At 72.1% G+C, this 53936-nt stretch carries 50 protein-coding genes and 4 pseudogenes (1 of these 54 running past the window's edge); 30 read left to right on the plus strand and 24 right to left on the minus strand.

Annotated features, from left to right (window positions below; all coding sequences use genetic code 11):
• A protein-coding gene (locus ACZ4V6_RS30720) for a dihydrofolate reductase family protein (RefSeq protein WP_467833752.1) crosses the window boundary here: on the minus strand, nucleotides 1-59 show its 5' end (the start). The gene continues 589 nt to the left of window position 1, outside the view; 59 of the gene's 648 nt are visible here — the first part of the coding sequence; its start codon is at nucleotides 57-59; the stop codon falls past the left edge of the window.
• Between the two features lie 842 nt (nucleotides 60-901).
• Here ACZ4V6_RS30720 and ACZ4V6_RS30725 point away from each other — a divergent pair.
• Both ACZ4V6_RS30725 and ACZ4V6_RS30730 read left to right on the plus strand, forming a co-directional pair.
• Nucleotides 902-1033: a hypothetical protein gene (locus tag ACZ4V6_RS30725; protein WP_467833754.1), complete on the plus strand. Its 132-nt coding sequence runs from the start codon at nucleotides 902-904 to the stop codon at nucleotides 1031-1033.
• Nucleotides 1034-1381: 348 nt separating this feature from the next.
• A complete protein-coding gene (locus tag ACZ4V6_RS30730; protein ID WP_467833756.1) occupies nucleotides 1382-1858 on the plus strand; it encodes an ATP-binding protein in 477 nt (158 codons plus the stop codon).
• A 296-nt stretch (nucleotides 1859-2154) separates the two neighbouring features.
• Here the strand turns inward: ACZ4V6_RS30730 and ACZ4V6_RS30735 are convergent, their stop codons facing one another.
• Entirely contained in the window at nucleotides 2155-2565 is a 411-nt protein-coding gene (locus ACZ4V6_RS30735; protein ID WP_467833757.1) for a VOC family protein, read from the minus strand.
• Between the two features lie 182 nt (nucleotides 2566-2747).
• Nucleotides 2748-3722, minus strand: a complete 975-nt coding sequence (locus tag ACZ4V6_RS30740; RefSeq protein WP_467833758.1) for a quinone oxidoreductase family protein — start codon at nucleotides 3720-3722, stop codon at nucleotides 2748-2750.
• 134 nt (nucleotides 3723-3856) lie between these two features.
• Between ACZ4V6_RS30740 and ACZ4V6_RS30745 the strand changes: the two genes are divergently transcribed.
• Nucleotides 3857-4210, plus strand: coding sequence for a winged helix-turn-helix transcriptional regulator (locus ACZ4V6_RS30745; RefSeq protein WP_467833759.1), 354 nt, complete (start codon nucleotides 3857-3859; stop codon nucleotides 4208-4210).
• A gap of 250 nt (nucleotides 4211-4460) precedes the next feature.
• On the opposite strand, the pseudogene ACZ4V6_RS30750 reads toward ACZ4V6_RS30745, so the two are convergent.
• The 3 genes and pseudogenes from ACZ4V6_RS30750 to ACZ4V6_RS30760 all read right to left on the minus strand — a co-directional run.
• Nucleotides 4461-5111, minus strand: a pseudogene (locus tag ACZ4V6_RS30750) (transposase); the annotation flags it as partial.
• 51 nt (nucleotides 5112-5162) lie between these two features.
• Complete coding sequence (locus ACZ4V6_RS30755; RefSeq protein ID WP_467833760.1) at nucleotides 5163-5675, minus strand: hypothetical protein; 513 nt, start codon at nucleotides 5673-5675, stop codon at nucleotides 5163-5165.
• A 375-nt stretch (nucleotides 5676-6050) separates the two neighbouring features.
• Entirely contained in the window at nucleotides 6051-7592 is a 1542-nt protein-coding gene (locus ACZ4V6_RS30760) for an MFS transporter (protein WP_467833762.1), read from the minus strand.
• A gap of 172 nt (nucleotides 7593-7764) precedes the next feature.
• Between ACZ4V6_RS30760 and wrbA the strand changes: the two genes are divergently transcribed.
• The 3 genes and pseudogenes from wrbA to ACZ4V6_RS30775 all read left to right on the plus strand — a co-directional run.
• The gene (wrbA, locus tag ACZ4V6_RS30765; RefSeq protein WP_467833763.1) at nucleotides 7765-8367 is read left to right on the plus strand and encodes an NAD(P)H:quinone oxidoreductase; all 603 of its coding nucleotides are present in this window, start codon (nucleotides 7765-7767) and stop codon (nucleotides 8365-8367) included.
• A gap of 60 nt (nucleotides 8368-8427) precedes the next feature.
• Entirely contained in the window at nucleotides 8428-9375 is a 948-nt protein-coding gene (locus ACZ4V6_RS30770) for a DUF5996 family protein (RefSeq protein ID WP_467833765.1), read from the plus strand.
• An 80-nt stretch (nucleotides 9376-9455) separates the two neighbouring features.
• Nucleotides 9456-9743, plus strand: a pseudogene (locus tag ACZ4V6_RS30775) (helix-turn-helix domain-containing protein); the annotation flags it as partial.
• A 380-nt stretch (nucleotides 9744-10123) separates the two neighbouring features.
• Here the strand turns inward: ACZ4V6_RS30775 and ACZ4V6_RS30780 are convergent.
• Entirely contained in the window at nucleotides 10124-10366 is a 243-nt protein-coding gene (locus tag ACZ4V6_RS30780) for a metal-sensitive transcriptional regulator (RefSeq protein WP_467833834.1), read from the minus strand.
• Nucleotides 10367-10902: 536 nt separating this feature from the next.
• On the opposite strand from ACZ4V6_RS30780, the gene ACZ4V6_RS30785 reads away from it, so the two are divergent.
• The 6 genes from ACZ4V6_RS30785 (at nucleotide 10903) to ACZ4V6_RS30810 (ending at nucleotide 17242) form a co-directional block, all read left to right on the plus strand.
• Entirely contained in the window at nucleotides 10903-12291 is a 1389-nt protein-coding gene (locus tag ACZ4V6_RS30785; protein WP_467833767.1) for an MBL fold metallo-hydrolase, read from the plus strand.
• Nucleotides 12292-12425: 134 nt separating this feature from the next.
• Nucleotides 12426-13010 carry a rhodanese-like domain-containing protein gene (locus ACZ4V6_RS30790; protein ID WP_467833769.1) on the plus strand — a complete coding sequence of 195 codons (585 nt, stop codon included), beginning with the start codon at nucleotides 12426-12428 and terminating at the stop codon, nucleotides 13008-13010.
• Between the two features lie 286 nt (nucleotides 13011-13296).
• On the plus strand, nucleotides 13297-14655 hold the full coding sequence (locus tag ACZ4V6_RS30795) for a rhodanese-like domain-containing protein (RefSeq protein ID WP_467833770.1): 1359 nt from the start codon (nucleotides 13297-13299) through the stop codon (nucleotides 14653-14655).
• Between the two features lie 99 nt (nucleotides 14656-14754).
• Nucleotides 14755-15120: a rhodanese-like domain-containing protein gene (locus ACZ4V6_RS30800; protein WP_467833772.1), complete on the plus strand. Its 366-nt coding sequence runs from the start codon at nucleotides 14755-14757 to the stop codon at nucleotides 15118-15120.
• Entirely contained in the window at nucleotides 15117-15860 is a 744-nt protein-coding gene (locus ACZ4V6_RS30805) for a sulfite exporter TauE/SafE family protein (protein ID WP_467833774.1), read from the plus strand. Before ACZ4V6_RS30800 ends, ACZ4V6_RS30805 begins: the two co-directional genes overlap by 4 nt.
• An 80-nt stretch (nucleotides 15861-15940) precedes the next feature.
• A complete protein-coding gene (locus ACZ4V6_RS30810; RefSeq protein WP_467833775.1) occupies nucleotides 15941-17242 on the plus strand; it encodes an MFS transporter in 1302 nt (433 codons plus the stop codon).
• Between the two features lie 344 nt (nucleotides 17243-17586).
• Here the strand turns inward: ACZ4V6_RS30810 and ACZ4V6_RS30815 are convergent, their stop codons facing one another.
• Both ACZ4V6_RS30815 and ACZ4V6_RS30820 read right to left on the minus strand, forming a co-directional pair.
• On the minus strand, nucleotides 17587-17766 hold the full coding sequence (locus tag ACZ4V6_RS30815) for a hypothetical protein (protein WP_467833777.1): 180 nt from the start codon (nucleotides 17764-17766) through the stop codon (nucleotides 17587-17589).
• A gap of 106 nt (nucleotides 17767-17872) precedes the next feature.
• Complete coding sequence (locus tag ACZ4V6_RS30820; protein ID WP_467833779.1) at nucleotides 17873-19633, minus strand: SpoIIE family protein phosphatase; 1761 nt, start codon at nucleotides 19631-19633, stop codon at nucleotides 17873-17875.
• 1138 nt (nucleotides 19634-20771) lie between these two features.
• On the opposite strand from ACZ4V6_RS30820, the gene ACZ4V6_RS30825 reads away from it, so the two are divergent.
• The 5 genes from ACZ4V6_RS30825 to ACZ4V6_RS30845 all read left to right on the plus strand — a co-directional run bounded on the left by ACZ4V6_RS30825 (nucleotide 20772) and on the right by ACZ4V6_RS30845 (nucleotide 25032).
• A complete protein-coding gene (locus ACZ4V6_RS30825) occupies nucleotides 20772-21335 on the plus strand; it encodes a hypothetical protein (protein WP_467833780.1) in 564 nt (187 codons plus the stop codon).
• Nucleotides 21335-22474 (plus strand): hypothetical protein, encoded by a 1140-nt coding sequence (locus tag ACZ4V6_RS30830; RefSeq protein ID WP_467833781.1) that lies wholly within the window; start codon nucleotides 21335-21337, stop codon nucleotides 22472-22474. The genes ACZ4V6_RS30825 and ACZ4V6_RS30830 overlap by 1 nt, the downstream gene beginning before the upstream one ends.
• A gap of 4 nt (nucleotides 22475-22478) precedes the next feature.
• Nucleotides 22479-22970, plus strand: a complete 492-nt coding sequence (locus ACZ4V6_RS30835; protein WP_467833783.1) for a hypothetical protein — start codon at nucleotides 22479-22481, stop codon at nucleotides 22968-22970.
• A gap of 123 nt (nucleotides 22971-23093) precedes the next feature.
• Nucleotides 23094-23258, plus strand: coding sequence for a hypothetical protein (locus ACZ4V6_RS30840; protein WP_467833785.1), 165 nt, complete (start codon nucleotides 23094-23096; stop codon nucleotides 23256-23258).
• 784 nt (nucleotides 23259-24042) lie between these two features.
• Complete coding sequence (locus tag ACZ4V6_RS30845) at nucleotides 24043-25032, plus strand: aldo/keto reductase (RefSeq protein WP_467833787.1); 990 nt, start codon at nucleotides 24043-24045, stop codon at nucleotides 25030-25032.
• Between the two features lie 249 nt (nucleotides 25033-25281).
• Here the strand turns inward: ACZ4V6_RS30845 and ACZ4V6_RS30850 are convergent, their stop codons facing one another.
• Nucleotides 25282-25656: a DUF6223 family protein gene (locus ACZ4V6_RS30850; protein ID WP_467833788.1), complete on the minus strand. Its 375-nt coding sequence runs from the start codon at nucleotides 25654-25656 to the stop codon at nucleotides 25282-25284.
• A 234-nt stretch (nucleotides 25657-25890) separates the two neighbouring features.
• Between ACZ4V6_RS30850 and ACZ4V6_RS30855 the strand changes: the two genes are divergently transcribed.
• Both ACZ4V6_RS30855 and ACZ4V6_RS30860 read left to right on the plus strand, forming a co-directional pair.
• Nucleotides 25891-27018, plus strand: coding sequence for a sensor histidine kinase (locus tag ACZ4V6_RS30855; protein WP_467833790.1), 1128 nt, complete (start codon nucleotides 25891-25893; stop codon nucleotides 27016-27018).
• The gene (locus ACZ4V6_RS30860) at nucleotides 27015-27677 is read left to right on the plus strand and encodes a response regulator (RefSeq protein WP_467833792.1); all 663 of its coding nucleotides are present in this window, start codon (nucleotides 27015-27017) and stop codon (nucleotides 27675-27677) included. The genes ACZ4V6_RS30855 and ACZ4V6_RS30860 overlap by 4 nt, the downstream gene beginning before the upstream one ends.
• A 20-nt stretch (nucleotides 27678-27697) precedes the next feature.
• Here the strand turns inward: ACZ4V6_RS30860 and ACZ4V6_RS30865 are convergent, their stop codons facing one another.
• Nucleotides 27698-28033: a hypothetical protein gene (locus ACZ4V6_RS30865; RefSeq protein ID WP_467833794.1), complete on the minus strand. Its 336-nt coding sequence runs from the start codon at nucleotides 28031-28033 to the stop codon at nucleotides 27698-27700.
• A 281-nt stretch (nucleotides 28034-28314) separates the two neighbouring features.
• Between ACZ4V6_RS30865 and ACZ4V6_RS30870 the strand changes: the two genes are divergently transcribed.
• The 5 genes from ACZ4V6_RS30870 to ACZ4V6_RS30890 all read left to right on the plus strand — a co-directional run bounded on the left by ACZ4V6_RS30870 (nucleotide 28315) and on the right by ACZ4V6_RS30890 (nucleotide 31946).
• The gene (locus tag ACZ4V6_RS30870) at nucleotides 28315-28830 is read left to right on the plus strand and encodes a lytic polysaccharide monooxygenase auxiliary activity family 9 protein (protein WP_467833796.1); all 516 of its coding nucleotides are present in this window, start codon (nucleotides 28315-28317) and stop codon (nucleotides 28828-28830) included.
• Between the two features lie 153 nt (nucleotides 28831-28983).
• Nucleotides 28984-29508, plus strand: coding sequence for a DoxX family protein (locus tag ACZ4V6_RS30875; protein WP_467833797.1), 525 nt, complete (start codon nucleotides 28984-28986; stop codon nucleotides 29506-29508).
• A gap of 205 nt (nucleotides 29509-29713) precedes the next feature.
• Nucleotides 29714-30487: a calcium-binding protein gene (locus tag ACZ4V6_RS30880; RefSeq protein ID WP_467833799.1), complete on the plus strand. Its 774-nt coding sequence runs from the start codon at nucleotides 29714-29716 to the stop codon at nucleotides 30485-30487.
• A 593-nt stretch (nucleotides 30488-31080) separates the two neighbouring features.
• Nucleotides 31081-31224, plus strand: a complete 144-nt coding sequence (locus ACZ4V6_RS30885; protein ID WP_467833801.1) for a hypothetical protein — start codon at nucleotides 31081-31083, stop codon at nucleotides 31222-31224.
• The gene (locus ACZ4V6_RS30890) at nucleotides 31221-31946 is read left to right on the plus strand and encodes an SDR family NAD(P)-dependent oxidoreductase (RefSeq protein ID WP_467833802.1); all 726 of its coding nucleotides are present in this window, start codon (nucleotides 31221-31223) and stop codon (nucleotides 31944-31946) included. Before ACZ4V6_RS30885 ends, ACZ4V6_RS30890 begins: the two co-directional genes overlap by 4 nt.
• A gap of 69 nt (nucleotides 31947-32015) precedes the next feature.
• Here ACZ4V6_RS30890 and ACZ4V6_RS30895 read toward each other — a convergent pair whose 3' ends face one another.
• The 4 genes from ACZ4V6_RS30895 to ACZ4V6_RS30910 form a co-directional block, all read right to left on the minus strand.
• Nucleotides 32016-32615, minus strand: a complete 600-nt coding sequence (locus ACZ4V6_RS30895) for a GNAT family N-acetyltransferase (RefSeq protein WP_467833804.1) — start codon at nucleotides 32613-32615, stop codon at nucleotides 32016-32018.
• Between the two features lie 49 nt (nucleotides 32616-32664).
• Nucleotides 32665-34206: a carboxylesterase/lipase family protein gene (locus ACZ4V6_RS30900; protein ID WP_467833806.1), complete on the minus strand. Its 1542-nt coding sequence runs from the start codon at nucleotides 34204-34206 to the stop codon at nucleotides 32665-32667.
• Nucleotides 34207-34810: 604 nt separating this feature from the next.
• Nucleotides 34811-35722: a pyridoxamine 5'-phosphate oxidase family protein gene (locus ACZ4V6_RS30905; RefSeq protein WP_467833808.1), complete on the minus strand. Its 912-nt coding sequence runs from the start codon at nucleotides 35720-35722 to the stop codon at nucleotides 34811-34813.
• 110 nt (nucleotides 35723-35832) lie between these two features.
• The gene (locus tag ACZ4V6_RS30910; RefSeq protein WP_467833809.1) at nucleotides 35833-36288 is read right to left on the minus strand and encodes a VOC family protein; all 456 of its coding nucleotides are present in this window, start codon (nucleotides 36286-36288) and stop codon (nucleotides 35833-35835) included.
• Nucleotides 36289-36438: 150 nt separating this feature from the next.
• Here ACZ4V6_RS30910 and ACZ4V6_RS30915 point away from each other — a divergent pair, with 150 nt between their 5' ends.
• From ACZ4V6_RS30915 to ACZ4V6_RS30930, 4 genes and pseudogenes are all read left to right on the plus strand, one after another.
• The gene (locus tag ACZ4V6_RS30915; protein WP_467833810.1) at nucleotides 36439-37011 is read left to right on the plus strand and encodes a CGNR zinc finger domain-containing protein; all 573 of its coding nucleotides are present in this window, start codon (nucleotides 36439-36441) and stop codon (nucleotides 37009-37011) included.
• Nucleotides 37012-37268: 257 nt separating this feature from the next.
• Nucleotides 37269-37547: pseudogene (locus ACZ4V6_RS30920) on the plus strand (integrase core domain-containing protein); the annotation flags it as partial.
• A gap of 269 nt (nucleotides 37548-37816) precedes the next feature.
• The gene (locus tag ACZ4V6_RS30925; RefSeq protein WP_467833812.1) at nucleotides 37817-38554 is read left to right on the plus strand and encodes a flavodoxin family protein; all 738 of its coding nucleotides are present in this window, start codon (nucleotides 37817-37819) and stop codon (nucleotides 38552-38554) included.
• Nucleotides 38555-38671: 117 nt separating this feature from the next.
• Nucleotides 38672-39090 (plus strand): annotated as a pseudogene (locus ACZ4V6_RS30930) (transposase); the annotation flags it as partial.
• Between the two features lie 52 nt (nucleotides 39091-39142).
• On the opposite strand, the gene ACZ4V6_RS30935 reads toward ACZ4V6_RS30930, so the two are convergent.
• From ACZ4V6_RS30935 to ACZ4V6_RS30975, 9 genes are all read right to left on the minus strand, one after another.
• Entirely contained in the window at nucleotides 39143-39877 is a 735-nt protein-coding gene (locus ACZ4V6_RS30935; protein ID WP_467833813.1) for a class I SAM-dependent DNA methyltransferase, read from the minus strand.
• A gap of 327 nt (nucleotides 39878-40204) precedes the next feature.
• Complete coding sequence (locus ACZ4V6_RS30940; RefSeq protein ID WP_467833815.1) at nucleotides 40205-41356, minus strand: SMI1/KNR4 family protein; 1152 nt, start codon at nucleotides 41354-41356, stop codon at nucleotides 40205-40207.
• 173 nt (nucleotides 41357-41529) lie between these two features.
• Nucleotides 41530-42360 carry a thioesterase II family protein gene (locus tag ACZ4V6_RS30945; RefSeq protein ID WP_467833817.1) on the minus strand — a complete coding sequence of 277 codons (831 nt, stop codon included), beginning with the start codon at nucleotides 42358-42360 and terminating at the stop codon, nucleotides 41530-41532.
• Complete coding sequence (locus tag ACZ4V6_RS30950) at nucleotides 42357-43157, minus strand: SDR family NAD(P)-dependent oxidoreductase (RefSeq protein ID WP_467833818.1); 801 nt, start codon at nucleotides 43155-43157, stop codon at nucleotides 42357-42359. The genes ACZ4V6_RS30945 and ACZ4V6_RS30950 overlap by 4 nt, the downstream gene beginning before the upstream one ends.
• A gap of 28 nt (nucleotides 43158-43185) precedes the next feature.
• Nucleotides 43186-43938: an SDR family NAD(P)-dependent oxidoreductase gene (locus tag ACZ4V6_RS30955; RefSeq protein ID WP_467833820.1), complete on the minus strand. Its 753-nt coding sequence runs from the start codon at nucleotides 43936-43938 to the stop codon at nucleotides 43186-43188.
• Complete coding sequence (locus tag ACZ4V6_RS30960; RefSeq protein ID WP_467833822.1) at nucleotides 43935-45107, minus strand: enolase C-terminal domain-like protein; 1173 nt, start codon at nucleotides 45105-45107, stop codon at nucleotides 43935-43937. The genes ACZ4V6_RS30955 and ACZ4V6_RS30960 overlap by 4 nt, the downstream gene beginning before the upstream one ends.
• Nucleotides 45104-45922 (minus strand): alpha/beta hydrolase, encoded by an 819-nt coding sequence (locus ACZ4V6_RS30965; protein ID WP_467833824.1) that lies wholly within the window; start codon nucleotides 45920-45922, stop codon nucleotides 45104-45106. Before ACZ4V6_RS30965 ends, ACZ4V6_RS30960 begins: the two co-directional genes overlap by 4 nt.
• An 11-nt stretch (nucleotides 45923-45933) precedes the next feature.
• Nucleotides 45934-47553, minus strand: coding sequence for a thiamine pyrophosphate-binding protein (locus ACZ4V6_RS30970; protein WP_467833825.1), 1620 nt, complete (start codon nucleotides 47551-47553; stop codon nucleotides 45934-45936).
• The gene (locus ACZ4V6_RS30975; RefSeq protein ID WP_467833827.1) at nucleotides 47550-49577 is read right to left on the minus strand and encodes a CoA transferase; all 2028 of its coding nucleotides are present in this window, start codon (nucleotides 49575-49577) and stop codon (nucleotides 47550-47552) included. The genes ACZ4V6_RS30970 and ACZ4V6_RS30975 overlap by 4 nt, the downstream gene beginning before the upstream one ends.
• Before the next feature lie 648 nt (nucleotides 49578-50225).
• Here ACZ4V6_RS30975 and ACZ4V6_RS30980 point away from each other — a divergent pair.
• Both ACZ4V6_RS30980 and ACZ4V6_RS30985 read left to right on the plus strand, forming a co-directional pair.
• Complete coding sequence (locus ACZ4V6_RS30980; RefSeq protein ID WP_467833829.1) at nucleotides 50226-52691, plus strand: acyltransferase domain-containing protein; 2466 nt, start codon at nucleotides 50226-50228, stop codon at nucleotides 52689-52691.
• A gap of 157 nt (nucleotides 52692-52848) precedes the next feature.
• Nucleotides 52849-53936 (plus strand): beta-ketoacyl synthase N-terminal-like domain-containing protein (locus tag ACZ4V6_RS30985; RefSeq protein ID WP_467833836.1); only part of this gene is annotated, 1088 nt, incomplete at its 3' end.

The following is a 53936-nucleotide window of genomic DNA, read 5'->3' on the forward strand; positions in this document are numbered from 1 at the left end:
CCGGCACCGATGCCGTCACTCGAGACGTTGAAGTTCTGGACTCTCAGCAGCTGAGCCACATGCTCCTCCTCTGTTGTCGACAACGGTGGTGAGACTCTCCAGGCACTGAAAACTCATCGCTGCATCCATGGCCGGTCGAAAGCCGGGCCACCCGATCCCGATGAGGTCGCCCGGCATGGCCGGCTGACCGGGTCGGAGCTCCCCCCGGCCCTGGTGGAGCGGTGCTTCACTCCCGACAGCCACGAAACCTCGCAGAAGACCAGGCGTATTCGACGACCACACGCCGGACGCTCCACGCGCGTACACAGAAGACGGAGCGAAACGTGCGCTCTCGTCACGCACTTGTCGGCACCCCCGTCGGGACCGCCCTCGCGCTCGGCTCCCTGGCTGTTCCGGCCCGGGCGGCCCCCGCTGCCGACTCAGCGCCCGCCGCCGACGGAACCGCACCCGCGTGCACCCAGCGCAAAGTGAGCTGCACCGGCCAAGGCTTCTGGGTGTACCTCGAGCACACCTGCGCTCGAACCCTGTCCGTTCAGGTGATCGCGAACGACGGCCCCGACGGCCCGTGTTCCGACCCGGGAGGGGGGTTGCACCGCGGCGCCGTTCTTCTGCTCTTCTGCGAGGGCCCGTACGCGCGCACGGCCGTCTGCTGACGCGCGCCCGCCCGACTCGGGAGAGCGGCCGGCGGCCGTGCACCGTCGCCGGTCGGTCTCCCACCAGCACGCCGTATCGACGAACTCCTGCCGACCGGGGCGGGACGGGCAGCAGACACCGCCTGATCACCGGCGCCACCGACATCCCGCTCCCCACCGCTTTGACCGGCGGCAATCGCGACCGCTCCCGGCACCGTTCGGACACGGTGCTCGGCGCCAGAGGTCATGACCATGACAAGTACCGCCGTATGGTCTGGGACCTCGGCGCGAAGCCAACCGTCGTTGTCCTGGACGGCCCCGAACCCACGATCCCGGATCACCAGGCAGACGCGCTGTGGGGTGGCAACCCGGGCATCGATCTCGGCATGGGCCCGATCTGATGGCGTTGATCAGCGCCTCGATCACGTCCAGCTTCGGCTTACCGATGTTCCGGCGGATGGAGTCCTGCCCGGACCTTCTCGAACAACCGTCCGTGGTGGATCTCCGGCACACCGCCGCACCCGGGCCAGAGCCATCGGCCGGCACTCGACGGCGTCGGCCGGTGGCGCCACCCCGTACGCGTCAGTGTTCACGCCTTGACCCTTCCTCGGCCGTCGTGGCCCGGTTCGCCTTCTTCCCCGGAAACGAGGCGTCGTGATCGAACAGCAACAATCCGCTGGGGTGTGCGCCGGATGTGGCGGGGCATGCGAGACGGGTAACTGGTGGTGCTTCGGAAGTGAGGCGGCTTCATGATCCCTGCTGCGCAATACGAGGGCCGGGACACCTTGGACGGCCGTCGGACAGCGGTCTCCGCTGTGTTCGAGGGTAGTGCGGAGATTGCTGAGGCCCGCCGTACGGCCCGCGGCTTCCTCGCCTCGGTGCAGGCCGTGCACGGCCTGCCGGTGTCGGCGCGGGTGATGGGCACGGTGCAGCTGGTGGTGAGTGAGCTGGTGACCAATGCCCGCAAGTACGCCCCGGGCCCGTGCTTGCTGGACCTGGAGGTCTGCGAGGGTGCTGTCCAGGTGAGCGTGTGGGACAGCAGCCCGGTGCTGCCGTCGGTGCTGGCAGCCGATCCGGACCGGGTCGGTCAGCACGGCCTGGAGATCGTGATGGCGGTGTGCCGGACCTTCTGTGTCCACCGGGAGCCGGTGGGAAAGCGGATCACCGCGACCGTCCAGCTCGCCGACGACCCCGGCGGCGACATCGCCGGCCGCCAGGTCCTGTGACGTGACCGTTCTGGCCGCTCGCCGAGAACGCGACTCGGCGGCGCGCCACTGATGAGCCATACCGGCGTGCCCTTGCGCCGGTCTTGGCGCCTCGCCCCGGTTGTGCTGCTGGGCGGACGTTCTCGGAGAGCGGGCGCCATCAGGCCGAGCTCGCGTCCACGCGGACCTCGCCGCAACCGAAGCGGGAAAGGCATTCGCCGGGGCGGCCGCCCCCCGCCACCGCGGCCTGAACGACCAGGCGAACCTGTGCGGTCACAGCACGAGCGAGGGACAGCGCGCCCGGCAAGCACCGGCCGCTACGCGTTCGACCAGCCCCGCTCGCAGAGCACGAGCCGGTAGCCGTCCGGGTCCTCGATCGTGACGCCCCACCGGTTCCAGTACGGGTTCGGCGACGGCACCCGCTTGCCGCCGTGCTCCTCCAGACGGATGACCAGGTCATCGGGCACCGGGCCGTCGACGTAGATCACCAGCAGGTCCTCCTCGGTGGGCCGGGGCTCGACGGGCCGGGCGGGCTCGTGGACCAGCTCCAGATGCCAGTCGGCGTCCGGCCAGCCCACCATCAGCAGGTCGTGCCCACCGGGTTCGGACCCGCCCTCGGTCCGCCACACCACACCGAGCCCCAGCCCCCGCACCCAGAACCGCTCGGCCGCTGCCAGGTCCCGGGAAGGCCGGGCGATGCGGATGTGACTATGACCGTTGACGGGCATCGTGACCTCTTCCCGAGCTGCCGATTCGTGCTCAGCAGCCTAAAGGCTGTCCCGCAATGATCAACTGACTCGGCACGGTTGAGCCGAAGCACGATAGTTGTCACACCGGCATGCCTGTTGGCACCGGCAGGCCGAAACCGTCGTCGGTGCGCCCCGGCGGGGCTCATATCGATAGTGGGGGTTCAGGGGGTGAGGAGGGTTTTGCCGATGGTGGTGCGTTCCTCAAAGGCCTGGTGCGCTGCGGCGGCCTTCGACAGCGGCAGGACAGCACCGATGATCGGCTTGAGTGCACCGTTGGAGGCCAGGGCGAATGCCTCGTCGCGTAGTCGGGTCTGTTGGTCCGCTGTCAGGGCCATGGAGGCGAATCCGGTCACGGAGACGCCTCGGTGATACACCGCGAGCGGGTCGAAGCGCGGTGCCTGCCCGCTGGTCATGCCATAGATGACCATGCGGCCTATGCCGGGGGCCAACAGGTCGAACGCGGCCTCCGACACCGAACCGCCCGTGGTCTCCAGGACCACCTGCACGCTGCCGTGTGCCGCATCGCGTACGTGTTCGTGCCAGTCCGGCGCGGTGTAGTCGATCACTGTGTGTGCGCCGAGCCGCTTGGCCACGGCCAGTTTCCTCTCGCCTCGGGCAACGCCGATCACAGTAGCGCCGGCGCGCCTGGCCAACTGCACCAGAAGGCTGCCGACACCACCTGCAGCGGCTTCGACCAGTACGGTGTCGCCTGCTCGCAGTGCTGCGGCCCGGACCACCCCGACTGCGGTCGAACCCTGACCCAACAGTGCCAGCGCCTGGTGGTCATCAAGGGCGTCGGGGCAGGGCAGGGCCGTGGCGGCAGACACCACCGCCATTTCGGCGTAACCGCCACCAGAAGTGGCGCTCACCACCCGCCCGCCGACCGTTGCGGGATCGACGCCGGGCCCGACGTCCGCCACGATGCCCGCCACCTCGAAGCCCGGCGAGAACGGCATCGGCAGATCGGGGAGGGCAGTCTGTCGCATCAGGCCGGCCCGTATCTGGACGTCGGCGAACCCGATGCCCGCGGCGGTGACCCGGACCAGCAGTTGCCCGGGGCCCGGCTGGGGAACGGGCACTTCGTCGACGCGTAGTACGGCGGGTGATCCATAGTCATGGAATCGGACAGCACGCATGCTTCCCTCGCATCAATGATCCGGAGAGGCGACGATCGGTTGCGCCGCCGACGCGAAGGTAGTGCAGGACATAATGGTTACTTCAAGGGTATCTGGCTACCGCGGGGGTACTGGTGCAACCGCTTGATCCCGACATGTTCCATCCGGCTTGTCCGAGCAGTGCGATGCCGATCCGGGTCGGCGACAAATGGTCCGCCATGGTCATCCTGTGTCTGGAGCAGGGGCCACGGCGTTTCTCCGAGCTCCGGGTCCCCCTGCGTGCCTCCACCCCGAAGGTGCTCACCCAGACCCTACGAGCACTGGAACGCGATGGACTGATCACCCGTACCGTCTACGCCGAGGTCCCCGCGCGAGTGGAGTACGAACTGACCGCGCTGGGCCACACCTTGCTCGAACTCATCGCGGCCGGCCGACGCTGGGCGGAGGAGCACATGCCCACTCTGCTGGCCGCCCGCGACGCGTACGACCACACCACCGGCATGGGCTGACAGAACTCGCTGGCAACGGCACGACGGCTGTCGAGCGTGCTTGGTGACGAGGCTCTCGCACAGCTCAGGGTGGGCGCCGCCGGTGACAACGGTGATGCCTTGTGCTCACGGTGACGAGCAGCGTGCCGGCCTGGCGACAAGTACAGTGCCTCGATATCCCAAAGGCACAGGTCAGCGGCCGTCGGCAGTGACAACCACCGTGCTTCGGCACAACGGTGGGCATCGATGACGCACCCCGTGGGTGGGCCTGACCGGTGAGCGCGAGGTTGTGCAGGCGCGCGATGCCAAGCATGGCGTGATGAACGCCGTCGCCCTTCAAGCGGCAGTAGCGGAGGATCTTCCAGCTCTTCATGCGGGCGAAGGTGTGCTCGACACGGGCACGAACCTTGCGGTGTGAGCGGTTGTGCTCCTCTCTCCGGGCCGGGAGTTCGGCCTGCCCGGGTTCACGGCGGTGCGGGATCACCAGGCCAGTGCCGCGGTAGCCGCCGTCGGCGATCACCGTGGTGTTTCCGACGGCTGCCTTCGCTCCGGACAACTCCCATGCCCTGCAGTCGTTGCGGTTGCCGGGCAGAGGCCGACCCCCTACGACGACCAGCCGTGTATCGGCGTCGCTGACGACCTGGTGATTGGTGGAGTACCGGTATTTTTTCGACTGCTCGGCCACCGCGTGGTCACGTGTGCGGACCAAGGTGCCGTCCACGACGAGCACGGTGTCCCTGCGGAACCGTCGGCGCGGACGTAGTGCGAGCAACGGCCCAGGGCGGTTGATGATGCGGTCGGCCGCAGACTTCGGGATTCCAAACAGCGGTGCGAGCTGGCGCAGCGTCAGGTCGGTACGCCAGTAAGCCGCGACCAGCAGGACGCGGTCCTCCGGGGGCAGACTCCACGGCCTGTTCTGCCGGCGGCGCGTGCCATGCACGACGTGGACGGCCGGAGCGTTGCACGGGGCGCTTCACGCGGCCTTGGCGAGAGCGGACCGGTCGTTGCCGGGCGCGTACCGGGCAGGTGTCACGGAGCTGATGACGGGCGCCGGACCGTCGTGGCGCGGCCACAGGAGGAGGGCACCGGCCGCTCCCGCCCCGGCGAGGACGGCGAGGACGGACCGAGCGAGGGTGAGGCCGGCGGCCGTGCCGAGCCGGCCCGCGACGGGGTAGGTGATCAGCCGGGCCAGGTGCGAGAGGGAGAACTGGGCGGCGGCCTGGTCGTCGGTGATCGACGTCGGCCCGCGGTCCGTGTCGCGCCGGACGGCGATGAGGTGCAGTTCCCTTTCGTGCTCGGCCGCGAACTCGGTCACCGCCTGCCCGTCGGGGCCGATCACCCGGAAGCGGACCGGCTGCACGCCGGCGGTGAGGATCGTCGGGTCGACCTCGAGGGTGTACCCGCTCTGCGACACCGGCAGCCCACCGGGCTGGGCTCCGCTGTGAACACCGTGGTCGCCCTGTCCGTGGCCGGAGTGGTTCCTCATGACATCTCCCGAGACGCAGTGCGCCTGTCGGCGCCGTCCGTTCAGGACGTTGATCGCAACCGTGTACCCCCTGGGGGTATTTTGTGATCCTGTTGGCCGAGATATCGAGAGAGGACTTGCCGAAGTGGATCCACCAGGCGCACCCACCCACCCACCCGCCGGACGTCCTCGCCGATCACGAACGCCGGAAGCAGCTGACGCGCCGGACCCGTCGCCGCGACCGCCTGCCCGACACCTACCGCGCCATCACGGCCCCGTCCCCGACCGCACCACTCAAGCCCGGACGGCGGTCTCCCGACGGACCGGCACACCTCACCCGCTGTCACGCACCGACTCGTAGGAGGTGCCGGGCGTACAGGGCGGGCGGCCGGTTCGTCAGCCGGTCGTCCCGCCTCCTCGCCGGGCCTCCTCGGACCGTTCGCGGGGAGCTTCCGGGCCGGGTTCCAGGGGTGGACAGGTGAGGGAGAGGTGGGAACGGCACACCGGGCGCGGGGCGGCCTCGACACGGTGGCGTACGCGCCGGGGCCGGACGAAGACGGCCGCGGTCGCCGAGGCGGCCAGGAACAGGACGGCGGTGACCACGGCGGCGCGGTGGAAGGAGCGGTCGACCGCGGCGGCGGAGGTGTAGGCGTCACCGGACAGGCCCACCAGGAGGGGCAGCGCGGCGACGATCAGCAGTTGCGCCACCCGTGCCGCCGTGTTGTTCACCCCGCTCGCCAGCCCCGCGTGCTCGGCGTCCACGGAGGCCAGGACGGTCGCCGTGAGCGGTGCGACGAACAGGCTCATGCCCAGACCCATCACCAGGACCGGCGGCAGGACGTCCGGCGCGTAGGCGGAGTCCGGTGTGACGCGGAGCAGCAGCAGCGCTCCGGCGGCGGCCACCAGGGGGCCGGTGATCAGGGGCAGGGCCGGCCCGACGCGTTTGGCGAGGGCGCCCGCGCGGGCGGAGAGCAGCAGCATCAGCACGGTGATGGGCATGGTGGCGAGACCGGCCTCGAGCGCGTCGTAGCCGAGCGCCGTCTGCAGTTGGACGGGCAGCAGGAACAGCACGCCGCCGATGGCCGCGTACAGGAACAGCGTCATGCCGTTGGTCGCGGAGAACAGCCGGGAGGAGAACAGGGACAGCGGCATCATCGGGTTCCCGGCCCTGCGTTCCACCGCGAGGAACCCGGCCCCCGCGGCCACGGCGACCAGCGCCGGCAGCAGGATCCGGACGACGGAGCCGCCCGACGAGGCGCTGATCAGCGCGTAGCTGACGCCGCCCAGCGCCACCGCCGCCAGGCACGCGCCCAGCGTGTCGAACGGGCGTCCGGCGGCGGCCGGGTCGCGGCTCTCCGGGACGAAGAGCACGGCGACGACCACGACGGCGACCGCGATCGGCACGTTGATGAAGAAGATCCACCGCCAGCCCGGCCCGTCGATCAGCCAGCCCCCGAGGAAGGGGCCGACGGCGCCCGCCACACCGGTCAGGCCGGACCAGGCGCCCACCGCGCGCGACTGGTCGTCGGGGTGGAAGGACGCCCGGACGAGAGCCAGCGAGCCGGGGGTGAGCAGCGCGCCGCCCACGCCCTGCAGCGCGCGGGCGGCGATCAGCACGTACTCGTCGGTCGCGAAGCCGCACAGGGCCGAGGCCCCGGCGAACCAGGCGGCGCCCAGCAGCAGGGTGCGCCGTCTGCCCACCCGGTCGCCGAGCGCGCCGCCCCAGAGGATCAGCGCGGACAGGGTCAGCATGTAGGCGTTGACGACCCACTGCAGCACCGACAGGGAGGCCCCCAGGTCACGCCCCATTCGGGGGAGGGCCACGTTGACGGCCGTGCCGTCGAGCATGGCCATGCCGGACGCGAGCACGACACAGGTCAGGGCCCAGCGTCCGCGTGCCGAGGCCAGCCGCAGGCCGCCCGCACCGTCTCCGTTCATGTCTCCACCCTGCCGGTGGCCGCCGCCGGACGCCCGCCGGGGAGGCGTCCGCCGGCCCGGGGAGGACCGGCGGGGCGGGTGCGCGGGAAGGGGGGCGGGGCGTACGAGACGCGGGACCGGCCGGCCGGGCGTAGCGTACCCATAGCCTGTGATGGAGAAGAGGAGCTGGCTCATGGCTGTACGCCTCGCCGTCGTCTACTACAGTGCCACCGGCAACGTCCATCAGCTCGCCGAAGCCCTTGCCAAGGGCGCGGAGGGCCGGGGCGCCGAAGTCCGGCTGCGCCGTGCCCCGGAGCTCGCGCCGGACACGGCCATCGACGCCAACCCGGCCTGGCGCGCGCACGTCGACGCCACGAAGAACACGGTCCCCGAGGCGACCCTGGAGGACCTGGAGTGGGCCTCGGCCTACGCGTTCGGGACCCCGACCCGGTTCGGCAACGTCTCGTCCCAGCTCAAGCAGTTCATCGACTCCACCGGCGGCCTGTGGCAGGCGGGCGTGTTCCACAACAAGCCCGTCACCAGCTTCACCTCGGCGATGAACCGGCACGGCGGCCAGGAGTCGACGCTGCTCTCCCTGAACAACGTCTTCTACCACTGGGGCTGCATCATCGTGCCGCCCGGCTACACCGACCCCCTCCTGTACGCGGCCGGCGGCAACCCGTACGGCACGAGCTGGCCGAGCGGCGGCGGTGAGGGGCCCGACCAGGCGACCCTGGACGCGGCCGACTACCAGGGACGGCACCTGGTGGAGATCGCGGAACGGCTGCGCGGCTGACGCCCGCCCGGGCGAGTGCCGCGGTACCCGCACGTCCGAACACAGGAAGGTCGGTCGATCGTGGAACTCTTTCCGGCCCTGCCCTACGCGTCGTGGACCCCGACCAGGGAGACGATCCACCGGTTCGCCCAGATCGTGGGGAAGGTGCGGCTCGCCTTCTCGCAGCGCCGCAACCACTGGTGGAACGTGCCCTTTCACCTCACCGGCCGCGGGATCACGACGCGCCCCATGGGGCTCACCGACGAAGGGGAGTTCTTCTGCGTGGACTTCGACTTCGTCGACCACTCGCTGAGGATCGCGCATTCCGGCGGTGAGTGCCTGACCTTCCCGCTCCAGGGGCTGAGCGTCAGTGCGTTCCATCGGCGTCTGGTGGACTCGCTGCGCCGGATGGGAGTGCCGTGCGAGATCGCGCACCCGTATCCGTACGATCTCCCGGACGCGGACCGGCCGTTCGAGCAGGACACCGAGCACGCCACGTACGACACCGAGCAGGCGCACACCTACTGGGTGGTCCTGTCCCAGGTCAATCTGGTCCTGGAGCAGTACGCGGCGCAGTGGTCGGGCAAGACCAGCCCGGTGCACCACTTCTGGCACACCTTCGACATCGCCGTGACCCGTTTCTCGGACAAGAGGACGGCGCTGCCCCCGTCGGCCGACGAGGTCACCCGCGAGGCGTACTCGCGGGAGGTCATCAGCTCCGGATTCTGGTTCGGCGATCCGGCTTTTCCCGAGCCCGCCTTCTACTCCTACACCGCGCCGGAGCCGGAGGGCCTGACGGAGGAGGGACTCAGTCCGCCCCGAGCGTCCTGGGTCCCCCTACGGGGCGGCCACCTGGCCGTGCTGCGCTACGACGACGTCCGCGGCGCCCCCGCGCCGCGGGAGACCGTCCTGGAGTTCTTCGAGAGCGCCTTCCGTGCGGGAGGCCGGCGCGCGGGCTGGGACCTCGACGCGGCGGCGTGCCCGGGCGGGGTCACGTGCGACTCCGAGCGCCCGACGCCCTCCGAGTGAACCTCTTTCCTCCTGTGCTGGAGGGGGGGAACGGGCTGGTCGGCGGGGGTGGTGACGAGGCAGGGACCCCCGTCGTCGGCGTGGTGGTCCCACTCGACGCACCGGCGACCGGAGGGGCCCCTTCGGTTCCGTGTCCTGCCACGCTCGACGTCCCGCACGAACTCGTCGAGCACGGTGCCCGGCCACTGCACGAACACCGTCGGGCCCGCAGCGCACGCCGGCGCCAGCCCGGTTGCTTCGGTCAGGAGTCGTTCACGCTGGTCCAGCTACGCGGGAACGAGACGTTCTCGCGGTTCGGAGCGGGTTCCGGGATGTCCCGGGCCACCGTCTGGCGACACGTGGACGAGGCCCTGGACGTTCGGTTCGGATCTACTCTCGCGGCCGTCCGGCCTTTCCCTCCAGGGTCAGGCATCCGTTTCCCCTCCGTGACGACACGGGAGCCCGTCCTGGGGCACTCCGCAGCGGGCGTGCCGCGCGGACGTCGAAACAGGAGCCTGGTGAGGGGCACCGCGCAGGGCACGCCTGCCGTGTCAGCCCCGTGCGGAGACTCCACCGGTGCGGGACGTCGATGGCAAGGAGCGGTGAATGTGACGGACCCGGCGGCACCGGGTCCACCCGCTTCCGTCCCAGCCGGCCGGTACCTTGCCGTGTCCGTTCCTGGTCTTGTCGGCGCAACGACGGTCATGGGAGCAGTCGTGCGCGGCAGGGTGCTGAGAGCTGACGGCCGCGTCGCGTGGTCCGCTGACGGTCACGCCAGGGCGAGGAAGAGTTTCTCCAGCTCCTCCTGTGACATGGGCGGGGAGTCGGAGTCTCCCGCGAGGCACTGCCGCATTCCACTGGCGACGATCTTGAATCCGGCCCGGTCCAGGGCGCGGGAGACGGCGGCCAGCTGTGTCACGACGTCCTTGCAGTCGCGGCCCGCCTCGATCATCGTGATCACGGCGGCCAGCTGCCCCTGAGCCCGCCGCAGACGGTTCAGGACGGGTTGCATCGATTCTTCGTCTACTTGCACGTAACCCTCCTTCCCCCCCGACAACAATACCCGTAGGGGTATTAATCCCGGCTCCGGTCGGCCCGGCCGGCGGCTTGCGCCGCACGAGGTCTGCGGCGCGGCACCGAGGAGGGATCCTCCCCTCGGAGGGTCCGGGGGCCCGCCGGTGCGAGCCGCGCGAGGCCCATCCCGCAGGGCACGCTTCGGCGGCCCTGTCGCCGCGTGTCACGCCGCCGGACTCCAACGCGTCCGTCGGCGGTCGCCCCCGGCGTGCGCTTGCCGGACGGCGTCCCCTCGATCTCGCAGATACCCCCAGGGGTATTTGACAATGCGGGCGGAGCTTCGTACGGTCGAACGCAGGTACCCCGGGGGGTATTCATTGCGGTCCGGGGTTCGCGGTCGTCGCCGAGTCGTGATCCGGCGGGGTGAGAGCCGCATCCCGGCCCCGTCCCGTGCGTCCGTCCTCGTGCAGGGCCACCTCTTGGCCCGATCAATACCCCCCGGGGTATAGACTCTGTCCTGTTCTGGAGGTTTCCGTGTTCTTCTCGCAGTACTACCTCGAGTGCCTGTCCCAGGCGTCGTACATGATCGCCGACGAGACCACCGGCCGGGCCGTGGTCGTGGACCCGCGCCGGGACGTTTCGGAGTACCTGGACGACGCCGAGGCCCGCGGCTTCACCGTGGTGGGTGTCATCAACACGCACTTCCACGCGGACTTCGTGGCCGGTCACCTGGAGATGGCCGCCCGCACCGGCGCGTGGATCGGCTACGGGCTCCGGGCCGAGACCGAGTACGCGATCCGCGAGCTGGCCGAGGGCGACACCATCAGCCTCGGCGACGTGACGCTGAAGATCATGGAGACCCCGGGCCACACGCCGGAGTCGATCAGCGTGCTGGTGTACGAACGCGCCGAGGACGCCGTCCCGTACGGCGTGCTGACCGGTGACGCGCTGTTCATCGGAGATGTCGGCCGTCCGGACCTGCTGGCCTCGGTCGGGGCGAGCGCCGATGAGCTGGGCGCGATGCTGTACGACAGCGTGCAGAACAAGTTGATGGGTCTGCCCGACGAGGTGCGTGTCTTCCCCGCCCACGGTGCCGGGTCCTCCTGTGGCAAGAACCTGTCCACCGAGCGGCAGTCGACGATCGGCGAGCAGCGCGCGACGAACTACGCGTGTGCGCCGATGAGCGAGCGGGACTTCGTCGCGATCGTGACCGCCGGGCAGTCGGCGGCTCCGGGGTACTTCGCCTACGACGCGGACCTCAACCGCCGGGAGCGGGAGCTGTTCGACCCGGCGAGCGCGCCGCGGGCGCTGGGCGTGGAGGACTTCCTGGCCCGGCGTGCGGGGGGTGCGGTGGTGGTCGACGCGCGTGACCCGCAGGAGTTCGCCGCCGGTCACCCGCGCGGTGCGGTCAACGTGCCGGCGGACGGCCGGTTCGCGGAGCAGGCCGGCACCGTGCTGCCGCCCGGCGCGGAGCTGCTGGTCGTGGCGCCGGAGGGGCGTGAGGAGGAGATCGTCACCCGTCTCGCCCGGATCGGCTTCGACCGGGTCGCCGGGTACCTGACGGCGCCCGACGAGGCGCTGGAGGCGATGGCCCGCGAGGTCGCCCCGGCCGGCCGCCTGACCGCCGCTCAGCTGCGCGCCCGACTGGACGGTGAGAACCCGCCGGTCGTCCTTGACGTCCGCAACTGCGGCGAGCGTGGCGAGAACGGGTTCATCGAGGGCGCCCTGCACATCGCCCTGGGTGAACTGCCGCGCCGTCTCGACGAGATCCCGCGCGACAAGCCGCTGGTCCTGCACTGCGCGGGAGGACACCGCTCTTCGATCGCCGCCAGCCTGCTGCGCCACCAGGGCTTCGAGGACGTCTCCGACGTACTCGGCGGCTGGGCCGCCTGGGCCCTGCTGAACGCGCCCGCCGCTGCCTGACCCGGCACCTTCCCCTCCTCTCGGCTGTCGGCGTCCCGCACGCGACCTCCACGTGTCCTGGCGGTCTTCGTGCGGGCGTGCCGGCTCTCCGCTTCCCGTCCCTGTTTTCGTTCCCTCTCCATGGAGTAGTTCTCATGACCACCGATGCTTCCCGTGCGTCCGCCTTCACGCCCGCCGCCCTTCAGCACCTGATCAAGACCGGCGATGGTCCCCGTCTGCTCGACGTGCGTACGCCCGGCGAGTTCCGGACCGGCCACATCCCCGGCGCCTGCAACGTGCCCCTGGACGTCTTGCGCGAGCACCGCACGGAGCTGCGCCGGCACCTCGACGAGGACGTGGTGCTCGTCTGTCGCTCCGGTGCCCGCGCGACGCAGGCCGAGGAGGCGCTCGCCGGGGCGGGGCTGCCCGGCCTGCGGGTCCTGGACGGCGGCATGATGGCCTGGGAGGCTTCCGGCGCCCCGGTCGACCGCGGCCCGCAGCGCTGGGAACTGGAGCGTCAGGTCCGTCTCGTCGCCGGTTCGATCGTGCTGGTCACCGGTGTCGTGGGGTTCTTCGTCCCCGGCGTGCACCTGATCGGCACCGCGATCGGCGCAGGACTGACCTTCGCCGCGCTCAGCAACACCTGCGCGATGGGCATGATGCTTTCCAGGCTGCCCTACAACCGCGGGCCGCGCACCGATGTCCGCACCGTCGTCGCCTCTCTCCGGAACCGGTCGTGAGCACCCCGCACTCGCCCTGGCCGACGGTCCTCCGATGAGGATCGCCGCAGAAACCCCGCTACCGGCGATCGCCGTGAGGTCCTCCTCCAGTCCCGTCGGCGCCCCGTTCGGCCGAAGTGCGGACCCGGCGAGGCGGCGCCGGACAACGCCCGAGAACTGAGCGGAACCCCTGGCCCCGTGCCCGGGGAGAGTCGCCTCACCCACCAGCACGCCCGGAAATACCCCCCGGGGTATACTTGGTTCAAGTGGATACCCGGGGGGGTATTTTGAGGAAAGGAGCAGCTTCGTGTTCTTCATCGACACCATCGAACTCGAGGGCCTCGGCAACCGTCACTACCTGGCCGGCGGCGCGAAGACGGCCGTGGCCGTGGACCCGCCGCGGGACTTCGACCAGGTCCTGGCGGCGGCGGTCCGGCGTGGGGTGCGCATCACCCATGTCGTGGAGACGCACATCCACAACGACTACGTGACCGGCGGCCTGGAGCTGGCCCGGATCACGGGAGCCGCCTACCTCGTGCCGGCCGGGGCGCACGTGTCCTTCGCCCGGGTGCCGGTGTCCGACGGCGACACCGTGACGGTCGACGCCGGTCTCGTGCTGCGGGCCGTCGCCACCCCGGGGCACACTCCGCACCACACCGCGTACGTTCTGGAAGAACAGGGCACCACCGTCGCCGCGTTCACCGGCGGTTCGCTGTTGATCGGCACGGTGGGCCGCCCGGACCTGGTGGAGCCCCGGCTGACCGAGGAGCTGGCCCGCGCCCAGCACGCTTCCGCGCACCGGCTGGCGGCCGAGCTGCCGGACACGACGGCCGTCCTGCCGACCCACGGCTTCGGAAGCTTCTGCTCCTCCGCGCAGGCCGAGGGCGACCACACCACCATCGGCCGGGAGAAGTCCGCGAACACGGCACTCACCACCGACGTCGATTCCTTCGTCGCCGGGATCCTGGCCGGGCTGGATGACGCTCCCGCCTACTACGCGCACATGGGCCCGACCAACGCCACGGGCCCCGCCCCGGTGGACCTGACGCCCCCGGCCGTCGCGGACGCCGGTGAGATCGCCGCCCGGCTGGCTGCCGGTGAATGGGTCGTGGACCTGCGCAACCGGGTCGCGTTCGCCGAGGGCCACGTCGCCGGGAGCTTCAACTTCGAGGCGGACGGCAAGATCGCCACCTACCTGGCCTGGATGATCCCGTGGGGCAAGCCGGTGACCCTGCTCGCCGAATCCCCCGAACAGCTGGCCGCCGCCCAGCGCGAGCTGGTCCGTGTCGGCATCGACCGGCCCGCGGCCGCGGCCGTCGGCACCGCGCGGGAGTGGGCCGGCGAGGGCGCCCCCTTGGCGTCCTTCCCCCGCTCCACCTTCGCCGGCCTGGCCGAGCGGGGAACGGGCGACGTCGTCGTGCTGGACGTGCGCCGCGACTCCGAACGAGCCGCCGGACACATCGAGGGGTCTGTGCACATCCCGGTCCACCAGCTGCACCAGCGGCTCGGCGAGGTCCCGGCAGGCACCGTGTGGGTGCACTGCGCGGGCGGCATGCGCGCCGCGATCGCCGCCTCCCTCCTCGACGCCGCCGGCCGCGACGTGGTCGCCGTCGACGACGGCTTCGACTCCGCCACCGCTGCCGGCCTGCCCGTCGTCACCGGCTGAGCAGGCGGCCGGCCGATGCCGCACGCGGTCCCGAACAACCGGTGACCGCCCCGGTTCCTGCACGAACTTCCTGTACGACTGCATGCGAGAGGTCCTGTGATGTCCCTGTTCTCCCGAGACAAGAAACGCGTCACCGTCGAGGAGGCCCGTCGGCGCACCCAGGGCGCCCACGCCCCGGCCGTCCTGCTGGACGTGCGCGAGCGGGACGAGTGGGACGCCGGGCGGGCGCCCGGCGCGGTGCACGCACCGCTGTCCGGCCTGGTCATGGGGGCTGCACTGCCGCGGGCCGCCCAGGGGCGGCCGTCGGTGGTGATATGCCGCAGCGGGAACCGCTCGCAGAAGGCCGTCGAGTTGCTCGGTGCGCGCGGCGTGGACGCCGTGGACGTCAAGGGCGGTATGCGGCAGTGGGCCGCCGCCGGGTGCCCGGTCGTCGACGGAAGCGGCAACGAGGGCTCGGTGGCATGACCGCCCTGATCCTCGCGCTCGTGGCCGGAGCCGCCGTCGGCCTGGCGCTCGGCGGCCTCGGCGGTGGCGGCAGCGTCCTGGCGGTCCCCGCCCTGACCTATCTGATCGGCATGCCACCGACGGATGCGATCACCGCCAGTCTGATCATCGTCACCCTGACGTCCCTCACCGCACTCACCGGGCACGCCCGGGACGGCAACGTGAACTGGCGGACCGGGCTGCTGTTCGCGGCGGCGGGCATCGTCCCCGCCATGCTCGCCGGAGCGGCCGCCGGCCACCTGCCCCAGGCAGGACTGACCGTCGCCTTCGCCGGCGTCGCGGGATTCGCCGCGCTGCGCATGCTGCGTCCCCCGCCCGCCCCGGCCGCGGGCGAGGTGCGCCCCGTCGAGGCCGGCGCCGCCGGCGCCGGCCTCGGCGCCGTGACCGGACTGCTGGGCGTGGGCGGCGGTTTCCTCGCCGTGCCGGCCCTGGCACGCGTGCTCAACCTCCCCATGCGCCGGGCCATCGGCACCAGCCTGCTGGTCATCACCGTCAACTCGATCGCCGCGCTCGGCGCCCGGGCCGGCACCGGAGTACATCTGGACTGGGCCGTCATCGCACCCTTCACCGCCGCCGCGATCCTCGGCGCCTGGGACGGCAAACGCTACGCACAACGGCTCAGCGGCAACACGTTGCAGCGCGTCTTCGCCTACGCACTGCTCGCGGTCGCGGCCTTCATGCTCGCTGACGCGTTCGTCTGACCCCTCCGCCGTTTCCTTCCCGCCCGCCGCCCCTGTTCCCGGCCAGGCCCGCCGCCCGCATACCGCAAGGACGCCCACGTATGACGACGACCTCCACGACGCAACGGCCCGACAGACCCGACGTGCGCCTCGGACTGCGGGAGAACCGGCTCCAGTTCACCCTCCTCGTCGTCGTCACCGTCGCCGTCGGCGGCCTCGTGGGCCTGGAACGCACCACCGTGCCGCTCATCGGCGCCGACGTCTTCGGCCTGACCAGCGACCTGGCGGTCTTCTCGTTCATCGCCGCCTTCGGTCTCACCAAGGCCCTGACCAACCTCGCCGCCGGAGCACTGACCGCGTGCTTTCGCCGCAGGCAGCTCCTGCTCGCCGGCTGGCTGCTCGGGGTCCCCGTCCCCTTCCTGCTCGCCTGGGCACCGTCCTGGAGCTGGATCATCGCCGCGAACGTCCTGCTCGGCCTCAACCAGGGACTGGCCTGGTCGATGACCGTCAACATGAAGATCGACCTCGTCGGCCCGGCCCGCCGCGGACTGGCAACCGGCCTCAACGAGGCCGCCGGCTACACCGCCGTCGGCGCCACCGCACTGCTCACCGGCCACCTCGCCACCGGCTACGGCCTGCGCCCCGTCCCCGAGCTCCTGGGCGTCGTCTTCGTCGCCGCCGGCCTGGCCCTGTCCCTCACCGTCCGGGACACCGCCGCCCACGCAGCCCTCGAACTGGCCCAGCACCCGAAGCCCCCGCCCAGCGGAGAGAAGGCCACTCCGGCCGCCACCTTCGTCCGGACCTCCTGGCGCAACCGCTCACTGCGCGGCGCCAGCCAGGCCGGACTCGTCAACAACCTCAACGACGGTCTCACCTGGGGCGTCTTCCCCCTGCTGTTCACCGACCACGGCCTCGGCCTCGCCGCGGTCGGCCTCGTCAAAGGCGTCTACCCCATCCTGTGGGGCATCGGACAGGTCCCCGCCGGCCACCTCGCCGACCGCATCGGCCGCAAACCCCTCATCGTCACCGGCATGCTCGTCCAGGCGGCAGGCCTCGCCCTCGCCCTCGTTCTGCTGGACCGTCCCCTGCTCGCCGGCCTCCTCTCCGCCCTGGCCCTCGGTCTGGGCACCGCCATGGTCTACCCCGCCCTCATCGCCTCCGTCTCCGACCACGCACACCCCGCCTGGCGCGCCAACGCCCTGGGCACCTACCGGTTCTGGCGCGACATCGGCTACGCCGCCGGAGCGCTCCTCGCGGGCATCCTCGCCGACACCCTCGGCCTGAACGCCACCGTCATCACCGCCGCCGCCCTCACTGCCGCCTCCGGCCTCCTCGCCGCCCGCTGGATCACCGACCCCACCAAGCACCGAACCCCGCTCCACGCCGCACTCCACAACACCTGAGGGCTCTCGCCGAACCGGGTGACGTGCGTCTGGCCACGGACGACGGGAACCTCGTCGTCACAGCGACGGCCGGGGCGCGGTCTCTGACGGCCGGACCCTCACCCGTCGTGACCGCGCGAGGGCCGGGCAGCCGTCCCCGCCGCTTCGCTGCGCTGTGAGCGGACCGGGATCGCCGAAGCACCAGGTGACGTCCGAGGCCGGCGGCCGGTCACACGCCGGCGGCTGCGGCGCTGCGGAGGCCGGGCCCGGGCGTCCGCCGCGCGGAACGGTCACGGGCGAAAGCCTTCTTCAACGTGTACGGAACGGCTCGTGGCGGGGCTCCGGACCCCGCCACGAGCCGTCCGCTACGCGTCGCGGTCTTCGAAGTCCCGGCGGACCGCCGCGCCCTGGTCCTCCGTCAGTCCGGCGTCGTCCGGGAGCTCCAGCACGGCGCCGCAGTGCTCGCACAGGTTCCCGTCTGCAGCGGGGGTGCCGCAGGCCTTGCAGAAGCCGGTGTGGTTTCGGTCCTCTGGTGTGTTCGTCATGGTCTCTTCCGCTCGTCGGGACAGGACGGACGGCGGGTTCCCGGAACGGCGGCGCGGATGCCGAGGCGGGACGGTGTGTGGGCGACGCATCAGCGCCGCGCTCGTCTCACGGGATTCTCCCGGCGACGTCGGAGGACTCCGCGGTGCGGGCGTCCGCCGGGGTCGGTGTGCGCAGCGTCAGGAGGGCCACGTCGTCCAGCCCGGGCGGTTGGACTCGGCGCAGCAGTTGGTCGGCGAAGGACGGCAGGGGCCGGTGGGCGAGGGCCGCGGCGTGCTGGCGCAGCCGGTCCATACCCTCGTCGAGGGTGCGGCCGGGCGCTTCGATGAGCCCGTCCGTGTAGAGGAGAAGGGTGCACCCCGGAGGCAGCAGGATCCTCGCATCGGGACGGGACCGGCTCAGGCCCGTGCCGAGCAGGAGACTGTGCCCGTCGGTGAGGTACTCGGTGAGGCCGGTGCGGGTGACGAGCAGGGGCGGGGGGTGACCCGCGTTGGTCCAGGAGAGCTGCCAGGCCCCGTCGTCCGTCCTGGTGACGCGGGCGAAGACGAGTGTCGCCATGGAGACGTCGGTGATGGGCATGATCGCCTCGTCGAGGCGCTCCACGACGCGGCTGGGGGGCTCCTGCTGCGACCAGGCGTAGGCGCGGAGCATGTTGCGCAGCTGGGCCATTCCGGCCGCGGCCTCCAGATCGTGGCCGACGACGTCGCCGATGGCCAGCGCGGTGGCGCCGTCGGCCAGGGTGAAGGCGTCGTACCAGTCCCCGCCGACCTGGGAGGCGTCGGGGGCGGGCAGATAGCGGACGGCCATCTGCAACCCGGGGACGCGCGGCATCTGGGGCAGCAGGTGTTTCTGCATCGTCTCGGCCACCGCGCGCTGGCGCTGGTACAGGCGCGCGTTGTCGAGGGCCAGGCTCGCCCGGCGCGCGATGTCCTCGATCAGGGGCAGGTCGTGGGTGGAGAACTCCCCCGGCTTGTCGGCCCGGCCCAGGGTGAGGGCTCCCAGGACGTCCCGGGTCCCTCGGAGGGGCACGATGGCGGCGGAGTGGATGCCGGTGGCCTCGAACAGGCGACGCTGCTCGACGGCGATGCCGGAGTCCGGGGCGCGCCGGTACGTCCCGGGTCCGGCAATGGCGGAGGCGACACCCCGCAGGGCGCGGGAGAGGGGCATCGGTGATTCCTCGGGCACGGGGGGCATCGGCCCTTCGAGGTCCTCACGGTGCACGATGCGGTCCCCGTCGACATGCACCACGGAAGTCCGCCACACTTCGTCGTGCTCGGTGATCAGGTCGATGACGGCCCAGTCCGCGAGCCGGGGCAGGACCAGGGACACCAGTCGGCGCAGCGTCTCGTCGACGTTGAGGGTGGAGGTCACCTGGGTGGTGGTCTCGGCCAGCAGGGCCAGGCGCTCGAGTTCGCTCATGGGCTCCGCCTGCTGCGCGTCCGGCCCGGCCGGCTGCACCTGCTCACGCGGATGGAAGATGACGAGCGTGTGGCTGTCGTCCTCGTCCACGGCGTACGGCGTGATGAACCAGGAGACGGCCAGGACGGAGCCGTCCGCGCGGGCGAAGTAGTCGCTCTCTCCCTGTGCCGGATGTCCGGCGTGGAAGGCCAGCCGCATGGCGCAGCGCGTGGCCGGAATCTGCTCGCCGTGAGGTCCTCGGTGCAGCAGGTCGTGGGCGTCCTGGCCGACCATGCTCTCGGCCCGGCGGCCGAGCAGGGTTTCGGCGCGGGTGTTGGCGTCGACGATGCGGCCCTGCTCGTCGACCACGTACGCTCCGGCCCTGATGACTTCGAGGGCCGCGACGACCCGACGGGGAGGCGCTTTCCGGGGCTTTCCGTGGCCGGTACCCGTGTCCTTCGCGCCTGCCATGTCCGGGCCTCCTCGTGGCCGCGCCGCCTCGGTCCCGCCTCCGCCGCGTGGCTGTCCTGTGGTGTTTGCCGATCCGCTCTTCTCTATGCCCTCGTGACGGCGCGGAACTCTCCCCCGTCCGTCGGCCCGGTCCCGTCAGCCGCCCGTACGTCCGGCTCGGGGGCTGCCGGACCACCGGACGAGGCGGCCCGGCCGGGACCCGGGTGTCGCGACGTCATCGACGGTAGCCGAACGAGCGGTCCGGCCGCGTCGCGACGCGTGGCGTCCTGCTCGAAGCGAACACCTCGGACCGGCTGCCGATCGCCGCTTCCGTGGACGGCGGTGGCAGGTCCGGAGACCGCCGGGGCCGGTGAGGGAGGCCCTGCCGGCGCGCGTCCGCCACCCCGTCGTCACGGTGAGCCGTGCGGGCGGGAGCGGCCGCCGCCGTCCGACCCGGTGACGCCACTGCGCGCAAGGGGCGAGGCCCCTGCGGCGTCGGGGCGTGAGGGTCCCGCGGCCGGATCCCCGGCCCCCGGCCGGGACCAGGTCCTGTCGAGCCCTGTTCCGGCCGAGTGGTTCGACGACGCGCGTCGTCGGCCTGTTCCCCTTCTCACCGACACGGCGGCGGGCCTGCCCGCCCACGTCCGAGGGCGCCCCCACGCCGTCTGCCACGCCTTCGGCTCCGGCAGCCGACCGGGCTGCACCCTCGTACCCCCTTTGTGAGGGAACGGCCTTGGGAGAGGAGAGTGACCGCTTCCGCTCCCCTCCGCCATGGATGCGCAAACCGCCGAGCGGGCGGAAGAACGACCCTCACGGCAGCAGGGGCGCCAACGGCGCTCAGCAGCCCACCCGGGTCCGGACCCGTCGCGCCGCGGAAGGACACCCACCGCGAGGACCGCGGTCAGCGCGCCGACGATCAGGGCGGCGGCGGTCGGCGAAGGACTTCGGCACCGGATCCCCTGCTGGCAACGGGCACCACCAGACCGTGGCCGCTGACGTTCGCCTGCGAGCATGGTGAAGGCCGTAGGGCTCCAGCGAACGGCGGTCCTCACGGCGGCGGGTCCTTCGGCCTGTGCGCGACCGCGGAGGGGTGGAGCGGTGCGATCGCCCCTTCATCATCATGATTATCTGAGGGGTGACACCGAACGGGGGATCACACATGAGCGAAGGCAAAGCCGCGGGCAGCGACGGCAAGGCCACAGGGGACGACCGGCTTCCGGAGCCGGACGGGGCGAAGCTTCCGCTGTCTCCGGACGAGATCGAGCGGCACAAGGTCCTTCCCGGCTGGGAGGGCCACTACACCGCGCCGCCCGCGGACAGCACCGCCGACCCGCTGGATCGGCCGCAGCTGCGCCCGGACCCCCCTGGCCTCCTCCGGCCGCCGCCCTCCGGCGGACGGCCGGTCGACCTGAAGATCGCGCCGGGTGTGCTCAAGAAGGCCGCCGGCCAGATCGACGACATCTACGACCACTTCTACAAGCCGGCCGCATCGCTGGAGGAGCCCGCGCTGAGGGCGGTGGGCGCGCTGGAGGGGCTGGAGTCGGCGCGGGCGGTCCGGCTCGCCCACCGGCAGTGGGAGCGGCAGGCCGGCACGGTCACGGCATGGCTCGCGCACATCGCCGAGAGCCTGCGCCTCAGCGACGGCACCTACACCCGGGTGGACATGGCCGTGGAGCAGACCGTCGGCCAGGTGCGGGTCCGCTCGGCGCTGGAGGGCTACTGATGGCGGAGACCTTCTACCTTTCCCTGCTGGCCGTGGACCTGTCGGCGCTGGAGGGCCTGGCGGACCGCTGGGAGAGCATCCACCGGGACATCAAGGGCCTCGGCAAGCGCATGCACGACGAAGCGCTCACGCCGCTGCGCGACAAGGGCTACTGGGAAGGGGCGGCGGCCCCGTACGCCTGGAAGATGATCGACGACATCGAGCGCCAGCTGGAGAGCGCCGCGAAGGTGGCGGACGCGGCCCGACGCGTCGTCGAGGACGGCGTGGGCGATCTGAGGTCCGCCCAGAAGGACCTCAAGGACGCCACCCGGCGGGCCGAGGAGAAGGGCCTGTACATCAACGCGGACGGGACGCTGTCCCCGGACATCATCGGCAACGCCTGCAAGGCCGAGCTGACCGACGAGGAGAAGAAGACCATCGAGGCGGCGGACAGGGAGATCGCGCAGATCCTCAAGCGGGGTGTCACGGCCGACCGCAACCTCGCCTTCAGCCTGATGGCCGACATCGGCCTGGGCCAGTGGTTCAACAAGGAACCGGGGCTCACCGACATCGACTCCACGAAGAAGATCGGCGAGGACGCGTACAACGCGCTGGACCTCGCCCTTCGGGGCAAGGATCCCTACCCGGGGCTCAGCTCGGACGATCCGTACTCGCTGGGCTGGGACTGGGTGACCGGTGACGGTTCCCGGCACCGCGACTACTACTACGGCGACGAGATGACCGAACTGATCAGGTCCAGCGAGAGCATGGAGCAGCTGCGGCTGGACACGCTCGAGCAGTGGCGATCCACCGGTCAGCCGCAGGGCAGCGTGGCGTACTCGATCTCGGAGAGCGGCAAGCTGGGCGCGTTCAAGAAGCTCGTCACCACGGACCTGCCGGCGATCGTCACCGGCGACGAGGATCATCTGGGCGAGGCGTTCACCGGCTCGTACAACCTGAACTACACGGTCAAGGGCCAGGACCCCGACGGTTCCCTGGTGGTCGAGTACACCCTGAGGAACAACACCAGCAACGAGTCGTTCCTGCACTACATCGGCTACTACGACTGGCTGGAGAAGACGAACCGCGAAGAGGGCGTCTTCTCGTCCGTGGACCAGAAGGTCATCTGGACCGAGCGCATTCCGGCGAAGGAGAAGTGAGTCGGTGTCCCGAGTACGACTGCCGGCGGCGACCGCCGTGCTGGCTCTGCTGACCTTCCTGCCGGGCTGTTCGTCGGCGTCCACCGCCGTCGAGGGTTGCATGGGGGAGCAGGCGGTCGGCGCGACCTCCGGGCAGCTCGCCGGCACCTACCGGGGCGAGGGCGACGCGCAGGGCGTGACGCTCACCCTGAAGGCGTCCGAGAACGAGCCGGACAGCGGCACGGTCACCGCGCACGACTGGCCGACCGGTGACTGGTACCGGAGTGAACTCGGCGAGACCTTCGACGGGTCCGGCACCTGGTCCGTGGTGCAGGGCGGCACCTCAGCCACCGAGTTCGCTCACCTGTCCCTCTCCTTCACCACCCCGGAGCGCTTCCTGAACGGGGACACCCTCGACTCCCTGTCGATCGCCCGGGGCGACGGGCACACATCCCTCTACGCGGACGACGACCCGGACGTCTGTCCCGCTTTCCGGCTGCGACTCCAGGACGGCTGAGCCCACCGCGACACAGGGCAGCCGGTGACGGGTCTCCTGCGGGCGCGGCAGAGGCGCCAGGGCCTCGACACGTTCCGTGGCTCGCCCCGTCCGGCCGCCGCACCGCAGGCTCCGGACACTCTCGTGGCAGCCGAGTCCGACGGCAACGCGGCCGCTGTGGCGGTGTACGACGTGAGCGGTGGTCAGGCCGACACCCGGGCGAAGCGCGTCGATCCGGGACCGGACGGCTGCGAGAGCCTGCAGGACGTCGCCCTGGCCCCGGACGGCCGACAGGTCGTCGTCGCCTGAGCCGCGGCCCACTACCACCAGGTGCTGCGCACGGCCGACCTGGCGGACAGCGGTGTCCGCACCACCAGTTGGTCCCCCACCGCGGTGGCCATCGGCCCCGCGGGCACGCCTACGGCTCGGTCACGGTCCACATCGTCTCGGACTGAGTCCCCGCCCCTTCGCGACACGGGCTCGGTCCGGACGCTGCGGGCGGCATCCGGCGCACGGGCCGTACCGGCTGACGTGGCCGGCGTGTTCGAAGGATCGCGTCGCAGTACGTGGTGAGCAGGCCGAGTCGCGAGCAGTTCGAGCAGGCGCTCGGCCGGGGAACCCCGGCCGAGCGTTCGCGCGCGGGCGGCCGGCGCAGGGCGAGTCGTGTTCCGCCGTATCCACGGGATCACCTGCTTCCACGGCTGCTGCTCCGTCGGGGACGACCAGGTGCGGGTGGGTCCGCCGGGCCGGCCGGCCCGGTTCGGAGCCGCCGGGGCTGGGGGAGACGGGTATCGCCCGTCCCGGTTTCGCCCTCGCCCGTATCACGGTGCAGGAGGCCACCTATGGCCGCGAGGAGGCGCCCCTGCCCCGCCTGCCGAGCGCTTGCGCTGGAGCGCGCTCCAGGCCGTAGCGTCATGGCGATGGCGATGGCGATGGCGATGGCGACGGGCACGGGCTGGGCGCCGGTACGGCCGCGGTCGCGCAGCGGCAGCGGCTCGGGATGCCGGTCAGCGCCATCTGTCGCTAGATGGACGAGTGGCTCCCGCGCCGCCGGGACGACGAACGAACACGCAGGGAAGGACTGGGACACGTCATGCAGAAGCGCAGTCTGAGGGACCTGGAGGTGTCGGCCATCGGCCTGGGATGCATGGGCATGTCCGCGTTCTACGGCTCCGCCGACGAGGACGAGGGCATCGCCACCATCCGGCGCGCCCTCGACCTGGGCATCACCTTCCTCGACACGGCCCAGATGTACGGCCCCCTCACCAACGAGTCACTGGTCGGCGAGGCGATCCGGGGCCACCGCGAGGAGTACGTGATCGCGACCAAGTTCAATTACCGGATGGACAACGCCGTGCCCGGCGACACCAGCACCGTCGGCCCGCAGGACGGCTCGGCCGAGCACGTGCGCAGCTCGGTCCACGGCTCCCTGCGGCGCCTGGGCACCGACCACATCGACCTGTACTACCAGCACCGGGTCGACCCGAAGGTGCCGATCGAGGAGACCGTCGGCGCGCTGGGCGAGCTGGTGGCCGAGGGCACGGTGCGGTACATCGGGCTGAGCGAGGCGAGTGCGGAGACCATCCGGCGGGCCCACGCCGTGCACCCGGTCACCGCCGTGCAGAGCGAGTACTCGCTGTGGTCACGGGACGTGGAGGCCGAGGTGCTGCCCGCCTGCCGGGAGCTGGGGATCGGCTTCGTGCCGTACTCGCCGCTCGGGCGAGGCTTCCTCGCCGGGCGGTTCACCACGCCGGACGAGCTGGACGCCGATGACTGGCGCCGTCAGAACCCGCGCTTCCAGGACGCCAATCTGGAGGCGAACCTGCGCCTGGCGGCCAAGGTGAAGGAGATCGCCGCCGAGAAGGAGGTGACCCCCGCCCAGCTGGCCATCGCCTGGGTACTGGCCCAGGGCGAACACCTGGTGCCGATCCCGGGCACCAAGCGCCGCACCTACCTGGAGCAGAACGCCGGAGCGGCCGACGTCGAGCTGACCGAGGACGACCTGGCGCGCATCGCCGCGGAGCTGCCGGAGGCGGCGGGGGAGCGGTACGACGAGGCGGGGATGCGGTCGGTCAACCAGTAGTCACGCGGCCGCGCGTCCGCAGCATCGACCTTCGCCTGTGACGGCCAGTGCCCTGCCATGATCGTCGCCATGGGGATACACATCGCACCGGCCGGTCCGCCGGCGGGCCGGTCACGCACGTCATCGTGGCCGTGGTCCTGACGGTCCTCACCGCCGTGGTGGTCGCCGGGGCTGTGGTGCCGGCCGTCGGTCTCGCCGTCTACGGGGGCCGGTGCGCGGTGGCCGCAAGCACGTCGTGACCGGGGGCGGTCAGGCGGTCATCCGGTCGGTGGGCCGGTCGGCACGGCGGCAGCGGGTCAGCGCCCGGCGGCCGAGGAGTACGGCGCCCAGCCCCAGCGGGACGGCCACGATGGCGCCGACGAGTCCGTTGCCGGTGCCGGGACCGCCGCTGACGGTGGCCAGGTGCAGCACCGCGAGAACCGTGCCGATCGTCCCCGCCGTGATGGCCGCCGTCCCGCCGGTGCGCGCGTTGCCGGTGCTGATCCGGCGGCCGGCACGGGCCAGGGACGACCAGCCGATGGCCAGTCCGAGCGCCCCTGCTCCGAGGGCCAGGTTGGCCCCGGTCCGCCCGTCGCCGATGATCCCGCCCTCGGCGGCCGCCATCAGTGCTGCTGAAGCGCTCATGCCGCTCTGCTCCTTCTCCGTCGCCGTTGCTCTCGAGGTTCGATGTGCCTTGTGAGCATGCGCGCAGGCCCTCCAGCCGGTCGTCCAGCAGATGCGGGCACTTCCCGCTGCCGCCGGTGCGGCACCCGGATACCGCGGATGCGGCAGGTGGCGCGCGGGTACCGCACACGCGGTAGCCGACTGCTCGTCCACGAGCCGGATTCGCCCCCAACCGTCTCCGGCTACGGTGCACCCATGGACAAAGGGCGGTTTGCTGTCCCGGCCGGGGTCACCGACTGGGCGGTCGCCGTGGGCGTGGCGGCGTTGCTCCTGGGCACGGGGCTGTCCGGGCCACACCCGGCCGGGGGCCGCGAGCTGCTCGGCTCCGCGCTGCTGGCGGCCGGCGGGCTGGCGCTGGCCGTGCGCCGTCGGGCGCCGCTCGTGGTACTGGCCGGCACCGGGCTGTGCGCGGTGGGCTACCTGGGGTCCGGGTTCGAGGTGCTCGCCGTCTCCTACCTGGTCGCGGTCTACGGCTCGGTACGTGCTGGGCACCGTGCCGTCACGCTGGCCGTCTCCGTGGGCTTGCTGGCCGTGCTCCACCTCACGGCCCTGGTCCTCCACGACGGGTCCGCGCGCGAGGCCGTGGCGCGGGCCCGGAGCACCCTCGAACTCGCCTGGCTGATCGCGGCGTTCGCCGCCGGGGAGGCGGTGCGGCAGGCCGAACGGCGGGCGGAGGAAGCCGAGCGCACCCGCGAGGAGACCGCGCGCCGCCGGGCCGACGAGGAGCGGCTGCGCATCGCGCGGGAGCTGCACGACTCGCTCACCCACCAGATCTCGGTCATCAAGGTGCAGTCCGAGGTCGCCGTCCACGTGGCCCGGCGCCGCGGCGAGCAGGTGCCGGAGGCCCTGCTCGCGATCCAGGAAGCCGGCCGGGAGGCGAGCCGCGAGCTGCGTGCGACCCTCGAGGCGCTGCGCGACGACGGCACCGACCCGCCGCACGGACTCGGCCAGATTCCCGACCTGGTGAAAGGGTTCCGGACAACCGGCCTGGAGACGACGATGACGATAGAAGGACATCCACACGCCGTGCCGGCCGCGGTGAGCCGTACCGCTTACCGGATCGTTCAGGAGTCGCTCACCAACGTCGCCCGGCACGCCGCGGCCACCACTGCCTCGGTGCTCGTCGACTACCGGCCGGACGCTCTCGCGATCCGCGTCGACGACGACGGAAAGGCCGCCGTGCATCCCGCGCCGACGCCCGGGCTCGGGCTGCTCGGCATGCGCGAACGCGTCACGGCTCTGGGCGGTCGCCTGCGCACCGGGCCGCGCCGCGAGGGCGGCTTCACCGTCCAGGCCGAACTCCCCACGGACGGAGCCCCGTGATCCGGGTCCTGCTGGTCGATGACCAGCCGCTCATCCGCAGCGGCTTCCGCGCGCTGCTCGACCTCGAGGACGACATCGAGGTGGTGGCCGAGGCCGCCGACGGCCAAGAGGGCCTGGTGCTCGTCGAGGAGTGGCTGCCCGACGTCGTTCTCATCGACGTCCAGATGCCCGTCATGGACGGCATCGAAGCGACCCGGCGCATCGCCGCGGACCCGGCCCTGACCGACGTGCACGTCATCATGCTGACCAACTACGGCATGGACGAATACGTCTTCGACGCGCTGCGCGCCGGTGCCGCCGGCTTCCTGGTCAAGGACATCCTGCCGGAGGACTTCCTGCACGCCGTACGCGTCGCCGCCCGCGGTGACGCCCTGCTCGCGCCCGCCATCACCCGCAGGCTCATCGACCGGTACGTCACCCAGCCACCGCCCGCCCGCGCCGGCAGCGGGCTGGAGGAGTTGACCGGCCGCGAACGCGAGGCGGTCGCCCTGGCGGCACAGGGCCTGTCCAACGACGAGATCGCCGACCGCCTGGTCATCAGCCCGTCGACCGCCAAGACCCACATCAACCGGGCCATGACCAAGGTCCGCGCCCGCGACCGCGCCCAGCTCGTGGTCCTCGCCTACGAATCCGGCCTGGTGACCCCCCGCACGTCCTGACCCCGCGCGCCGTCGACCGGTCAGGGCGCCGCGGTGTCCCGTCGCCCGGAACCCCGCGGGCCGGTTCCGCCCTCGCCGGGCCGGGAGACCCGGACCCGGCGGGCGAGTGCGTCGGCGACGTCGACGATGTCGTCGGCACACAGGAGGTGGAGGGCCGGCCGGGCTTCCTGGTCCGGTCCGTCAGTTCGTTCGCACCGGAGTTCGTTCGCACCGGCACGGTCGTCGCCCAGCCGGGTGTCGTGGAGGTGTTCGACGAGCGGGGTCACCGTCGTGCTGAAGGCGGCCCCGGCCTTGGGTCTCTGCTCGCGCAGCCACATGCGGTCCTGCCGGCGCGCGGTGAACCAGGAGCCGGGCACGACCCCATGACACCGATACAGGCCCCCGAGGGCCACGGACAGGATGCTCTCCCCACCGGCCTTCCCCCGACGTGCCACCGCCGACAGGTCACCGAAGCCACGGAGGGCACCCCGCCCCGAGTCGCATCGGTCGTGCACGAGCCCTGGTTTGGTCTAGACCAAGGGGGGTACGCTTTACCTCGCCACCGTGGAACGCCCCACGGTCATGGTGGCGCTGATTGACATGCTCATGCCTGCCTGTCCTCGGGTGGGCGGGCGCGGACCCCCACACAGGAGTTGTCATGAAGAGCAAGAGGATGCTGGCCGTCGCCATCGGCGCGGGAATCGCCCCGCTCCTGGCCGTGACCCTGCCGGCCGGTAACGCGAGCGCGCACGGCTACATCTCCTCGCCCCCCAGCCGCCAGGCCCAGTGCGCCGCCGGCACGGTCTCCTGCGGTTCCATCAAGTACGAGCCGCAGAGCGTCGAGGGCCCCAAGGGCCTGATGAGCTGCAGCGGAGGGAACTCCGCCTTCGCCGAACTCGACAACGACAGCAAGGGCTGGAAGGTCACCCCGGTCAGCCGGACGACCAGCTTCAACTGGCGGCTGACGGCCCAGCACGCCACCTCCACCTGGCAGTACTACGCGGGTGGCCGGAAGATCGCGGAATTCAACGACGGCGGTGCCCGGCCGGGTGCCACCGTCACCCACCAGGTCAATTTCGGCAGCCTGACCGGCAAGCAGAAGGTGCTGGCCGTGTGGAACATCGCCGACACCGCCAACGCCTTCTACGCCTGCGTGGACGTGAACGTGAGCTGACGCGGTGCCACCATCCGGCCCGGCCGGGCCGGATGGTGCCGGGTGTCCGGCGCGCCCGTCTCCCCGGGCACCCGGCACCGGACCGCCTCCCCCTTCTTCGGTCGTCCAGCGGCCGGGGCCTTCGGACGACCGTACGAAAGGGTGGGCACGACGGTGGAGAGAACCGGCGAGCGAAGCCGTCACCTCCCTCGGGAGTCCGCCCCGGCGGAACCCGGAAACGACGGGCGGATCAGCCGGGCGGCCGGGTCACTGGCCGACAGGATCCAGTGGCGCGGTCCGGCGCTGCTCCGGGTGTCCGTGGGCGCGGTGTTCCTCTGGTTCGGCGTCCTCAAGTTCTTCCCCGCGGCCAGCCCCGCCGAGGGGGTCGCCGTCCGGGCCGCCACCAAGCTCACCCTCGGCCTGCTGCCGCCGGACGTGACGCTACGGGTGCTGGCGGCGGCCGAGACGGCCATCGGCCTCGGCCTCGTCACGGGGGTCCTGCTCCGCGTGGCCCTGCTGGGGTTCTTCGCCCACATGGCCGGCGTCTTCTCCGCGCTCCTGCTGCTCCCCGGGGAGATGTGGCAGGGGGACGTGCCGGTCCCCACGCTGGAGGGCCAGTACATCATCAAGAACGTCGTCCTGGTGGCGGCCTGTCTCGTGGTGGCGGCCGACGAGTGGAGCGGGACGGCGCCGCCGTGAGGACGTCCGGGTACCGGAGCGCGGCCGTACGCCGAGCCGTCATCAGTCCTGACCCCCCGCCCCCGACCAGGCCGCTCCGCTCGGGCGGTAGCGGTCACGCGGACCGTGCCGTCACGGCCGGCTCCCCGCGGCGGCCGGCCCCCCGCCGCGGCACTCCTTCCCCCAACAGGTCGACCCACCGGTCGTCACATCGAGACGAGGTCCCATGAACCGACACGGAGCCACCGCCGCCGCGGCCACCGTGGTCCTGCTCGCCACCGTTCTCGCCGCCGGCCCGGCGGCCGCCGCTCCCGCCGCCACCGGGGTGGCGAAGGCCCGCGTCGGCGCCGACTGGGCGACCGGGTCCGTCGTCTTCACCGCCGCCGAGGGGCAGACCAACGACCTTCACGTGATCCCCATGGAGCGGGGCGCCGGGATCCGGCAGATCGGCTTCCGCGACGAGGTCCCGCTCGCACCCGGCGACCACTGCGCGTACCTCGAACCCGGGGACGACACCTTCGTCGTCTGCGAACTGCCCACCGGCAGCGCCCGGCCGGAGCGGATCGACGTCTTCCTCGGCGACGGCGACGACACGATCGTCACCAGCGACCCCGCGGTGGGCACGGTGCGGGGCGGCCCCGGCGACGACACCCTGCACGCCCACACCGCGCACACCGTGCGCGGCGACGCGGGGGACGACATGGTCATGGGCCGCGCGGTCCTGGACGGCGGCGACGGTGCGGACCACCTGATGGGCGACGACGGCGACCAGTGGATGGGGGGCGGCCGGGGCGACGACATGATCGAGGCGTACGGCGGCGCGGACAAGGTGTACGCCGGCCCCGGCGACGACCACGCCCTCGGCGGGGACGGCGACGACCTGCTCCTCGGCGGCCCCGGCGACGACACCCTGCACGGTGAGGAGGGCGACGACCTGATCGGCGGCGGCCCCGGGAAGGACACCGTCGAGGGCGGTCCCGGCCGCGACATCGTCCTCTGACACGCGATCCGCGACACGGTCTCCGGGCAGGCGCGTCGCGGTCCGCCGTCCCCGGCGGCTGCGCCCGGCCCACCGCGTGGTCTCCTCCAGTGGGGGCGGGCCGGCGGTGGCGAGGGCACGCCCACGGTCGGGACGGCCCAGCAGGGCGCTCAGCACATCCCGCGGGCCGCGGCTCGGGCCGATGACGGCGGACCGGATGCCCGTGGCGACGCGGGCGCCGGCCCGTGAGGGGTGACGGCCGCTTCCGTGGTCCCGTCCGCCGTCGGACGTGCCGGCGCCGCCGGTCCCGTCACCGCGGCAGGCTCCGCCCGTGCTCGACCGGCGGGCGCGGGAGATGACCGGTCCGGACGAGGACCGTCTCGCCCGGGACGTGGCCCGCGAGCGCGAGGAGCCGAGACGCCGCGCCCTCCTCCACCGCGGCGACCCCGCCACGCCCGATGCCGAGGGCCGCCCCGGGCGGGCGGCGCCGGCTTTCGCACCCGTCGGCCGGGGCACTCGGTCACGACCGGGCCGTGGCGCCCAGGCTCCTCCCGCGCCCGGTCACGCCGCGTGCCCCGCGCGGTCCCGCAGCCTCCGTCCGCGAAAGAGACACCATGGAACTCGTCACCCGACAGGCCATCGCCAAGGCCCCCGCGCACCGGTACACCGGCAGCGAGGAGAGCAGCTGGGACGAGCCCGGCACCGACGAGCAGTACCGACGTCCCCGCACCCGCATGGACGAGGCGGCGCGCCCATGAGCCGCGTGCTGGTGACCGGCTCGGCGGACGGCCTCGGACGTGCCGCGGCGGACGCCCTGCTGTCCGCCGGGCACGACGTGGTCGCGCACGCCCGCAACGAGGAGCGCGCGGCGGCCCTCGACACCTTGGCCGCCCGGGGGGCACACGTCGTGGTGGGCGACCTCACCGACCGCTGCGCCGTACGGCGCATCACCGACGAACTGAACGACGCCGAGCCGCTGGACGCGGTCATCCACAACGCCGGCGTGTGGAGCGGGCGTCCCGTCATGCCGGTCAACGTCGTGGCGCCGTACCTGTTCACGGCGCTCCTGCGCGGCCCGCGCAGGCACGTGTACCTCAGCAGCGGCTCGCACTTCAGCGGACGTCCGTCCTTGTCCGGCGTCGACTGGCGGGGCACCACCGCGGGCTCGTACGCCGACAGCAAGCTGTTCGTCACGGCCCTCGCCTGTGCGGTGGCCCGGCTGCGCCCCGGGGTGCCGAGCAACGCGGTGGACCCGGGCTGGGTGCCGACCAGGATGGGCGGGCCGGGCGCGCCGGACGACCTGGAGCTCGGCCACCGGACACAGGAATGGCTCGCGACGAGCGACGAACCGGCGGCCCTGACCACCGGCGGCTACTGGTACCACCGGCAGCGTCAGCAGCCGCACCGCGCGGTCCACGACGAGGCGTTCCAGGACCGCCTGCTGAGGGCGCTGGCCGAGGAGACCGGCACCGCGCTGTGACCCCGCGCGGCCGCCGGCACCAGGACGGCGACGTCCGCGCCCGCCGGGGAGCGAGGGAGACCCGCCCGCTCAGCGTCCCGGCGACCGGGTCATGCACCAGGTGAGCGGGCCGCCGTCGGGGAGCGGGACCTCGGCGGTCACGGTGAAGCCGAGGCGTTCGTAGAACCGCACGTTGCGCGCGTCGGAGGTCTCCAGGAAGGCCGGGAAACCCGCCGCCTCGGCAGCCTCCAGACCCGGCCGCAGCACCGCCGTGCCGCGGCCCCGCCCCTGGGCCTCCGGGGCCACCCCGACGGTGGCGAGGAACCACACCGGCTGCGTGGGGCGGTGGGGCGCGAGCGCCTCCTCGGCGGCCTCGTACGCCGCGGCGCGGTCGCCCGCCAGCTCCGGGAGCAGGGAGCCGATCTCGGCGAAGGCCGCAGAGGGGTCCTGCTCGGGAGTCGTCCAGGCGGCCACCGCGAGACGGTCGTCGGTGACCCAGGAACGGCCGTGGCGCAACGCGACGCGCGCCAGGAACAGCTCCTGAAGACGGCGGACGCGCCGCTCGTGGTCGTCGGCGGCGACGACGTGCCGGGTGAACGGGTAGTCCGCGAACGCGCGGGTCAGCACCTCCACGCACGCGGGTACGTCGTCGTGCGTGGTGGGCCGCGCGGGCGGGGTGGCGACGGACATGGTCTGCTCCAGCTCGGGGACCGTACGGGGCGGGGAGGGCGTCGGCCGGTCAGGCGGACGCGGGTGCGGCGTCGCGCAGGCCGGTCCAGAGCCGGCGTTCGTCCGGCGCGGGGTCGTCGAGCACGACGGGCGCTCCGTCGCCCAGACGCATGACGGAACGGCGTCCGCCGTACGCGGGCCAGTGCGGCAGGGCGCCCGCGGGCGTGTCCGCGGGCGCGTCGGCGGGCTTTCCCGTACGGGCGAAGGAGAGCCAGGCCCGGCGCATCAGGTCGGACAGCTCCGGCGGGGCGCCGGGGCCGAGGAGCGGGGAGTCCAGGTTGCCGAAGACGTACCCGACCTCGGCCATGTGGCAGGCGCCGAGGGCACCGTCGAGCGCGGGGGAGGGGCGGGCGAACTCGTACACGTAGGTGTCCGCCCCGTGCGCGGCGCGGGACTCGGCCACCCGGAGCGCGGGGACGCGGTAGGCGTAGTCGCTCATGGCCGCGGACAGCAGGTCGCCCGGGGTCGCGCCGGGGTGCTTCGCGGCGTAGACCGCGCGGGCCCGCTCGGGAGCGAGCCCGAACCCGGCGAGGAACCCGGTCAGCACCTCGTCCGTGATCCTCGGTCCCATCCCCAACGGGACCAGGAAGAGCCGGAACTCGTCGCTGGTGGTGCCGGTGAGCAGGTCGACGTCGCGACCGGCCCCGCCGGCGATCGCGTCGACCGGGCGCTGCGGCAGGGTGGTTCCGTCCACGACGGGCAGCACGGTGGTGCCGCCGCCCGCCGACTCGCCCCACTGGGCGGGATCGGTGGCCCGGGCGATCTCCTGACCCAGGGCGGCGTTGGCGGCGACGAGCCGCTCGGGCGGTACGGCGGCCAGGCCCTCGCGCGTCGGCTCCGTCCCGGCGAGGGCGGCCAGCCGCTCGGTTATGCGGCGGGCGATGTCCTCGGGGTGGCTGTGGTGGCCGGCTCCGCTCTGCGTGATCGCCCGCCGGAACAGGCCTTGGGCCCGCGGCATGGCCATGAGCGTGGTGATGCCGATGGCCCCGGCGGACTGGCCGAAGACGGTGACGTTGTCCGGGTCGCCGCCGAACCGGGCGATGTTGTCGCGAACCCATTTCAGCGCGGCGATCTGGTCCAGCAGACCGAGGTTCGCGGTGCCGTCGGGGAGGAGCAGGAAACCCTCCGCGCCGAGCCGGTAGTTGAGGGTGACGCAGACGGCGCCGTCCGCGGCGATCCGCGTGCCGTCGTAGGAGGGCAGCGAGGCGGAGCCGTTGCGGAAGGCGCCGCCGTGGATCCACACCATGACCGGAAGCCGGCCTCCGGTGCGGCCCGGGGCCGGCGTCCACACGTTGAGGTTCAGACAGTCCTCACCGGTGCTCGCGGCTTCTTCCAGCAGGGCGGCCATCGCCGGGTGGTAGCCGGGCTGCGGCGCGGCGGGCCCGGGAGCGAGCGCGTCGCGCACCCCGGCCCACGGCTGCGGCGGCTCGGGTGGCGCAAAGCGCCGTGGGCCGAACGGCGGGGCCGCGTAGGGGATCCCCAGGAACGCCGCCACCTCGCCCTTCCACTGTCCGCGGATCGTGCCTGCCAGGGTGGGAACGGTGACGTGCATGGGGCCTCACAATCTATGATCTTGCCCGGTCATCCTTTCCGGCCGCCCCGGGGACGGACAAGTCGTTTTCGGCCCGGTCGGCCCGGTCGGCCCGGTCGGCCCGGTCGGACAGGTCACACCGGATCGGCCCGGTCCGTCGTGCCCCCGGCGGCCGGCGGTCGGCGGCCCCCGTAGCCCGGTGCCGCCCTCGCCGACCCCGCCCGGGACCGCGTCCTCGGGGTGAGCGGATGGTCGGACGCAGTGGGACGAGGACGCGTGGGGCGTCGCCCGCCCACGCCGTCGAGGTGGGAACCGAACCGCTGGACGGGCCGGCGCGGAACTCCGTGGGCGGCCGGCCCTGCCTCGACGACGCCCGGGAATGGCCCGCGCGCTTCTGCGGCGAACGGACGCCCCTGTTCTTCCGGTTCGACGTTCCCGCGACGTGGAGCACTTCGCCGGGGACCGCCTGCTCGTCTTCCACCGCCGCGCGCCCAACGACGCGTCCCCCCCAGTTGGCCGACGGGCGGTTCGTGGCCCGGTACTGGGACGCCCCGCAGCTGCCCTGCCCGCGGACCCCCGTTGAGCATCGGGGGGTTCAAAGCGGCCGGCCGCCCGCCGCGCGAGGTCAGCGGACCGGCGGGTTGAAGCGGGAGTAGCCGGGCTCGCCCCAGCGCAGCGGGGACGCGCCGGACACCTCGTGCACCGCCTCGACGGAGAACTCCACGAGCCGCTGCGCCCCCGGCGTGCGCGCGATCTCCTCGGCGTCCCAGACGGTCCGGGCCGTCCCGGACAGATGGAGGGCGGTGCCCGTCCCCCAGTCCGGCACGAGGACGCCCGCCGCCGGGTTGACGTGCAGGTTGCCCAGCGTCAGGAACATCGCGTTGCCCGCGTAGTCGGGCCAGCGCAGCAGGGTGGGGGAGAGGACCTGGACGAACCCCGGGTTGCCGCCGCGGTGCGAGGCGTCGACGTCACCCGTGTCGGACGCGGTGGCGACGAAGAACGTGTCGGCACGCCGTACCGCCTCGCGCTGCGCGGCGTCCAGCGCGCGCCCCGTGGTGGCGGAGCGGAGCACCGGCCCGTCCGCGTCCGCCGGGCGGTGGTCGCGTCGCTGGATGTACTTCGGGCAGTTGGAGACGACCTGGTCGAGGGCGACGCGCAGTCCGGTGCCGTCCCGGTCGGCGCGGCCGTTGATCCGCATTCTGCGCCGGGTGGCCGGCTCGATGGCGATCATCCCCACCCGTAGGGACCGTGCCGCGCCGAGGACACCGGCGAGAGGGTCCTCCGGCACGGGCAGCGCGTCGATGACCAGGCTGCGTGGGTCGGGGACGCGGAGGAAACCCGGCTCCCCGGTGAGGTGGGTGGCCCAGAGCCGGCCCGCCGGGTCGGCGGCGCCCACCACGATCAGGGGCCGCTCGGCCAGGAAGTCCCGGGCGACGGGCGGTACTTCGGTGCGGACGGCGCGAAGCGCGGAAGCGGCCCGGGAGGCGAGGCCGGCTCGCTCCTGCACCGCGAGTTCACCGGCGTGGTAAGTGGCCACGGCGTATTCCCTCTCGTACGTCGGGACAGGGGGGCGGTACTCCCGTCCGGCGGCCTCCCGCCCACCGGTCTCCCGGCCGGGCGGGAGGCCGCCGGGGCGAGCATCGCGGTCTAGAAGAAGCCGCAGGTCGGAGCGTTCGCGGTCGGGGCGTCGGCGGGGTCCGCACCGGTCGGCGCGTAGATCTCCAGGCGGGTGCCGTCGGGGTCGGTGAAGAAGATGCCGCCGGAGGTGGCGTTCTCGCCGTGCGGGACGACACCGTCGTAGGCGAACTCGGCGCCCAGCCGGCGCAGCACCTCCTCGGTGGCCCTGACCTCCTCGACGGTGTCGACCTGGAAGGAGAGGTGGTGCAGCCCGGGCCGGTCGGTGGCGAACGCGCCCTCGCTCTGCTGCCACAGCGTGACGATCAGGCGCTCGTCCCGGCCGAGGAAGGCCCAGCGGCGGCCGTCCTCCTTGCCCTGGGCCAGTACCTCGAAGCCGAAGACCTCGCGGTAGAAGGCGAGCGAGCGGTCGAGGTCGGTGACGTTCAGTCCGACGTGACCGGTCTGCAGGTTCTTCGCCTTGCTCATGGTCGATCCACTGCCTTCGTCAGGGGCCACGAGGCGATCTCGTAACCGTTGAAAGTGAGATTAGAGGTTAGGTTGAGGGGAGTCAACCGGTGACCATGGGATGACCGGTTATCGTGGGTGGGGTGCCGCCGCGACGAAGGGACCCGCACCGTGCCGTCACCCGCTGAGCCCGACCCGAGGCCGCTGACCGGCGAACCGCTCGCCGTCGACCTGCTCAACACGCGCTGGATCGACGCCGCGGGCCGGCACGACCTCCTCGACTCCCTGGACGGAACGGCGCTGTGGCTGAACACGCCCCTGGTCCGCGACGCCCTCGGCGGCGCCTCCGTCCCGGCCGGCCGGGACACGCAGGAGCGGCTGCGTCAGGCCCGCGCCGCGCTCGACGAGGCGGTCGCCGACCCGGCGCACCCGACGCCCGCCGCCGTCACGGCCGTCAACGACGTGCTCGCCCACGGCCGGCTGCGGCAGGTCCTGGGCCCCGACGGCCCGGCCGCCGTGCCCGAGGTGGACGATCCGGCCTGGCTGCCGGGCTGGTCCGCGGTGGCCGACTTCCTGCGCCTGATGGCCGACCGCCCGGACCGCATCCGCGCCTGCGGTAACCCGCAGTGCGTGCTCCACTTCTACGACGTGTCCAAGAACGGCACCCGCCGCTGGTGCTCGATGTCCGGCTGCGGCAACCGTGCCAAGGCACAACGCCATTACGCCCGCCACCGCCGCGACTGAGCCGGCACTCCCGCGCCCGCGGCAGGAACGGCCGCCGTCGGTCCGCCCGACGGTGCTCGGCTCCGCGGACGGTCACGACGGCCGGCACCCGGCCGGCGGGATCAGCACCGAGCCGGCGCTCTCCGCGAGGTGTGCGGGCGGGACCGAAAGCTCGGTCCCGCATCGGCCCGATCCTGGACCCGCCCGCCTCGGCCGCCCACCGGACCCTGGTCCGCCACGGCCTCGACCGTCTGCCCTTCCTGGACCGCCCCACCGCACACGGCATCGACCGCGTCGAACGGGTCCTGACCGACGACGCCTGGCCCTGCCGCGAAAGCTTCGCCCGGCAGCAGGCTCCGGCCGGCCTCGGCACGGCCGGCAAGCCCACCCGCGCCCACCGGCCACAGACCGACGGCAAGGCCGAACGCTTCCACCGCACCCTGCTCGACGACCGGGCCCACCTGCGGCCCTGCACCAGCAGCCAGGAACGCTCCGAAGCTCTGGCGGACTTCCTCCACGCCTACCACCACCGCTGCCACACCGCACTCGGCGGCCGGGTACGGGCGGTGAGCCATGGCGGTCAGCACGGCAGAGGACCACCCGGCGTCCGGCCATCGCGTCGACACGGTGCCGGTCTCCTCGTCGGTGAGGGAGACGCGGGCGTTGGGGCGGCCGCCGTGCTCGCCGACCCGCCGGGGGCTCGACCGCAAGCACCGCGGGGCCGTTCGGAGGCGTCGCGGTGGCGCGTACGGCGGCCGGCTCACACGCTGGATCCAGAGGCGAACATGCCGTCGCACTGTGCGGCGGCAGGCTCTGGGAGGACCGCGTGACCACTTCATCGCCCGCTGCTGACGCACCGCCGGCCCGGTACGACGACCTGCGCGCCCTGGTGATCAACTGCACCCTCAAACGGTCGCCGGAGACGAGCAACACGCAGGGACTGATCGACCGCAGCACCGCCATCATGGACGCGCAGGGCGTGCACGTCGACGTCGTACGGGCGGTGGACCACGACATCGCCACCGGTGTGTGGCCGGACATGCGTGAGCACGGCTGGGAGACGGACGCCTGGCCGGAGCTGTACCGACAGGTCATGGCAGCGGACATCCTGGTGCTGGCCGGCCCGATCTGGCTGGGTGACAACAGCTCCGTGACAAAGCAGGTGATCGAGCGCCTCTACGCCTGCTCCAGCCTCCTCAACGAGGCCGGGCAGTACGCCTACTACGGCCGCGTCGGCGGCTGTCTGATCACCGGCAACGAGGACGGCGTCAAGCACTGTGCCATGAACGTCCTCTACAGCCTTCAGCACCTCGGCTACACCATCCCGCCCCAGGCCGACGCCGGATGGATCGGCGAGGCCGGCCCCGGCCCGTCGTACCTCGATCCGGGGTCGGGCGGCCCGGAGAACGACTTCACCAACCGCAACACCACCTTCATGACCTGGAATCTGCTGCACCTTGCCCGCGCCCTGAAGGACCTGGGCGGGATCCCCGCATACGGCAACCAGCGCACCGCCTGGGACGCGGGCTGCCGCCACGACTACGAGAACCCGGAGCATCGGTAGCGGGACGCCGGTGGCACCTGGCGGAAGGCCGTCGGGTCCGGTCCCACCCAGTGGGCCGGGGCGCCGGACACCGGGCGAGAAGCGCACGTGAGAGCGGCTGAGGCGTGCGCGGGCCGCAGGACGGGCGGCAAGCACCACCTGATCACCGACGCCACCGGTGTCCCGCTCGCCGCCACCTTGACCGGCGGCGACCGCAGCGACGTCATCCGGCTGATCCCGCTGCTTCAGGCGGTGCCGCCGGTGCGGGGCAGGCGAGGCCGGCTCCGGCACCGCCCGGACGTGGTGCCGGACGACCGCGGCTACGACCATGACGAGTACCGCCGCCTCGCCCGGGATCTCGGCGTGAAGCCGCTGATCGCCCGTCGGGGCACCGAGCATGGCTCCGGACCCGGCCCCCGCCGCTGGATCGGGGAGCGAACATCCGCCCACCCGCACCGGTTCCGCCGCCTGCGGATCCGCTGGGAGACACGCGACGACGTCCACGAAGCCTCCCCGCCCTCGGATGCGCACCGATCCGCTGGCGACGCCTGACCTCCCGACGGGAGTTTCAAGACAGGCACGGCCTGCATCGACCCCCGGTGGCCGACCTCAGGTGGGCTTGCGCCACACGGAGATGTGCTTCGCGGAGTCCTGGGTGAACGGAGCCCCGTCCCAGTCCGCGACGCGACGTTCCAGCTCGAGCCCGGCGATCCGTGCCATCAGGTCGAGCTCTGCCGGCCAGGCGTACCGGTGCCGGGAGTTGTCGCGGCGGTAGCCGTCGCCGTCGCGGGTGAAGTGGTGCGAGACGAGGATCTGCTCGACCAGGTCGAAGGTGTCGAAGCCGAGATGCCGCTCGGAGACATCGAACGGCACCGCCACCTGGCCGGGCGGCAGGAACCGCAGCGGCGGCACACCCAGCTCGATGACGAATCGGCCGCCGGGCTCCAGATGACGTGCGGCGTTGCGGAAGCACTCGACCTGCTCGTCCTGCGTGAGCAGGTTCGTGATGGTGTTGTAGACGAGGTAGACCAGGGTGAACCCGCCCGGAACGACGGTGGTGGCCATGTCTCCGATGACCACCGGGAGCGTGTCCTCGTCGACCTTGCGCCGCAGCACCGCTGCCATGTGTTCGGACAGCTCGATGCCCACGACCGGCACGCCGCGTTCCCGAAGCGGGACGCCCACGCGTCCGGTTCCGATGGCGAACTCCAGCGCCCGGCCGTCTCCGGCGAGCTCGGCGAGGAAGGCGAGAGTCGGTCCGAGAACGGCAGCCGAGGACGCTTCGGCCTCCTCGGCGTCGTAGCGGTCGGCGGTCGCACGGGTCCACAGTTCACTGCTCGTCACGGACAGCCACTTTGCCGGTGCCGAGGGGCGCTGTCGACGCATTTACGTTCTCCGCGGCGCGGCGTGCACCGCCCACGACTCGTCGTCGCCCTCTCCGGCTCTCCAGCGTCGCCTTCAGCACCCCCGAACACCTCGTCCAGCGCGCTCTCCGCCGCAACCGGTGACCGCAGCCACCTCATGGACGGCTGCCTCGCCGAAACCGGACTGACCATCAACCCCTGATCGCCGAAGACGACCCCACGGGTTCGAACTCAGTGGGCACACCTTCCGTACCGGTCGTCAACGACGGTGTGACTGAGTGCTTCAGCGGAACCGGAGCCCTTGGGGTCAGTCCTGATCTCGGGCGTACTGAGCCGCGTACCAGCTGGAGTCGATGGCCGGGTTGCGCAGGGTTCCCCAGAATCGTTCGTCAGGTACCGGGGGCAGTGACGGCCTGCCCAGGTCCGCATGCAGATCCGCACGCCAGTCGACCGTGAGGCGACTGCGGATGCCCGCGCTCTCGTACACGGACCTGTAAGGCGAGCCCCAGATCCCGTGTGCCATTTTCTCCGCGGCCCACCTGCGAGTGTCGTCCCGGTGGGCATCCGCCTGCACGAGCACCGCGCGTAGTCGCAGGACCAGCGGGTCGGTCTGGTCCGGCCGCGACGGGACTTCACCCCGGTCCAGCGCGTCCAGGACTGACTCGACCTCCGGGTACTTGTTCAGGCCCGTTTCGACCGCCAGTCTGCGAAGCTGTTTCCGGGCGGCCTCGGCCACCCGCTTCCGCGGCAGGACCGCGAGCAGTGAACCGAGTTCCTCCAGTCCGTCCAGGCAGCTCGCGTGGAGGAGGTCGGTGGGACCGCAGGAGAGGTCCAGCTCCGGTAGCTGCTCATCCGGTGCGGGAAGAGGGTCGTCGGCACTGCCCCACTCCGGGTGGGCAGGCATGGCCCACTCCCAGAACAGCCGGCCGTTGAACGTGACGACACCGGCATCCCGGCCGCGCTCGAGCTGGCCGGCCAGCTCCGCCAGATACCCACCGAGTGAGTCGGCCTTCCCGAAACTGGTGCCGGTCTCGTCGAAGAACCGTCCGATCGCGCCGAAGGAGCCCCGCCCGGTGCGGCAATCGATCATGAGACCGTCCGACGTTGCCCCATAGGAACCGAACTTCACGTAGCCGTGATGCCAGTAGTCCTCGGCCTCCTCCTCGTCAAGGTCGTCGGCGACGTTGCGCATGAACTTGGTGTCCTCGAGGATCCCGCTCACTCCGAGCAGCCGGTCATGCGTGCCGAACCGGAAAGCCTCCGGTCCGTCCAGTGCCCCGTCGTGCCGGAGCAGTGAAGCAACCAGGTCCGGAGGAAAGGTGATGCCCAGTTCCTCCTGTGCCGCCGCGATCTCCTCATCTCCCGCGGGCGGCCGGAGCGTGGCGAAAGTGCGAGGCGCGTGCTCGCGCAGCCACGCATCGATGCGGCTCCATGAATCCTGGACCAGGTCTGCTGTCATAGGGCCGACCCTAGAGTCAGCCACTGACAGCTCGATCGTCGCTCACCGGCGTCGACCGCCGTGTTCGCGTCCAGTCCGGCCCATTCGGGTGTGACTCATGTCCGGGCTCACCAAACCATCGGTACCCCACGCTCCAGACGCCGGCTCAGGCACTCGCTCGCCGAGTGAAGCGCTCAGTCGGCAGGACTTTCGGGATGCTGCCGTGGGATCGCTCGATCATCGGACGGTATCTTGACGCCGGGGGTGCGTGAGGACGTGCGCAGATGCTCGGCGATGATGTCGAGAACCGAAGCTTGGTGTTCCAGCAGGTAGAAGTGACCGCCGGCGAAGGTGTCGAGTGTGAACGGGCCGTTCGTGTGCTCGGACCACGCCTGGGCCTCGACCGGGGTGACCATGGGGTCCTTGTCGCCGATGAAGGCATGGAGGGGGCAGCGCAGCTTCGTGCCCGGCCGGTAGCGGTAGGTCTCGGCGGCCCGGTAGTCACCGCGGACAGCGGGAAGGGCCGCACGCATCAACTCCTCGTCGTTGAACACCTGCTCTGCGGTGCCGTCGAGGCTCCTCAGCTCGGCCATCAGCTCATTGTCCGGCAGAAGATGGACGGTACTGCCTTCTCTCTGGCGGGACGGTGCGGGCCGGGCCGAGACGAAGAGTGCCATCGGGGAGGTGCCCGCGCCCTCGAGTCGACGGGCCAGTTCGAAGGCGACTGTGGCGCCCATACTGTGCCCGAACAGTGCGAAGGAGTCCCGAACGCGTGTCCGCAGGACGGTGAACAGCTGGTCCGCGAGCTCGTCGATGCTCTCCAGGGGTTTCTCCGAGCGGCGGTCCTGCCGTCCGGGGTATTGGACCGCGAGCACTTCGCACTGGGGTGCCAGCGCGGTGGCCACGGGGTGGTAGAACGTCGCAGAACCGCCGGCGTGCGGCAGACAGACCAGCTGCGGTGCCGTTGGATGCGCGGCGCGGTACTGCCTGATCCACACGTCATTGCGGGTGTCCGTACCGGTCATGAGTGGTGCCGTCCTTCCGTTGCGCGGTGGGTGCGGGCGACGGCCGAGCCGGCCGTGACACCGCCGTCGACCAAGAGCGTCTGCCCGGTGACGTAGGCGGCGAGCGGACTGAGCAGCCAGGCGGCCGCGTTGGCCACCTCCTCGCAGGTGCCCAGCCGGCCCAGCGGGGCCCGGCGCGCCCGCTGCTCCAGGGCGTCGGGGTCGCTGTACAGGCCGCGCAGCATGGGGGTGTCGGTCGAGCCGGGGCTGACCACGTTGACGCGGATGCCGTCGTCTGCGTACTGCAGGGCCGCCGATTTGCTCAAGCCGATGACGGCGTGCTTGGTGGCCGAGTAGAGCGGGCTCTGGGCGTGGCCGATGTGGCCGGCCACCGAGGCGCAGTTCACGATCGCGCCGCCACCGGCCGCCAGCATCGCCCTGGTCTGACCGCGCATACACGACCAGACCCCGCGCAGATTGGTGGCGACCACGTGGTCGAAGTTGTCGGCGGTGTCCTCGTGCAGCGGACCGAATTCCCCGAAGGTGCCGGCGTTGTTGAACGCGCCGTCCAGCCGCCCGAACCGGGCGACCGCCTCGGTCACGCACGCCTCCACCTGCTTGTCGTCGCCGACGTCGCAGGATGCCACCAAGCAGTGCGACGGGGGCAGCCCGGCGGCGGTCTTCGCCAGCGCCGGGACGGTTCGGCCCACCAGGATGACGCGTGCGCCGTGCCCCACCAGGAGCCGGGCCGTGGCCCGGCCGATGCCGCTGCCCGCTCCGGTGACCATCACCACGCGGTCGGTGAGTTCCAGACTCATCGGTGTTTCGACTCTCCCTTCCTGTCCGTCAGATGTGCAGCCCGCCGTTGACGTCGATGACCGTGCCGGTGGTGTATCCGGCGTCGTCGCCGCACAGCTGGCAGACCATGCCAGCGGCCTCGGCGACGGTGCCGAAGCGGCCGGCGGGGATGTGGCTGACCCGGTCGGCGGTCCACTGGGGGGACTTGTTCTCCCAGGCACGGCGGATGCGTTCGGTGCTGATGACGCCGTGAGCGATCGCGTTGACCGTGACGCCGTGCGGGGCCAGCTCGTAGGCGCACTGCTTGGTGAACCCGATGACGCCGGCCTTGGCGGCGACGTAGGCGGCATTGCTGAAGAGGCTGTAGGTGCGGCCTGCCACGGACGCCAGGTTGACGATGCGGCCCCAGCCCGCCTCGACCATCGCCGGCGCGCACAGCCGGGTCATGGTGAACACGCTCGTCAGGTTGTGCGCGACGGCCGACTGGACGTCGGCCTCGGTCAGTTCGGTCACGGGGCAGGCCCGGGTGTCACCGCCGACGCCGTTGACCAGGACGCCCGGCCGCCGGTGAGGGGCGAGCGAGGCGACGGCGGACTCGAGAGCGTACGGGTCGGTGACGTCGACGACCAGCGGGTCGCAGGCCAGCGCGTCACCGAGTTCGCCGGCGACGCGCTGCACCGCCTCGGCGTCCTTGTCGACCAGGACGATCCCCAAGCCGCGGGCGGCCAGGCGGCGGGCGACCTCCGCGCAGATGCCGCCGCCCGCTCCAGTCACCAGGGCCACGTCGTGTCGTGCCGTCATGTAGTCCTCCGCCAGCCGCCGTCGGATTCCCAGGTGGCCAGGCACCGGGTGTGTCGCAGCAGTTCCCCCGTCGGTTCGATCCCGGTGCCCGGACCGGCCAGGGGCCCGACCCGGTGCAGCGACCGGTCGACGGCGAACGCCGGCCGGGTCAAGGGCGCGGGGAACCACTCGTCGGCCCGTCCCGCCTCGACCGTCTGCCACAGACCCCACGTGGTGGCCAGGGCCCGCCCGGCCGCCCACAGCGGCCCCACCTCGGCGACGTGCACCCCGAGCTGGCAGCCGAGGCCGAGCGCATCCGCGCGCAGTGCCAGGCGGGCCGCGGCCAGGAACCCGCCGCACTTCGACAGCCGTACGTTGATGTGGCTGGCGGCACCACTCGCGGCGGCGGTGTCCAGGTCGGCCGGACCGGTGCAGGACTCATCGAGCATGACGGGCAGGCCGGTGGCCCGCTGCAACCGGGCCAGCTCTGACCAGGACCGTGGCGGGAGAGGCTCCTCGACCCAGGCCACGCCGGTCAGTTCGTCCGCGATCCGCTCGGCCTCCGCGGTCGACCAGGTGCCGTTGACGTCGAGGGATATGCGGGTGTCCGCGGGAAGACGGTCCCTGGCCCGGGTCAGCCGCTTCACCGCGTCGGCCGGGTCCGCCACCTTGATCTTCACGTGCCGCAACGCCGCCACCGCCTGCGGCGACAGCGCGTCCAGGGCGGACGCGACGTCCCGGGACAGGTGAATCACCAGGCTGACGGACGTCGGCCCTTCCCGCCGCACCGGGGCGGGCGGGTCCAGGACCCGTAGCACGTCGGCCAGTGGCCGGGCGAAGCACCTGCACACCGCGTCCAGCAGGGCGATCTCCACGGCCGCCCCCGCCGACGGACCGTCGACGAGCTCTGGCAGCGGCAACTGTGCGATCGAGACGACGGCGCTGTCGAAGCTCCGCCAGTCGATCCGCTCGGCCAGGGCCGCGGGGTCGCACGCCTGCACCGCTCGTGCCGCGCCGTCCAGCGTCTCGCCGGTGACATAGCCACGGGGCGCCCCCTCCCCCCACCCGCGGACGCCGGCCAGCTCCACCTCCACCAGGAGGGACTCCGCACTGCGGCGGGAGCGCGTGGCGTGGTCGAAGGCCACGGCCATGGGCACAACGGCGCTGTGCAACCGTACGCGGCGGATCATCCGTCCTCCTTCAGCCGCGCGGCCAGCCAGTCCCAGTACGCCGTCCGGGCCGGGGTGAACTCCAGGTAGTGCCGGTCCGTGGCAAAGACCTCCTCATGCACGGCGGACGTCAGCCGCCGTAACGTTGTCCGCGCGGCCCGGAGGTCGATGATCGGGTCGTGCGCGGGGACGGCCAGGTCGACCGGGAGCGGGGTACGCGGCGCCCCGGTGACGTAGAGGTCCTCCAGATGCACGAGCGTCGCCTGCGTCGCCGAGGTGACCTCCCGCAGCATCAGCGGGTCCGAGGCCAGGAACGCCCGGTAGCGCGGCAGGACGGTGTAGTCGCCGTCGGCGAGCCCCACGGGCTGCGGCGCGGTCCCGGCGCGGGCGCGGCGTTCGGCGAGCACGGCCGGTGCGTGGCGCGCCCGCTGCTGGCCCAGCGCCGGCGCGCACAGGATCAGCCTGCGGACAGGCAGTTCGCGGCTGCACCACAGCGCGGCCAGCACGCTGCCGCCCAGGCTCTGGCCCAGGACGGCCGGTCCGGGGCCGCCGACCTGCGCCGCCACGGCCGCGAGCGCACGCGCGTAGTCGTCGAGGACGAGGTCGGCCGACGGCAGGTGGCCGCGGGGTCCCCCGCTCCGGCCGGAGCCCCTACGGTCCAGGGCGTAGACGTCGATGCCGCGGGCGTTGAGTTCGGGTCCGGTCTCGTACAGCCAGCCGGCGTGGCTCTGGATGCCGTGGATGTAGAAGACGGCCGAGTTCGCGCCGGGCGTGGTCCAGCAGTGCAGCGCTAGCTCGACGCCGTCGGTGGCGGTCAGCATGCTGGTGGTGGGCATGGCCGGCCTCCTCAGTACCGGACGAGGTTGACGTCGGGGTCCAACCGGACGTCGACGAGCAGTGGGCCGTCGAGCACCGGCAACAGCTCGCCCACGGCGTCGAGTTCATCGGCCTTGCGGACAGTCAGGGCACGAGCGCCCATCGCTGTGGCCAGCCCGGCGAGGTCGGGCCACGCGAACGCCGAGTACGCCGGGTCGTAGCCGTGGTCGCGCAGCTTGTAGTGCTCGGCGCCGTACGCCCCATCGTTGAGGACGACCACGACAAGCGGCAGCCGGTGCCGCACCGCCGTCGTGAATTCCGACAGGTGCATCATGAAGCCGCCGTCCCCGACGGTGGCGATCACGGGTCGGCCGGTGTCGGCCGCCGCCGCGCCGATCGCCCCGGCCAGGCCGAGTCCGATCGAGCCGAAGCCGCCCATGACGGTGAAGTGCATCGGGTCCGCGACCCGCAGGTACGGCCAGACACCCACGTCGAAGCGGCCGATGTCGCTGACGACGGTGCGCTCGGCGGGCAGCACCCGGTCCAGACGGATCATGGCCGTCCGGATGTCGACGGTGTCCGGGCCGCTGCGGTCGTCGATGTCGTCCTGCGGTGAGTGCCCGGCCAGTGTCTTGGTGACGCGTCGCGCCCAAGCGTCGTTGGCCGCGGTGACGCCGGCCTGTTCCAGCAGCGCGTTCATGGCCTCGGCTGTCCGGCGGGCGTCCCCGACGACGGGCTCGTCCACGGGCGTGTAGGAGCCGAACCGCGCGGGATCGTTGTCCACGTGCACGACCTTCTTGCCGTGTAGCAGGTCGCCGCCCAGTGCGGTCCACATGTTGAGGCTGGCCCCGAACGCGATCACGCAGTCCGACTCGGCGATGACCGCGCCCGCCACGTTGTGCGCGAGTGAGCCGAAGATGCCGATGTCACGGGGGTGACCGGCGAACAGTTCCTTGCCGAGCACGGTGGTGGCCAGCGCCGCGCCAGTACGGTCCGCCAGTTCGACCAGGGCGTCCCGCGCGCCGGCGACGGCCGCGCCGTACCCGGCGAGGACCAGTGGCCGTTCGGCCGAGCCGATCAGGCCCAGCGCGCCGTCCAGCGCCTCGGCCTCCGGTGCCGCCAGGGGGCCTGGCGGCACCGGCAGCGCGATCGGCGCCTGTTCGCCGGCCTCGGCCTGCATGAGGGCGATCGGTATGTTGAGCACGACGGGCCGCCGCTCGGCCGCGATGCGCTGCATGGCCCGGTTGAGGTCCGCGACGAGCGACGCGGGTTCGTGGACGCGTTCGTAGCCCGCTCCTGCTGCGGCCGTGGCCGTGGCGATGTCGAAGTGGTGGAAGTGCGTGGGCACCGGTGGCGGATCGCCCGTGACCAGCAGGACCCGACTGCGACTGCGGACCGCCTCCACCAGCGGGGTCAGGGCGTTGGTGAACGCCGGTCCGTGCGTCACGGACGCCACGCCGATGCCGCCGGACATCCGGGCGTGGCCGTCGGCCATGGCGACGGCGCCCGCCTCGTGGGCAACCGCCACGAACCGTCCGCCCGCCTCGGCGAACGCGGGCAGGTAGAGCAGGTTGGCATTGCCCATCAGGCCGAAGACGGTGTCGACGCCGTGGGCGGCCAGCGCGTCGGCGAGCGCGTGGAAGACCTTCATCGCTGTCCTTGGATAGGGGCGGACGGAAGCCAGTCGGGGTCGTTCTGGTCGATCGGTGCGCAGCTGAGCGGTGGGGTCTCGCGGAGCAGCGAACGCAGGTGGTTGCCCGTGACGAGCACGGTGGTGTCCGCGCAGTCGTGGGTGACGACCATCCGCCGGGCGTGGACCTGCGGGTGCCGTACCGTGCGGGTCAGGTCGTGCAGCGGGGCGGCGGGCACGCCGGCCGCCGCAGCCGCGTCGAGTACGGCGGTGACGGGGCCGTCGGGCTGCGGCAGTGGCTCCTCCGTGTCGATGAGGACGGTGCCGTCCGATGCCTCGAGGAGCTGCGGGGCCGGTACGGGTGTGTCGTCGTACCAGCGGTCCTGGGTCGCCCACACGGCGCTGTCGAACAGCGCGACATCGGCGGCACATCCGCGTCCGGTGCGCAGGCGGACGTACGTGGACACGACGGCGGCAGCGGCGGCCAGGTAGGCGCCGAGGACGTCGGCGCTGGACACCGGTGTGCGCAGCCCGGTGCCGTGGCCGCCGACGAGGTGCATGATGCCCGACTCGGCCTGGATCACGGTGTCGACGCTGCGGTCGTCGACGGCCAGGCCATGGCCGGTCACCGCACAGTGCACGACGCCGTGCCGGGACAGGATTCGTTCGGGGGCGAGGTCCTGCGCGGCGAGTGTGTCGGCGGCGAGACTGGTGAGGACGATGTCGCACCCGGCGAGCAACTGGTCGAACCTGGCCCGGTCCCCGGCGTCGGCGAGGTCGAGCCGGCAGGAGCGCTTGCCGGCGTTGTTGACGTAGTAGAGGTAGCCGACTTTGCCCACCCGTTGGGCGAGCCGTCGGGATCCCTCGCCGTGCGGCGGCTCCACCTTGAGGACGTCGGCGCCGAGCTGGGCCAGCAGCCTGCCCGCGTGTGGCCCGGCCGTGTACGAGCCGATCTCCAGCAGGCGGACGCCCTGCAGCGGCAGACTGCCGCGCGGAATCCGCTTCCACAGAAGACCCTGCCGGGGCAGCGGGTCGCCGGCGACGGTCGGTACCAGTGAGCGCAGAGGGCTGCCCGGTGCGCCGGACGGTCCGGTGACCAGGCCGCGCCGCCGGGCGGCGGCCCCGCGGCGCACCTCGTCGGGTGCCGCGATCCGCGCGCAGGGAACGCCCGCGGCCCGCAGTCGGGCCACCACGTCGGCCGCCTCTCGCACCGCGGTCCACTCGCCGAGGACCTTGTCGAGTTCGTCGGCGTTGCGGACGCGGGTGGCGGTGTCGGTGAAGCGCGGGTCGTTGGCGAGGTCCCGCCGGCCCGTCGTGGCCACCAGCCTGTGCCACATCGGCTCGCCCATCGTGCAGATGACGACGGGGGCGTCCAGGCACGGGTAACTGTTCCAGGGCGCCGCCATGCCGTGCCGGTTGCCCGTGCGCCGCGGTGGGCGGCCGGCGAGCGCGACGCTCGGCAGCAGGGTGCCCGTCAGGGTGAGCAGACCGTCGAACTCGGCGATGTCCAGGTAGTCCCCGCCACCCCCGCGCTCGCGGCCGACGAGCCCGGCCACGACGGCGATCAGGCCGGACAGGGCGGCTGTTCGAGAGGCCAGGCCCACCACGGAGGTGAACGGGGGATCCCCTTCCGCGCCGGCCGCCGCGACCAGTCCGGCCAGTGCCTGCAGGGTCGCCTCGGTGGCCGGGGTGTCGCGCAGCGGACCAGTGAGCCCGAATTCGCTCAGCCGCACCGTGACCAGTTCCGGGTACTGCTCGAGGAGTTGCCGAGAACTCAGCCCCAGGGCCGCGAGCCGGTCATCGCCCTGCGCGTCGCAGACCAGCACATCGGCCTTGTCCAGCAGGCGTGGTGCCCGGCGCCATCCGACCGCCGGCTGCGCGGCGGAACGCAGCCACTGCTCGAACGGATCCGCGTGGGCGGGTGGTTGGCCCAGCGGCACGACGCGGGCCCCGAGATCCGCAAGAAGTCTGCCCAGCAGCGCGGCCGACGTGCCGTGGCCCGCCGTGAGCACGGCGGTGCCCTGAAGTGGCCCTGCCCTTGTCATCGAAGTCCCCCTCGCACCGCGCACCAGCCCTGGGCGTCGGTTGTCACCGCTGGTCGGTCGTGGACGTCGGCCGTCATCCGGCCACCACGGGAAATCCTGTCGGCGCCGCCGGCATGTCCGGGAGCTCTTCGCCGACGGCCCTCGTCCGCCATTGAACCGTGCAAGATCAGAGCAGCGTCGGCCGTCTCGCCGAGGTAGGCGGAAAACCATCGTCCAGGGTTGCTCCAAGGTCGGCAACCCCGCCTGGAAAACAATGAGAACAGGGAGTTGATAATGGTCAATCTGAGATTTTGCAGCTTTTTACGTTTGGGTCGACAGCATGTCGGCAAGCAGATCGGCGCACAATGTGGCTCAGCTAAATGTCCAGTTTTATAGCAAAATGAGCCGTGATCGCGGTCACATGAAGCCTGGTTGACGGGTGATGTTCTGGGCTGGCAGGGTGATGGAGAGGTTGATTCCGCAAGCTATTGGAATAGCGGTCCAGAAGGTTTCGGTAATCCGAGGGGGAGGCTTACAGGGGATGCATTTAGCTGCCTATCACTGTCGGGCGATACGATGACGGAACGGCCTTATCCCGTGTGTGTTGCAGAGGTATCCGACCGGAAGTTCGATTCGATCGTTCTCATTGGCTCGGGGCGCCGCGCCCACATGGTGGAAGCCGTCCGGACCGCCGTCGGACAGGCGGGCGTCGACCCGGCGGTCCTGCGTCGCAGCCGTACCGCGGTGGTCACCGCGGCAGGCGGGGGAGCCGCCGGTCGGATCGCCCACGCCCTGGGCCTGACCGGGCCCGCGATCTCCGCCGACACCCGCGAGGCACCCGCGTTGCTCGCCCTCCACCTCGCCGCCCAGGCCCTGCGCGCAGGCGACAGCTCCTACGCCATCGTCGGCGCCGAACTCGCTGGCGGATCGTGCGCGTTGATCCTGGCTGCTCAGTCGGCGGCGACTGCGGCGGGAGCCGCGCCACAGGCGGTCATCCGCGCCACCGCGGCGGCCTACGCCTCCACGCCTGACCACCGCGGTCGGCTGATCCGCGAAACCCTGCACGCCACCGGCCTGTTACCCGACGACATCACTCACCCGCAGGACGAGGGCTTCCCGGCCCTGCTCGCCGCCCTGCACGACGGCAGGCCGCCCCGCCCCACCGTCGTCGCCGACCACGGCAGCGACGGCACCACCGCCCACGTCCTCCTCGACCCGCCGCAGCACACCGCCCCCGGGCCCCACCTTCCCTGGGTGGTCTCGGCCCCCCACACCCGCGCCCTTCAGGCCAGGGCCGCGAGTCTGGTCGTCCACCTCGACACGGCACCTGCCGCACCCGCCGACGTGGCCCACTCCCTGCTCACCACCCGCCCCGGCCCCCGGCGCGCCGCCGTCATCGGCGCGGACCGGGCCACCCTGACCGACGGGCTGCGGGCACTCGCCCTGGGCACAGACGCACCCCACCTGGTCCACGGCACCGCCACCGGATCGCCACGACCCGTCTTCGTCTTCCCCGGTCAGGGGTCCCAATGGCCCGGCATGGCCGCCGAACTCCTCGACACCAGCAAGGCCTTCCGCGAAAGTGTGCACGCCTGCGCGGACGCGCTGGCCGAGTTCGTCGACTGGTCGCTCCTCGACGTCCTGCGCGAGGCACCGGGCGCGCCGCCCCTGCACCGTGTCGATGTCCTCCAGCCGGCCCTGTGGGCGACGATGGTCTCGCTGGCCGAGGTCTGGCGCTCCCACGGAGTGGAACCGGCCGCCGTCGTCGGCCACTGCTACGGCGAGATCGCCGCAGCGCAGGTCGCCGGAGCCTTGGACGTACGCGCCGCCGCCCGCCTGCTCGCCCACCGGAGCCGGGCCTGGCTGCGCCTGGTCGGCAAGGGCACGGTGATCTCCGTCGGCACCTCCGGACAGGACATCGTCCGCCGCATGGCGGCCTGGCCCGACTCCGTGGAACTAGCCGCGATCAACGGCCCGCGCTCGGTGGCGCTGACCGGCCCGCCCGACGCCCTGGACCACATTGTCGCTGACCTCACCGACCAGGGCGTCCATGCCAAACGCATCCCCGGCGTGGACACCGTCGGCCACTGCTCCCAGGTCGAGATCCTCCGCGACCACCTGCTGGAGGTCCTGCGCCCCGTCTCACCCAGGACCTCCGCCGTGCCCTTCTACTCCACCGTCGACGGCGCCGAACGCGACACCACGACGCTGGATACCGACTACTGGTACCTCAACACCCGCAGCCAGGTGCGCTTCCACCAGACCGTGCAGGCCCTGCTCGCCGCCGGGTACCACTCGTTCGTCGAGGTCAGCCCGCACCCGCTGCTCGGCACCTCCATCGAGGACACCGCGGCCGAACTCGGCATCCGCGACGTGGCCGTGATCGGCACCCTGCGCCGCGGCCAGGGCGGCACCCGCCGGGTGCTCACCTCGGTGGCGGAGGCATACGTCCACGGCATCGACGTCGACTTCGGGCCGGCCTTCGCCGGCACCACGCCCCGCCCGGTCGCCCTGCCAGCCTTCGAGGATCACGGCCCCGACACCGGCGAAACGTGGACCGACCGCGTCAGGGCACTGCCCGACGAGCAGCGGACAGAAGCCCTTGTGGACCTCGTGTGCCGCACGGTCGCCGCGGTGCTCGAAGCGGACCCCGTCGACGCCGTCCCCCTCGACATGGCCTTCAAGGAGATGGGCCTCGGCTCACTGAGCGCCGTCCAGCTCCGCAACCGCCTCCGCGACACCACCGGCCTGCACCTGCCGGCCACGATCGCCTACGACCATCCCACCCCGGCCGCCCTGGCCCGCCACCTGGCGACGACCCTGTTCGAAGCGGCGGACACGGCGGCCGCAACGGGTACGACGGGCGACGGCCGTGAGCCGACCGACCCAGAGGCTGCCCTGCTGACCGCGCTGGAAGAGGCCGACGAGGCACTGGACCGGCTGCGGGCCGTGCCCGCAACCACAGCCCGGCCAGAGACCGACCGGCGGATCGATGAGCGGTTGAAGTCCCTGATGGACAAGAACAGACGGATGAGACACGTCGACACCGGCGACGACTCCGCGACCGACAGGTTCGCCACGGCCACCGACGACGAGATGTTCGCCCTCATCGAGGAGCGGTTCGGCCTCTCCTGAACCGCGACCTCCCGCATACGCCGAACCGTTTCCGCATCCTCCCGGGCCCTGTACGCACCCCTGCATGCCGTACGCCCCCCGAGCCCCGCTCACCTGCGGGCGAGTTCGCTGTCCCCACAGTTCCCGAAGGCGGCCTCCCATGGCACACGAAGACAAGCTGCGCCACCTCCTCAAGCGTGTCAGCGCTGAACTCGACGACACTCAGCAGCGGGTGCGTGAGTTGGAAGAGAGCGAGCGCGAGCCGATCGCGATCGTGGGGATGAGCTGTCGTCTGCCTGGTGGGGTGGGGAGTCCGGAGGAGTTCTGGGCGCTGTTGGAGGAGGGCGTGGATGCCGTCTCGGAGTTCCCGCAGGACCGGGGCTGGGACGTGGAGCGGTTGTACGATCCCGACCCGGATGCTCCCGGGAGGTCGTATGTCCGTGAGGGCGGTTTCCTGGAGGGGGCGGGGGAGTTCGATGCGGGCTTCTTCGGTATCTCGCCGCGTGAGGCGTTGGCGATGGATCCGCAGCAGCGGTTGCTGCTGGAGTGTTCGTGGGAGGCGATCGAGCGGTCCCGGATCGACCCGAAGTCCCTGCACGGCAGCCACGCCGGCGTCTTCGTCGGCTCCAACTGGCAGGACTACAACACCCTGTTGCTGCGTGCCGACGACCGGTCCCAGAGCTACCTGGCCACCGGCGCCTCCGCAAGCGTGATGTCCGGGCGCGTCTCCTACGCGCTGGGCCTGGAGGGCCCCGCGATCACCGTGAACACGGCGTGCTCGTCGTCCCTGGTCGCCATCCACCTGGCGGCCCGGGCCCTGCGGGCGGGGGAGTGCGACCTCGCCTTGGCCGGCGCCGTCACCGTCATGTCGACACCGCAGCTTCCGGTCGCGTTCTCCCGGCAGCGGGGGCTCGCCCTCGACGGCCGCTGCAAGGCGTTCGCCGCTTCGGCCGACGGCATGGGTTTCGGTGAGGGCGTGGGCGTGCTGGTGTTGGAGCGGTTGTCGGTGGCCCGGCGTAATGGGCGTCGGGTGTTGGCGGTGGTGCGGGGTTCTGCGGTGAATCAGGACGGTGCGTCGAATGGTCTGACGGCGCCGAACGGTCCTTCGCAGCAGCGGGTGATTCGGGCGGCCTTGGCCGACGCACGCCTGGCTCCTTCTGACATCGACGTCGTGGAGGCGCATGGGACGGGGACGCGGTTGGGTGATCCGATCGAGGCGCAGGCGTTGTTGGCGGTGTATGGGCGGGGGCGTGGTGGGGGGCGGCC

The sequence above is a fragment of the Streptomyces sp. NPDC029152 genome, assembly GCF_055564355.1.

Coding starts and splice junctions, on each gene's coding strand:
- ACZ4V6_RS30960 (WP_467833822.1), bottom strand. CDS start 45,107: ATGATCCGCCGCGTACGGTTGCACAGCGCCGTTGTGCCCATGGCCGTG.
- ACZ4V6_RS30755 (WP_467833760.1), bottom strand. CDS start 5,675: ATGAGGAACCACTCCGGCCACGGACAGGGCGACCACGGTGTTCACAGC.
- ACZ4V6_RS30760 (WP_467833762.1), bottom strand. CDS start 7,592: ATGAACGGAGACGGTGCGGGCGGCCTGCGGCTGGCCTCGGCACGCGGA.
- ACZ4V6_RS30965 (WP_467833824.1), bottom strand. CDS start 45,922: ATGCCCACCACCAGCATGCTGACCGCCACCGACGGCGTCGAGCTAGCG.
- ACZ4V6_RS30975 (WP_467833827.1), bottom strand. CDS start 49,577: ATGACAAGGGCAGGGCCACTTCAGGGCACCGCCGTGCTCACGGCGGGC.
- wrbA (WP_467833763.1), top strand. CDS start 7,765: ATGGCTGTACGCCTCGCCGTCGTCTACTACAGTGCCACCGGCAACGTC.
- ACZ4V6_RS30735 (WP_467833757.1), bottom strand. CDS start 2,565: ATGCCCGTCAACGGTCATAGTCACATCCGCATCGCCCGGCCTTCCCGG.
- ACZ4V6_RS30805 (WP_467833774.1), top strand. CDS start 15,117: ATGACCGCCCTGATCCTCGCGCTCGTGGCCGGAGCCGCCGTCGGCCTG.
- ACZ4V6_RS30950 (WP_467833818.1), bottom strand. CDS start 43,157: ATGAGTCTGGAACTCACCGACCGCGTGGTGATGGTCACCGGAGCGGGC.
- ACZ4V6_RS30945 (WP_467833817.1), bottom strand. CDS start 42,360: ATGACCGGTACGGACACCCGCAATGACGTGTGGATCAGGCAGTACCGC.
- ACZ4V6_RS30730 (WP_467833756.1), top strand. CDS start 1,382: ATGATCCCTGCTGCGCAATACGAGGGCCGGGACACCTTGGACGGCCGT.
- ACZ4V6_RS30970 (WP_467833825.1), bottom strand. CDS start 47,553: ATGAAGGTCTTCCACGCGCTCGCCGACGCGCTGGCCGCCCACGGCGTC.
- ACZ4V6_RS30870 (WP_467833796.1), top strand. CDS start 28,315: ATGAAGAGCAAGAGGATGCTGGCCGTCGCCATCGGCGCGGGAATCGCC.
- ACZ4V6_RS30910 (WP_467833809.1), bottom strand. CDS start 36,288: ATGAGCAAGGCGAAGAACCTGCAGACCGGTCACGTCGGACTGAACGTC.
- ACZ4V6_RS30850 (WP_467833788.1), bottom strand. CDS start 25,656: ATGAGCGCTTCAGCAGCACTGATGGCGGCCGCCGAGGGCGGGATCATC.
- ACZ4V6_RS30980 (WP_467833829.1), top strand. CDS start 50,226: ATGGTGGAAGCCGTCCGGACCGCCGTCGGACAGGCGGGCGTCGACCCG.
- ACZ4V6_RS30825 (WP_467833780.1), top strand. CDS start 20,772: ATGAGCGAAGGCAAAGCCGCGGGCAGCGACGGCAAGGCCACAGGGGAC.
- ACZ4V6_RS30880 (WP_467833799.1), top strand. CDS start 29,714: ATGAACCGACACGGAGCCACCGCCGCCGCGGCCACCGTGGTCCTGCTC.
- ACZ4V6_RS30955 (WP_467833820.1), bottom strand. CDS start 43,938: ATGACGGCACGACACGACGTGGCCCTGGTGACTGGAGCGGGCGGCGGC.
- ACZ4V6_RS30845 (WP_467833787.1), top strand. CDS start 24,043: ATGCAGAAGCGCAGTCTGAGGGACCTGGAGGTGTCGGCCATCGGCCTG.
- ACZ4V6_RS30745 (WP_467833759.1), top strand. CDS start 3,857: ATGTTCCATCCGGCTTGTCCGAGCAGTGCGATGCCGATCCGGGTCGGC.
- ACZ4V6_RS30855 (WP_467833790.1), top strand. CDS start 25,891: ATGGACAAAGGGCGGTTTGCTGTCCCGGCCGGGGTCACCGACTGGGCG.
- ACZ4V6_RS30900 (WP_467833806.1), bottom strand. CDS start 34,206: ATGCACGTCACCGTTCCCACCCTGGCAGGCACGATCCGCGGACAGTGG.
- ACZ4V6_RS30780 (WP_467833834.1), bottom strand. CDS start 10,366: ATGCAACCCGTCCTGAACCGTCTGCGGCGGGCTCAGGGGCAGCTGGCC.
- ACZ4V6_RS30940 (WP_467833815.1), bottom strand. CDS start 41,356: ATGACAGCAGACCTGGTCCAGGATTCATGGAGCCGCATCGATGCGTGG.
- ACZ4V6_RS30895 (WP_467833804.1), bottom strand. CDS start 32,615: ATGTCCGTCGCCACCCCGCCCGCGCGGCCCACCACGCACGACGACGTA.
- ACZ4V6_RS30790 (WP_467833769.1), top strand. CDS start 12,426: ATGACCACCGATGCTTCCCGTGCGTCCGCCTTCACGCCCGCCGCCCTT.
- ACZ4V6_RS30830 (WP_467833781.1), top strand. CDS start 21,335: ATGGCGGAGACCTTCTACCTTTCCCTGCTGGCCGTGGACCTGTCGGCG.
- ACZ4V6_RS30740 (WP_467833758.1), bottom strand. CDS start 3,722: ATGCGTGCTGTCCGATTCCATGACTATGGATCACCCGCCGTACTACGC.
- ACZ4V6_RS30885 (WP_467833801.1), top strand. CDS start 31,081: ATGGAACTCGTCACCCGACAGGCCATCGCCAAGGCCCCCGCGCACCGG.
- ACZ4V6_RS30810 (WP_467833775.1), top strand. CDS start 15,941: ATGACGACGACCTCCACGACGCAACGGCCCGACAGACCCGACGTGCGC.
- ACZ4V6_RS30815 (WP_467833777.1), bottom strand. CDS start 17,766: ATGACGAACACACCAGAGGACCGAAACCACACCGGCTTCTGCAAGGCC.
- ACZ4V6_RS30890 (WP_467833802.1), top strand. CDS start 31,221: ATGAGCCGCGTGCTGGTGACCGGCTCGGCGGACGGCCTCGGACGTGCC.
- ACZ4V6_RS30820 (WP_467833779.1), bottom strand. CDS start 19,633: ATGGCAGGCGCGAAGGACACGGGTACCGGCCACGGAAAGCCCCGGAAA.
- ACZ4V6_RS30725 (WP_467833754.1), top strand. CDS start 902: ATGGTCTGGGACCTCGGCGCGAAGCCAACCGTCGTTGTCCTGGACGGC.
- ACZ4V6_RS30800 (WP_467833772.1), top strand. CDS start 14,755: ATGTCCCTGTTCTCCCGAGACAAGAAACGCGTCACCGTCGAGGAGGCC.